General features: G+C 69.4%; 56 protein-coding genes and 4 tRNA genes (1 of these 60 only partly in view). 34 read left to right on the top strand and 26 right to left on the bottom strand.

What is annotated here, in order from left to right:
• Positions 1-267 precede the first annotated feature (267 nt).
• The 9 genes from J2847_RS23390 to J2847_RS23350 form a co-directional block, all read right to left on the bottom strand.
• Positions 268-891, bottom strand: a complete 624-nt coding sequence (locus J2847_RS23390; RefSeq protein ID WP_209781207.1) for an invasion associated locus B family protein — start codon at positions 889-891, stop codon at positions 268-270.
• Positions 892-1,053: 162 nt separating this feature from the next.
• Complete coding sequence (gene aroC, locus J2847_RS23385; protein ID WP_209781206.1) at positions 1,054-2,130, bottom strand: chorismate synthase; 1,077 nt, start codon at positions 2,128-2,130, stop codon at positions 1,054-1,056.
• 101 nt (positions 2,131-2,231) lie between these two features.
• Positions 2,232-2,306: transfer RNA gene (locus J2847_RS23380), tRNA-Thr, on the bottom strand.
• Positions 2,307-2,343: 37 nt separating this feature from the next.
• Positions 2,344-2,418: transfer RNA gene (locus J2847_RS23375), tRNA-Thr, on the bottom strand.
• Positions 2,419-2,572: 154 nt separating this feature from the next.
• Entirely contained in the window at positions 2,573-4,507 is a 1,935-nt protein-coding gene (locus J2847_RS23370; protein WP_209781205.1) for a polysaccharide biosynthesis protein, read from the bottom strand.
• A gap of 47 nt (positions 4,508-4,554) precedes the next feature.
• Positions 4,555-5,508 carry a UDP-glucose 4-epimerase family protein gene (locus J2847_RS23365; RefSeq protein ID WP_209781204.1) on the bottom strand — a complete coding sequence of 318 codons (954 nt, stop codon included), beginning with the start codon at positions 5,506-5,508 and terminating at the stop codon, positions 4,555-4,557.
• Positions 5,508-6,521: an MraY family glycosyltransferase gene (locus J2847_RS23360; protein WP_233474732.1), complete on the bottom strand. Its 1,014-nt coding sequence runs from the start codon at positions 6,519-6,521 to the stop codon at positions 5,508-5,510. Before J2847_RS23360 ends, J2847_RS23365 begins: the two co-directional genes overlap by 1 nt.
• Positions 6,518-7,732, bottom strand: coding sequence for a glycosyltransferase family 4 protein (locus tag J2847_RS23355; RefSeq protein ID WP_211114825.1), 1,215 nt, complete (start codon positions 7,730-7,732; stop codon positions 6,518-6,520). Before J2847_RS23355 ends, J2847_RS23360 begins: the two co-directional genes overlap by 4 nt.
• 195 nt (positions 7,733-7,927) lie before the next feature.
• A complete protein-coding gene (locus J2847_RS23350) occupies positions 7,928-8,335 on the bottom strand; it encodes a VOC family protein (RefSeq protein ID WP_209781203.1) in 408 nt (135 codons plus the stop codon).
• Between the two features lie 157 nt (positions 8,336-8,492).
• Here J2847_RS23350 and J2847_RS23345 point away from each other — a divergent pair, with 157 nt between their 5' ends.
• The gene (locus J2847_RS23345; protein WP_209781202.1) at positions 8,493-8,903 is read left to right on the top strand and encodes a lysozyme inhibitor LprI family protein; all 411 of its coding nucleotides are present in this window, start codon (positions 8,493-8,495) and stop codon (positions 8,901-8,903) included.
• 197 nt (positions 8,904-9,100) lie between these two features.
• Here J2847_RS23345 and J2847_RS23340 read toward each other — a convergent pair whose 3' ends face one another.
• Positions 9,101-10,672, bottom strand: a complete 1,572-nt coding sequence (locus J2847_RS23340) for a caspase family protein (RefSeq protein WP_209781201.1) — start codon at positions 10,670-10,672, stop codon at positions 9,101-9,103.
• A 135-nt stretch (positions 10,673-10,807) separates the two neighbouring features.
• Positions 10,808-11,803 (bottom strand): SDR family NAD(P)-dependent oxidoreductase, encoded by a 996-nt coding sequence (locus J2847_RS23335; RefSeq protein WP_209781200.1) that lies wholly within the window; start codon positions 11,801-11,803, stop codon positions 10,808-10,810.
• Between the two features lie 182 nt (positions 11,804-11,985).
• Here J2847_RS23335 and J2847_RS23330 point away from each other — a divergent pair, with 182 nt between their 5' ends.
• The 3 genes from J2847_RS23330 to J2847_RS23320 are packed head-to-tail and all read left to right on the top strand — an operon-like array spanning position 11,986 to position 14,485.
• A complete protein-coding gene (locus J2847_RS23330) occupies positions 11,986-12,324 on the top strand; it encodes a hypothetical protein (protein ID WP_085556021.1) in 339 nt (112 codons plus the stop codon).
• Between the two features lie 19 nt (positions 12,325-12,343).
• Positions 12,344-14,326 (top strand): asparagine synthase (glutamine-hydrolyzing), encoded by a 1,983-nt coding sequence (asnB, locus tag J2847_RS23325; protein ID WP_209781199.1) that lies wholly within the window; start codon positions 12,344-12,346, stop codon positions 14,324-14,326.
• Positions 14,327-14,344: 18 nt separating this feature from the next.
• Entirely contained in the window at positions 14,345-14,485 is a 141-nt protein-coding gene (locus J2847_RS23320) for a hypothetical protein (protein WP_179166210.1), read from the top strand.
• A gap of 171 nt (positions 14,486-14,656) precedes the next feature.
• Here J2847_RS23320 and J2847_RS23315 read toward each other — a convergent pair whose 3' ends face one another.
• Entirely contained in the window at positions 14,657-15,091 is a 435-nt protein-coding gene (locus J2847_RS23315; protein ID WP_209781198.1) for a GNAT family N-acetyltransferase, read from the bottom strand.
• Positions 15,092-15,259: 168 nt separating this feature from the next.
• Between J2847_RS23315 and dcd the strand changes: the two genes are divergently transcribed.
• Genes dcd through J2847_RS23300 form a run of 3 tightly spaced genes read left to right on the top strand, consistent with a single transcriptional unit; the run spans position 15,260 to position 17,646 of the window.
• Entirely contained in the window at positions 15,260-15,814 is a 555-nt protein-coding gene (dcd, locus tag J2847_RS23310) for a dCTP deaminase (RefSeq protein WP_209781197.1), read from the top strand.
• A 45-nt stretch (positions 15,815-15,859) separates the two neighbouring features.
• Complete coding sequence (gene murA / locus J2847_RS23305; RefSeq protein WP_209781196.1) at positions 15,860-17,152, top strand: UDP-N-acetylglucosamine 1-carboxyvinyltransferase; 1,293 nt, start codon at positions 15,860-15,862, stop codon at positions 17,150-17,152.
• 26 nt (positions 17,153-17,178) lie between these two features.
• The gene (locus J2847_RS23300) at positions 17,179-17,646 is read left to right on the top strand and encodes a DUF2948 family protein (RefSeq protein WP_209781195.1); all 468 of its coding nucleotides are present in this window, start codon (positions 17,179-17,181) and stop codon (positions 17,644-17,646) included.
• Between the two features lie 62 nt (positions 17,647-17,708).
• On the opposite strand, the gene J2847_RS23295 is transcribed toward J2847_RS23300, so the two are convergent.
• Positions 17,709-18,065, bottom strand: a complete 357-nt coding sequence (locus J2847_RS23295; protein WP_209781194.1) for a hypothetical protein — start codon at positions 18,063-18,065, stop codon at positions 17,709-17,711.
• 132 nt (positions 18,066-18,197) lie between these two features.
• Here J2847_RS23295 and J2847_RS23290 point away from each other — a divergent pair, with 132 nt between their 5' ends.
• Entirely contained in the window at positions 18,198-18,770 is a 573-nt protein-coding gene (locus J2847_RS23290) for a type 1 glutamine amidotransferase domain-containing protein (RefSeq protein ID WP_209781193.1), read from the top strand.
• Positions 18,771-18,833: 63 nt separating this feature from the next.
• On the opposite strand, the gene J2847_RS23285 is transcribed toward J2847_RS23290, so the two are convergent.
• Positions 18,834-19,499: a LuxR C-terminal-related transcriptional regulator gene (locus tag J2847_RS23285; protein WP_085556029.1), complete on the bottom strand. Its 666-nt coding sequence runs from the start codon at positions 19,497-19,499 to the stop codon at positions 18,834-18,836.
• Between the two features lie 353 nt (positions 19,500-19,852).
• Here J2847_RS23285 and J2847_RS23280 point away from each other — a divergent pair, with 353 nt between their 5' ends.
• The 3 genes from J2847_RS23280 to J2847_RS23270 all read left to right on the top strand — a co-directional run bounded on the left by J2847_RS23280 (position 19,853) and on the right by J2847_RS23270 (position 22,167).
• Positions 19,853-20,593 carry a LuxR C-terminal-related transcriptional regulator gene (locus tag J2847_RS23280; protein WP_209781192.1) on the top strand — a complete coding sequence of 247 codons (741 nt, stop codon included), beginning with the start codon at positions 19,853-19,855 and terminating at the stop codon, positions 20,591-20,593.
• Positions 20,594-20,741: 148 nt separating this feature from the next.
• Positions 20,742-21,176, top strand: a complete 435-nt coding sequence (locus J2847_RS23275; protein WP_209781191.1) for a CBS domain-containing protein — start codon at positions 20,742-20,744, stop codon at positions 21,174-21,176.
• An 82-nt stretch (positions 21,177-21,258) separates the two neighbouring features.
• Positions 21,259-22,167, top strand: coding sequence for an urease accessory protein UreD (locus J2847_RS23270; protein ID WP_325169468.1), 909 nt, complete (start codon positions 21,259-21,261; stop codon positions 22,165-22,167).
• A gap of 16 nt (positions 22,168-22,183) precedes the next feature.
• Here J2847_RS23270 and J2847_RS23265 read toward each other — a convergent pair whose 3' ends face one another.
• A complete protein-coding gene (locus tag J2847_RS23265) occupies positions 22,184-23,824 on the bottom strand; it encodes a Na/Pi symporter (protein ID WP_209781190.1) in 1,641 nt (546 codons plus the stop codon).
• A 21-nt stretch (positions 23,825-23,845) separates the two neighbouring features.
• Positions 23,846-24,553 carry a hypothetical protein gene (locus J2847_RS23260; RefSeq protein ID WP_209781189.1) on the bottom strand — a complete coding sequence of 236 codons (708 nt, stop codon included), beginning with the start codon at positions 24,551-24,553 and terminating at the stop codon, positions 23,846-23,848.
• 214 nt (positions 24,554-24,767) lie between these two features.
• Between J2847_RS23260 and J2847_RS23255 the strand changes: the two genes are divergently transcribed.
• The 11 genes from J2847_RS23255 (at position 24,768) to J2847_RS23205 (ending at position 33,108) form a co-directional block, all read left to right on the top strand.
• Positions 24,768-25,070, top strand: coding sequence for an urease subunit gamma (locus J2847_RS23255; protein ID WP_085556034.1), 303 nt, complete (start codon positions 24,768-24,770; stop codon positions 25,068-25,070).
• Between the two features lie 15 nt (positions 25,071-25,085).
• On the top strand, positions 25,086-25,391 hold the full coding sequence (locus J2847_RS23250; protein ID WP_209781188.1) for an urease subunit beta: 306 nt from the start codon (positions 25,086-25,088) through the stop codon (positions 25,389-25,391).
• 30 nt (positions 25,392-25,421) lie between these two features.
• Positions 25,422-27,131: an urease subunit alpha gene (gene ureC / locus J2847_RS23245; RefSeq protein ID WP_209781187.1), complete on the top strand. Its 1,710-nt coding sequence runs from the start codon at positions 25,422-25,424 to the stop codon at positions 27,129-27,131.
• 57 nt (positions 27,132-27,188) lie between these two features.
• Positions 27,189-28,034, top strand: coding sequence for a glutamate racemase (gene murI / locus J2847_RS23240; protein WP_209781186.1), 846 nt, complete (start codon positions 27,189-27,191; stop codon positions 28,032-28,034).
• The gene (locus tag J2847_RS23235; protein ID WP_209781185.1) at positions 28,031-28,561 is read left to right on the top strand and encodes an urease accessory protein UreE; all 531 of its coding nucleotides are present in this window, start codon (positions 28,031-28,033) and stop codon (positions 28,559-28,561) included. Before murI ends, J2847_RS23235 begins: the two co-directional genes overlap by 4 nt.
• 4 nt (positions 28,562-28,565) lie before the next feature.
• Positions 28,566-29,282, top strand: coding sequence for an urease accessory protein UreF (locus J2847_RS23230; RefSeq protein ID WP_233474731.1), 717 nt, complete (start codon positions 28,566-28,568; stop codon positions 29,280-29,282).
• Positions 29,279-29,923: an urease accessory protein UreG gene (ureG, locus tag J2847_RS23225; protein WP_209781184.1), complete on the top strand. Its 645-nt coding sequence runs from the start codon at positions 29,279-29,281 to the stop codon at positions 29,921-29,923. The genes J2847_RS23230 and ureG overlap by 4 nt, the downstream gene beginning before the upstream one ends.
• 128 nt (positions 29,924-30,051) lie before the next feature.
• Positions 30,052-30,921 (top strand): PRC-barrel domain-containing protein, encoded by an 870-nt coding sequence (locus J2847_RS23220; protein WP_209781183.1) that lies wholly within the window; start codon positions 30,052-30,054, stop codon positions 30,919-30,921.
• Positions 30,922-30,955: 34 nt separating this feature from the next.
• Complete coding sequence (locus tag J2847_RS23215) at positions 30,956-31,363, top strand: YgaP-like transmembrane domain (RefSeq protein ID WP_085556042.1); 408 nt, start codon at positions 30,956-30,958, stop codon at positions 31,361-31,363.
• A 310-nt stretch (positions 31,364-31,673) separates the two neighbouring features.
• Complete coding sequence (gene fabI, locus J2847_RS23210) at positions 31,674-32,459, top strand: enoyl-ACP reductase FabI (protein ID WP_209781182.1); 786 nt, start codon at positions 31,674-31,676, stop codon at positions 32,457-32,459.
• 238 nt (positions 32,460-32,697) lie between these two features.
• Entirely contained in the window at positions 32,698-33,108 is a 411-nt protein-coding gene (locus J2847_RS23205; RefSeq protein WP_209781181.1) for a bacteriohemerythrin, read from the top strand.
• A 37-nt stretch (positions 33,109-33,145) separates the two neighbouring features.
• Here J2847_RS23205 and serB read toward each other — a convergent pair whose 3' ends face one another.
• On the bottom strand, positions 33,146-34,039 hold the full coding sequence (gene serB / locus J2847_RS23200) for a phosphoserine phosphatase SerB (RefSeq protein ID WP_209781180.1): 894 nt from the start codon (positions 34,037-34,039) through the stop codon (positions 33,146-33,148).
• A gap of 327 nt (positions 34,040-34,366) precedes the next feature.
• Between serB and miaA the strand changes: the two genes are divergently transcribed.
• The 5 genes from miaA to ilvC all read left to right on the top strand — a co-directional run bounded on the left by miaA (position 34,367) and on the right by ilvC (position 40,438).
• A complete protein-coding gene (gene miaA / locus J2847_RS23195) occupies positions 34,367-35,347 on the top strand; it encodes a tRNA (adenosine(37)-N6)-dimethylallyltransferase MiaA (RefSeq protein ID WP_233474730.1) in 981 nt (326 codons plus the stop codon).
• A gap of 68 nt (positions 35,348-35,415) precedes the next feature.
• Positions 35,416-36,579 (top strand): aminotransferase-like domain-containing protein, encoded by a 1,164-nt coding sequence (locus J2847_RS23190; protein ID WP_211114823.1) that lies wholly within the window; start codon positions 35,416-35,418, stop codon positions 36,577-36,579.
• Positions 36,580-36,905: 326 nt separating this feature from the next.
• Positions 36,906-38,669, top strand: coding sequence for an acetolactate synthase 3 large subunit (locus J2847_RS23185; protein ID WP_209781177.1), 1,764 nt, complete (start codon positions 36,906-36,908; stop codon positions 38,667-38,669).
• Positions 38,670-38,711: 42 nt separating this feature from the next.
• On the top strand, positions 38,712-39,221 hold the full coding sequence (ilvN, locus tag J2847_RS23180) for an acetolactate synthase small subunit (RefSeq protein ID WP_085557300.1): 510 nt from the start codon (positions 38,712-38,714) through the stop codon (positions 39,219-39,221).
• Positions 39,222-39,418: 197 nt separating this feature from the next.
• Positions 39,419-40,438, top strand: coding sequence for a ketol-acid reductoisomerase (gene ilvC / locus J2847_RS23175; protein WP_085556050.1), 1,020 nt, complete (start codon positions 39,419-39,421; stop codon positions 40,436-40,438).
• Positions 40,439-40,528: 90 nt separating this feature from the next.
• Here ilvC and mrdA read toward each other — a convergent pair whose 3' ends face one another.
• From mrdA to J2847_RS23150, 5 genes are all read right to left on the bottom strand, one after another.
• Entirely contained in the window at positions 40,529-42,418 is a 1,890-nt protein-coding gene (mrdA, locus tag J2847_RS23170; protein ID WP_209781176.1) for a penicillin-binding protein 2, read from the bottom strand.
• Positions 42,419-42,426: 8 nt separating this feature from the next.
• On the bottom strand, positions 42,427-42,939 hold the full coding sequence (gene mreD, locus J2847_RS23165) for a rod shape-determining protein MreD (RefSeq protein WP_085556052.1): 513 nt from the start codon (positions 42,937-42,939) through the stop codon (positions 42,427-42,429).
• Between the two features lie 10 nt (positions 42,940-42,949).
• Positions 42,950-43,819, bottom strand: coding sequence for a rod shape-determining protein MreC (gene mreC, locus J2847_RS23160; protein WP_085556053.1), 870 nt, complete (start codon positions 43,817-43,819; stop codon positions 42,950-42,952).
• A gap of 93 nt (positions 43,820-43,912) precedes the next feature.
• A complete protein-coding gene (locus J2847_RS23155) occupies positions 43,913-44,953 on the bottom strand; it encodes a rod shape-determining protein (protein ID WP_014240000.1) in 1,041 nt (346 codons plus the stop codon).
• 350 nt (positions 44,954-45,303) lie between these two features.
• Positions 45,304-45,849 (bottom strand): TIGR00645 family protein, encoded by a 546-nt coding sequence (locus J2847_RS23150; RefSeq protein ID WP_209781175.1) that lies wholly within the window; start codon positions 45,847-45,849, stop codon positions 45,304-45,306.
• Positions 45,850-46,078: 229 nt separating this feature from the next.
• Between J2847_RS23150 and phoU the strand changes: the two genes are divergently transcribed.
• Positions 46,079-46,786 (top strand): phosphate signaling complex protein PhoU, encoded by a 708-nt coding sequence (gene phoU / locus J2847_RS23145; RefSeq protein ID WP_209781174.1) that lies wholly within the window; start codon positions 46,079-46,081, stop codon positions 46,784-46,786.
• A 150-nt stretch (positions 46,787-46,936) separates the two neighbouring features.
• Positions 46,937-47,320 (top strand): phosphoribosyl-ATP diphosphatase, encoded by a 384-nt coding sequence (hisE, locus tag J2847_RS23140; RefSeq protein WP_209781173.1) that lies wholly within the window; start codon positions 46,937-46,939, stop codon positions 47,318-47,320.
• A gap of 63 nt (positions 47,321-47,383) precedes the next feature.
• Here the strand turns inward: hisE and J2847_RS23135 are convergent, their stop codons facing one another.
• Entirely contained in the window at positions 47,384-48,913 is a 1,530-nt protein-coding gene (locus J2847_RS23135) for a class I SAM-dependent methyltransferase (protein WP_209781172.1), read from the bottom strand.
• A gap of 212 nt (positions 48,914-49,125) precedes the next feature.
• On the opposite strand from J2847_RS23135, the gene J2847_RS23130 reads away from it, so the two are divergent.
• Both J2847_RS23130 and J2847_RS23125 read left to right on the top strand, forming a co-directional pair.
• Positions 49,126-49,201, top strand: a tRNA-Lys gene (locus tag J2847_RS23130).
• 27 nt (positions 49,202-49,228) lie between these two features.
• Positions 49,229-49,304: transfer RNA gene (locus J2847_RS23125), tRNA-Lys, on the top strand.
• A gap of 142 nt (positions 49,305-49,446) precedes the next feature.
• Here J2847_RS23125 and J2847_RS23120 read toward each other — a convergent pair.
• From J2847_RS23120 to J2847_RS23110, 3 genes are all read right to left on the bottom strand, one after another.
• Positions 49,447-49,827: a bacteriohemerythrin gene (locus tag J2847_RS23120; RefSeq protein ID WP_209781171.1), complete on the bottom strand. Its 381-nt coding sequence runs from the start codon at positions 49,825-49,827 to the stop codon at positions 49,447-49,449.
• Positions 49,828-49,936: 109 nt separating this feature from the next.
• On the bottom strand, positions 49,937-51,739 hold the full coding sequence (locus tag J2847_RS23115) for a M3 family oligoendopeptidase (protein WP_209781170.1): 1,803 nt from the start codon (positions 51,737-51,739) through the stop codon (positions 49,937-49,939).
• Between the two features lie 98 nt (positions 51,740-51,837).
• Positions 51,838-52,194, bottom strand: coding sequence for a hypothetical protein (locus tag J2847_RS23110; protein WP_209781169.1), 357 nt, complete (start codon positions 52,192-52,194; stop codon positions 51,838-51,840).
• 152 nt (positions 52,195-52,346) lie between these two features.
• Here J2847_RS23110 and J2847_RS23105 point away from each other — a divergent pair, with 152 nt between their 5' ends.
• The 3 genes from J2847_RS23105 to J2847_RS23095 form a co-directional block, all read left to right on the top strand.
• Positions 52,347-52,784 (top strand): DUF3574 domain-containing protein, encoded by a 438-nt coding sequence (locus J2847_RS23105; RefSeq protein WP_209781168.1) that lies wholly within the window; start codon positions 52,347-52,349, stop codon positions 52,782-52,784.
• A gap of 173 nt (positions 52,785-52,957) precedes the next feature.
• Positions 52,958-54,883: a propionyl-CoA synthetase gene (locus tag J2847_RS23100; protein ID WP_209781167.1), complete on the top strand. Its 1,926-nt coding sequence runs from the start codon at positions 52,958-52,960 to the stop codon at positions 54,881-54,883.
• A 193-nt stretch (positions 54,884-55,076) separates the two neighbouring features.
• On the top strand, positions 55,077-55,119 hold the 5' portion of the coding sequence (locus tag J2847_RS23095) for a metal-dependent hydrolase (protein ID WP_209781166.1). Its footprint extends 641 nt past the window's final position; 43 of the gene's 684 nt are visible here — the first part of the coding sequence; the start codon lies at positions 55,077-55,079; its stop codon lies off the right edge, out of view.

Here is a 55,119-nt window from a genome sequence, read left to right as displayed (position 1 = left end):
CTGAACTGGGATATAAGCATGAAATTGGCGCGAGTTTCGTCGCCTCGCCATAAAGTGGCGCGGCATCGCTGTTTTTTCTGATTGGATATACTGAATCGCAAATCCTGATGTTGAAACGCAACGTCAGGTTCCTGGAAATATTTTCTCTTTCAAGAGAAGCAATCGTTCCGGCAAGGGCTTCGCGAAACGGAAGCCGGCATCGTCACCACCGGACGCCTTGCGGGCGCGGGATGCGGCGGGGATGGCGGGAGGATTCTCTTGGCGGGATCATCCGCCGTTGGGCGGGGCCGCCGTCATCCAGGGCGTGCCGGCCGCCGCGCGGATTTCCTCGCTGCGCTCCAACGCCGCCTTGAAGCCGGCCAGCGGAAAACGGACCTCGGCCTTGGCGCCGGACGGCGACTGGCCGACCACCGACACCTCCTGGGCGGCGGACAGGCGGTCCACCAGCTTGCGGTTGGTGTCCGGATCGGCGACGGCGCAGGTGTTGGTCTCGAAGGGGAAGGGCTTGCAGGGAAATTCGGGGCGGAACAGCCCCCGGTCCACCCAGACGCGCACCGGCCTGCCAAGCTCAAGCGCCTCGGCCTCGACGCGGAAGCGCAGGCCGTCCAACCAGCGCTCGGTCGAGCGCAGCCAGACCAGCCGGGCGGTCCGGTCGTTGATCCCGCGCGCCGACAGTTCGCATTCGACGCGGCGGGTGGCGGTCCAGGTCCGGCAATAGAGCTTCCAGCCCTTGACGCTTTCCTCATGCTCCAGGAAGGCGCGGCCGTCCGGCGGGGAGGGCAGGAGGGCGGGCGGGGGCTCGGCGGCCCGACCCGACGGGGCGAGGCCCGCCGCCGCCAGCGCCACCAGCCCCAGAAGCGTTCCGCGCCACCACCGTGCCGTTCCCGTCATCGCCCCCGGCTCCGTTTCCGTTCCGCAAACCCCGGCAGGTTATGGAATTTTCCCGAACGGGGCAATCCGATGGGGCGGCCGGAGTCCCCTCCGGGCCGCGCCTCTCCGCGCGCTTCAATCGCGCTTTTCGGCGGCCCTTCAATCGCGCCTTTCGGCGGCTTTTCAATCGCGCCTTTCGGCGCGGCGGCGCAACAGGTGGTCGGCCAGCACGCAGGCCATCATCGCCTCGCCGACCGGGACGGCGCGGATGCCGACGCAGGGGTCGTGGCGGCCCTTGGTCAGGATGTCCGTTTCCTGCCCGTGGACGTCCACCGTCTGGCGCGGCGTCAGGATCGAACTGGTCGGCTTCACCGCGAAGCGCACCACCACGTCCTGCCCCGTGGAAATCCCGCCCAGGATGCCGCCGGCATTGTTGGACCGGAAGACCGGCTTGCCGTCGGGACCCATGCGCATCTCGTCGGCGTTCGTCTCGCCGGTCAGCTCGGCCGCCTCGAAGCCGTTGCCGATCTCGACGCCCTTCACCGCGTTGATCGTCATCATCGCGCGGGCGAGGTCGCTGTCGAGCTTGTCGTAGAGCGGGTCGCCCAGGCCGACCGGCACGCCGGACGCCACCAGCTCCACCACCGCGCCGACCGACGAGCCGCTCTTGCGGATGCCGTCGAGATACTCGGCCCATTGCGCCGCCGCCACCGGGTCGGGGCAGAAGAAGGGGTTGTTGTCGGTCTCCGCCCAGTCCCAGCGGCTGCGGTCGACCTTGTGCGGGCCGATCTGCACCAGCGCGCCGCGCACGGTGATGCCGGTTCCCAGCACCTTGCGCGCCACGGCACCCGCCGCGACCCGGCAGGCGGTCTCGCGCGCCGAGGAACGGCCGCCGCCGCGATAGTCGCGGATGCCGTATTTTTCCCAATAGGTGAAGTCGGCGTGGCCTGGGCGGAACTTGCCGGCGATCTCGCTGTAGTCCTTGGAACGCTGGTCGGTGTTCTCGATCATCAGCGAGATCGGCGTGCCGGTGGTCCTGCCCTCGAAGACGCCGGACAGGATCCTGACCTGATCGGGTTCCTGGCGCTGGGTGGTGTAGCGCGACTGGCCGGGGCGGCGCTTGTCCATCCAGGGCTGGATGTCGGCCTCGCTCAAATCGAGGAGCGACGGGCAGCCGTCCACCACCACGCCGATGGCCGGGCCGTGGCTCTCGCCCCAGGTGGTGAAGCGGAAAAGCGTGCCGAAGCTGTTGCCGGCCATGTTTGGATCCTCCCCGAAACGAACGCCGCGTTTTGCGGCCTTTCGCGCGCGCCGTCAAGGAAGCGATGCGCCGTCGGGGAAGGGAGAAGGAAGGAGGGGGATGGTGCTGCCAGAGAGGATTGAACTCTCGACCTCTCCCTTACCAAGGGAGTGCTCTACCACTGAGCTACGGCAGCGCCGGGCGATGCGCATCGCCTTCGAAGGCCGGGGGAATGGTGCTGCCAGAGAGGATTGAACTCTCGACCTCTCCCTTACCAAGGGAGTGCTCTACCACTGAGCTACGGCAGCCCCGAGAACCGGATCATCCGAAGATGCACTCGCGAGGGGCGTCCAGGCTGTCCGCCCCCTGAGGTGGCGCGGGTTATGCCACAGCCCTCGGGGGGATGCAAGCGCGGAAACCCGCTCGCGTCCCGCTTTTTTTCAGGCCCGCGTCAAGCCCCCGTCAAGCCTGGGTCCCGGTGGGGGGAAGCACCGCCTCGGCGCGGAAATCCGGCACGATGTTGCCGAGGATGGTCAGCACCCGCTCGCCGTCGCCGGCCTTCGCCGCCGCCTCCAGCTCGCCCAGCGCGCGGTTGACCAGCGCGTAGTCGATCAGCCGGGGCGAGGCCAGGAACACCCCATCGGCCTCGGTGCGCGACGGCGCCTCGGCGGCGGTCAGGATCTCCTCGAACAGCTTCTCGCCGGGGCGCAGGCCGGTGTAGGCGATCTCGATGTCGATTCCGGGCCGGTAGCCGGCCAGCCGGATCATCTGGCGGGCGAGGTCGGCGATCTTCACCGGCTCGCCCATGTCGAGCACCAGCACCTTGCCACGGTCCTCGCCGCGCGCCACCCCGTGGGCCGAGGCCTGGAGCACCAGTTCCACCGCCTCGCGCACGGTCATGAAATAGCGGCGCATGTCGGGGTGCGTGACGGTCAGCGGCCCGCCCTTGGCGAGCTGCCGGGTGAACAGCGGCACCACCGAGCCGGACGAGCCCAGCACGTTGCCGAAGCGCACGGTCATGTAGCGGGTGGCGTGGTCCGCCCCGTCGCGCGGCGGCAGCACGTCGAGCGCCTGGCAGTAGGTTTCGGCGAAGCGCTTGGCGGCGCCCATGATGCTGGTCGGGCGGATCGCCTTGTCCGTGGAGATCAGCACCATGGCGAGGCAGCCGGCCGCCCGCGCCGCGTCGGCGACGTTGCGGGTGCCGACGACGTTGGTCAGCGCGCCCTCGCACGGGTTGGCCTCGACCAGCGGCACATGCTTCAGCGCGGCGGCGTGGAAGACCATCGCCGGGCGTTCCTCCTGGAACAGCCGCATGACGCGGTCGCGGTCGCGCACGTCGGCGATGACGGCGCGGGTGTCGAGGGCGGGGAAGCGCTCCCGCACCTCCATCTCGATGCTGTAGAGGTTGAACTCGCCGGCATCGACCAGGATCAGCCGCTCCGGCGCCAGCGCGGCGATCTGGCGCACCAGCTCGCTGCCGATGGTGCCGCCGGCCCCGGTCACCACGACGCGCCGGCCGCCGACCAGCCCGGCGATGGCGCCGCGGTCGAGCACCGCCTGCGGGCGGCCCAGCAGATCCTCCAGCGCGATCGGGCGGACCTCGATGCTCTTGCCCTCGCCGAGCGCCGACTTGAACTCGGTCAGGCTGGGCAGGCGCGACAGGATCAGGCCGAGCGCCTCGGCCTGGTCGAGCAGGCCGCGCAGCAGGGCACCGGGAATTTCGTTGGATCCCTTGGCGATGATCAGCCGCTGCGGGCGGTCGCCCTTGCGGTCGAGGCTCTCGACGACGCGGGCGAGGTCGTCGGGGCCGCCCAGCACCTTGACGCCGCGCACGGCGTGGCCGACGCGGCGGCCCTTCTCGTCGAGGATGCCGACGACGCGGTAGGCGGCCTGCCCCGACTGGTCGAGCGAGCGGATGAACAGCTCCGCCGCGTCGCCGACGCCGAGCAGCAGCACGGGGATGCGCGGCACCCCAGGGGCCTCCTCGCCGAAGCTGAGGCGGCGGTCCTTGAACAGGCGGTAGGCGAAGCGCGGGCCGCCGAGCAGCACGATCTGCACCAGCCAGAGGATCGGCGGCAGCGAGCGGGGCAGGGATTCCAGCCGGGTCAGCAGGAACATCGCCAGCACGAAGCACAGCACCGCCACCGTGACGGCGCGGATCACCTGCACCAGATCGGGCACGGAGGCGTAGCGCCAGATGCCGCGGTACAGCCCGAACAGAACGAAGACCACGGCCGAGATGCCGACCAGCATCGGCAGCGCGGTGGCCAGCGCGTCGGCGTAGTACGGGAAGGCGAAGCCGCCGACCCGCAGATAGAGTGCGACCGCCAGCGCCACGCCGGTCATGGTCAGGTCGTGAAGAAAGACGAGAAACGCCCGCGTGGACGGGATGCGCATGCCGCTTGCCCTGCTGTCGTTCGGCCGTGGCCGGGGCTTCTGCCCGGTCAGCCGCGTGAAGCTTTGAACCATTCCGCCGTGGCGCGCAACCCGGACGCGGGGTCGTGGGGCGGACGCCAGCCGAGCCCGTCGCGGATGGCGCGGTCGTCGATTGTCAGCGATCCGGCGATGCGGTCGTACACCGCCTGGCGGCCGGCCAGCCGGGCGCCAAGCGCCAGCAATCCGGTGGGAAGCGGCACCAGCCGGGCCGGCCGGCCGAGCGCCGTGCCGATCGCCCGCACCAGCTCCGCCGTGGAGAGCGGCTGTCCGTCATGCACCAGAAAATGGCCGCCGGAGGCCCGCGGGTGGGTCAGGCAGAGCGCCGTCGCGTCGGCGAGGTTGCCGACGAAGACCAGGCTGCGCCGGTTGTCGAGCCCGCCCAACGGCAGTGGCAGGCCGGACGCCACGAGTTTCAGGAGGCTGCGGAAATTGCCGGCGACGCCGGGGCCGTAGACCAGCGGCGGGCGGATCACCGCGACCTCCAGGCCGCTGTCGGCGGCGATTCCGGCCAGCGCTCGCTCGGCCTCCAGCTTGGAGACGCCGTAAGGGGAGTGCGGGTCGGCGGGTGTGGCCTCGTCGAGCGGCCGGGGCTGGCTCTCGTCGACCAGCGCCTTGACGCTGCTGAGATAGACGAAGCGCCGGACGCCGGACGCCGCCGCCTGCTCGGCCAGCCGCCGGGTTCCGTCCGTGTTCACCGCGCGGAAGGCGGCGAGCGGGTCGGCGGCGGTGTCCTTCATGACATGGACGCGGGCGGCCAGATGCGCCACCGCGTCGATGCCGTCGAGCGCGCGGCTCCAGTCGGTGTTCGGGCCGATGTCGCCGACGGCCACCGTCTCGGCGGCGTCGGGGACCACGGTGCCGGCCTTGCGGACGGCGGCGCGCACATGATGGCCGCGTTCGGCCAGAAGCGGCACCAGCGCGCGGCCGACGAAGCCGTTGGCCCCTGTGACGAGGACGCGCATCACGCGGCGACCCGTGCCGGGCGGGCCAGCGTGGCCAGCAGCAGAATCACCGCCACGGCGCCCGGAAGCACCACCATCCAGCCCAGCGTCAGCGAGGCCGCGGCAAGCGCGACCAGCACGCCGTTCAGGACCAGCACCAGCCGGACGACCTGCGCGTGGTTGCGTCCCCGCTGGGTGGCCTTCTGGTAGAAATGCTCGCGGTGGGCCTGCCAGACCTTCTTGCCCTCGGCCAGCCGGCGCAGCAGGGTGACGGTGGCGTCGGTCAGGAAATAGGCGGGGATCAGCAGGGCCGCCGGCCAGAATCCGGCCGCCGCCGCGCCCAGCAGCAGCCAGCCCAGCGCGAAGCCCAGCGGCACGCTGCCGACGTCGCCCATGAACAGCTTGGCCGGGTGCCAGTTCCACATCAGGAACCCCAGCGCCGCCCCCGCCGCCGCCAGCCCGTAAAGGCCCAGCGCCGGGGTGAGCGCCGCCGGGCCGGCCAGCGCCGCGACCAGCGCCAGCCCGCCGCCGATGGTCGCGGCCTCGCCGCCGGCCAGCCCGTCGATGCCGTCCATGAAGTTGAACAGATTGACGAACCACAGCCAGCCGACGGCGGCGACCAGCCGGTCGGCCCAGGCGGGCAGCAATCCCTGGAAGACCAGCCCGTCTCCCGGCAGCGCGGCGAGTCCGCCGGCGACGGCGGCGATCTGGATCAGGAAGCGCGGCGCCGGGCCGAGGCCGCGCCGGTCGTCCATCCAGGACACCGCCATCAGCGCCGCGATCCCGGCCAGGACCGGCAGGGCGCGCGGAAGGTCGCCGGTGGCGGCCCCGACCGCCACCCAGGCCGGAAGCAGGGTCAGCATGACTCCCCAACCGCCGCCGCGTGGCGTCGGGATGGAGTGGCTCGACCGGTCGTTCGGGTGGTCGAGGATCGCCTTGCGCCGCAGATAGGCGAGAACCCGGCCGGTCAGTGCCCAGGACAGCAGCCAGGACAGCCCCAGCACGGCGAATGCGGCGATCGGACTCATGGTCATGACGCTCCCGACGCTTCCGCCGGCACGGTGGAGGGGGCGGCGCGGTCCAGCAGGCCGCGATACAGCTCGACGGTCTTCGCGCCGACATGCTCGGCGGACATGTCGGACTCGACCAGACGGCGGCTCGCCTCGCCGAAGCGGGCGCGCAGGCCGGGATCCCGCGCCAGGCGCTCGATGGCCTCCGCCAGCGCCGCCGGGTCGCTCTCCGGCACCAGCAGGGCGTTGACGTCCGCCTGGGCGACCTCCCGGCAGCCCGGCACGTCGGTCGCGACGATGGCCCGGCCGCAGGCGGCGGCCTCCAGCAGGCTTTTCGGCAACCCCTCGCCGCCGCGCGAGGCCAGCACGGCGACGTGGCAGCGGGCCCACAGCTTGCGGACATCCTCCACCTGTCCCAGCAGGGTCACGCCCGGCAGGGCGGCCCAGCGGTCCAGCAGGGATTGCGGGATGGAGGTCGGGCTGGCCGGGTCGGGCTGGCCGGCCAGCAGAAGCTCGACGTCCAGCCCCCTGGCGCGCAGCCGCCCGTGAGCCTCCACCAGTTCGGCAATGCCCTTGTTGGCGAGCAGGCGGGCGGCGCAGCCGATCACCAGCGGTGGGGCCGGCGGGGCGGGAAGCGCCTGATAATGGCCGGTGTCGATCCCCGACCCCCGGATGATGCGGACCTGCGCGCCGTCGATCAGGCCGTGCCGCTCCAGCGTCCTGCGGTCGTCCGGATTTTGCAGGAGAAGGACGCTGTTCCGCCGGTTCAGCAGCCGGCGCAGCAGCGGGTGCACGGCCAGCGCCACCAGGCGCGGCTTCAGCTTTCCGGCATGGGTGAAGACCGTTCCCAGTCCGGCCAGCGCGTTGACCACCGCCGGCACGCCCGCCGCCAACGCCGCCAGCCCGCCGAGCAGCACCGGCTTCATGGCGACGTGGTGAACGACGTCGGGCCTTTCCCGCCGGTACAGCGCGGCGATCTCGCGGACGGCGGCCAGGGCGCCCAGCGGGTTGACGCTGCGCCGCCGCCAGGACAGCGGCAGCACCCGGAACCCTTCCGCCGCGATGCGCTCCCCATGCCGGTCCACCCGCGTGGCGACCGTCACGTCGAAGCCGGCGTCGCGCGCGGCGCGCGCCATGGGCAGGCGGTGGGACCAGAAATACCAGTCCTCCGTCACGAGATAGAGCAGCTTCGGGCGGGGCCGCCCGGCCGTAGGCGCAGTGGTGGGCACGGTCATGATCGGGTCGGGCAATCTCGGGATGGTCCTTGCACCACGCTCGTCGACGCGAAGACCAGGAGACACCGTGTGGTTCCTTGAAATCGTCATGCGCGCATGCCGGAACGCGGCGAAGGTTTATATCATGCCGCCCGCTCTGACAACGGATCGCGGGCCGATCGCGGGCGGCCGGCCCTCGGGCCGTCGCCGGTCCGGTCAGCCCGGCGCATCGAAGGTCAGGGTGACGGCGTCGGCGGAGCGCTCGGCGGGGCCGTGATACACCGCCTCGATGTTGTTGCCGTCGGGGTCGAGCAGGAAGGCGGCGAAGTAGCCGGGATGATAGGCCCGCTCGCCCGGACCGCCGTTGTCCCGGCCCCCGGCGGCGAGTCCCGCCTCGTGGAAGCGGCGGACCGCCTCGTGGTCCCGCGCCTGGAACGCCAGATGGACGTGGCTCGCCTGTTCGCCGGCGTCGATCCACAGCTCGTCCGCCCACAGGTACGAGTCGGCCTCGACAACCGGGATCTCCAACGTTGCCAGCACCGCCTTGTAGAACCGCTTGGTCGCCGGGAGATCCGTGGCGCGCAGATGGATATGGTCGATCAGGCGTCCGCGCTTCAGCTCCATGGTCTTTCCTCCGCAGGATGCATCCTGTGCGACAACAGCATGGACCGTGCCGGATTGCGATCCTCCATTCGTCGGTTGTCGACTTGCGCCGATTGCATGGTCATGATCCGGTCCCGCGGGTCCAAGGGGAGGCCGGTGCGGGGATGGAGGAACGGGAATGTCGAAGGCCGGGATGATCGCTGCTGTCATCGTCGCTGTCCTGGGGGGCTGCGCGGCAACGGCGTCCTCCGCCCATGCGGAGTCGAAGAACCTGTCGATCACCTACACGAACTGCATGGACAACGCCGGCGGCGTCACGGCCGAGATGCACGGCTGCATCGGGGCGGAGCACGAGAAGCAGGACAAGCGGCTGAACGCCGCCTACAAGGCCGCCATGAAGACCGTCGAGGGCAAGCGGGCGCAGGACCTCAAGGAGGTCCAGCGCGCCTGGCTGAAGTTCCGGGATCTCAACTGCGGTTTCGCGGGCGGCGGCGAGGGGACCATCGCCGGCATTCTCGGCGCCTCCTGCATCCTGAACATGACGGCGGAGCGGGCGGACGAGCTTCAGGCGATCGCCGAAGGGCAGTAGGCGAGGGTGCGGAGCCGCCTGCTCATCCTCGACGACAAGGGCGGCTTTCCGGCCTCGCTGCTGGCCAAGAGTTGCCGCTGGCACACTCCTGATCGGCGTAATTGAGGCAAATTCCGTTGTTGCAGCTCCCATGTTGGGAGTGTGGCGGATTAGGGGGTGGCATCATCTGGGCCGTGATTTTCTTGAGAGCGCCGTAGTTAAAAATATATATCTATATAGTCGGTGACTTGGCTGCATGGGTTTCCCATATCTGGCTCTCTCATTCTCCAATATTTTCTGTTTTCTGTTATGGCAAATCTGACTTTATGGTTTCTTGTGCATGTGTTGCCTCCATTAAGAAAATAAATTCTCATATTTATTTCCCCATTAAAGAAAAATTCCTTATTATTTATTTCTGTAATAACGCCATCCAAGGAAACGAAATCGTCTTCGTGCCCTTTGTATCCTCCCTGGCGCCCTTTTAACGTGATGATGCCGTTCTTTTCCGTTACGGACACTCGGCCGATGGGGCTTTTGTCAAGCCATTGCAGCGTCAGGCCATGATTGCCCATGATCTTCGCCTTCGAAGCCTTGTCCGTCACAATCGTTGATGCGATCGGCTTTTCAGGCTCCCCAGGCCGATCCTGGCGGTTCGGCGCCGGTGGTGAAGCCAGCACCAGCGTCACCCGCGCGTTCGAGACGCCGCCGCCGTCCTCCTGGGCGCTGTATTCGAACGACACCTCACCGCCCCCGCCGTCCAGGGGGGCCGTATAGGTGAGGCTTTGGCCGCCTTCGCCGATCTCCGCCCGGCCGCGCTGCACCCCGCCCACGGAAACCACCCGCAGCCGGCCGCCGTTCGTCCCGCTGTCATTGTCCAGCACGGGCAGGCGGTAGGATTTTCCAGGCTCCAGCGACACCCAGCGATCGTTGGCCAGGCGAGGGTTGGAGATTTTTTGCGTCGCCGTCGCCGTCGCCGTCGCCGGGGGCGGCAAGAGGAAAACGTCGCGCGACGGCAGCCGGTCGACCACTTCGGGCCGCTGCTTTCCGTCCGTGGTCCTTTCCACTTCCTCCCGCACCGCCGCGAACAGCTTGCGCAGATCGAGTTGCGGGTTTTCGGCCGGCGGGTGGTCGAGCACGTCGATCAACGCCGCGGCGTAGGGGCTGTTTCTGCCGGTGCCGTCGAACGCGACCTCCCCCGGCATCGCCGCCAGCGCAACCACCGATCCTCCCGAAAGAGCACGGCTGTCGATCCGCGCCATGCCGCGCGAGGCGCCCAGGGAGCGGCCCAGTTGCCCGGCGGAACGCGCCAGCCTGTCGCCGAACGGATTGTTGCGGCAGGCGTCGAGGATCACCGCGTTGACGGTGCCGCGCATCTGCGACAGCGCCGCCTCGAGTCGCACGGTTTCGAGATCGGCGTCGCTCAAATCCTCCAGCCGCGCATCCACCGGGACCAGCAGGTTGATGCCGTCGATCTGGACCCCATGGCCCGAATAGTAGATCACCGCCAGCCGCGCCCCCTGGGAACGGATGCGGAAATTCCTCAAGGCCCGTTCCAGCGCGCCCTTGTCGGTGTCCAGCACCAGGCCCTCGTCGCCCGGACCAAGGTCGAAACCGCGCCGCTGCAAGGCCGCCGCGACGGCGCGGGCGTCGTTGATCGGGTTGGCCAACGCCCCGCCATGGCGATAGGCGTTGTTGCCGATCACCAGCGCCACCTTGTCGGTGGCCCGCGCCGGCGACGCGCCGGTGAAAAGCGCGATGGCGAGGATACAGGCGACAAGCCGACCGCACATGCCCGGGCATCTCCGCATTGGTTCGCTTTAACCGATGGGAGGACTTTCTATCATCGAGAGCGGTCGGCGTCACGCGAACTCAAAAAGCGATCGTGCTGGGCGCCGGCTCGTCTTGCGGCCCGTGGCTTGCGTGCGTCACCCCACGGGCTTGACGCCGTGATATTCCTTGTACCATTCGACGAAGCGGGGCAGCCCGACCTCGATCGGGGTCCTGGGCTCGAAGCCGAGGTCGCGGCGGCTGGCCTCGATGTCGGCGGCGGTCTCCGGCACGTCGCCGGCCTGGAGCGGCTCCATGATCTTCACCGCCTCGCGCCCCAGCGACTCCTCCAGGATGCCGATGAAGCGCATCAGATTCTCGCAGCGGTTGTTGCCGAGGTTGTAGACCCGGTGCGGCGCGCCGGTCTCCGCATCCGGCGGTGCCGGGCGGTCGAGGGCGGCCAGCACGCCGGCGGCGATGTCCTCGACGAAGGTGAAGTCGCGCTTCATCCTGCCGCCGTTGAAGACACGGATCGGCCGCCCGGCGACGATCGCGTCGGCGAACAGGTAGGCCGCCATGTCCGGGCGCCCCCAGGGGCCGTAGACGGTGAAGAAGCGCAGCCCCGTCGCCGGGATCCGGTAGAGGTGGCTGTAGGAGAAGGCCATCATCTCCGCCGCCTTCTTGGTCGCGGCGTAGATCGACATCGGGCTGTCGACCCGGTCCTCGACCGAGAAGGGCATCTTCTTGTTGGCGCCGTACACCGAGGAGGTCGAGGCGTAGACGAGATGCTCGAGCTTCGGCATCCGCCGCGCCGCCTCCAGCAGGGCGACCTGCCCGGTGACGTTGGCGTCGACATAGGCGTAGGGGTTCTCCAGCGAGTAGCGCACCCCGGCCTGGGCCGCCAGATGCACCACCCCGGTCACGTCCTGGAACTGCGGCCACAGCCCCTCGACCGTCGCGCGGTCGGCGACGTCGGCCTTGACGAAGCGGAAGCCGGGCCGGGCCTGGAGCCGGGCCAGCCGCGCCTCCTTCAGCGCCACCGAATAATAGTCGTTGAGGTTGTCGAGGCCGAGCACGCTCTGCCCTCGGTCCAGCAGGGCCGCCGCGACGTGCGAACCGATGAAGCCGGCGGCGCCGGTGACGAGGATGGTCATGGTCTGCTGGCCTCTTGCGGCAACCGAAGCTGTGGGTGCGCCTTCGCGTCCCGCACGCGTCTTATGCCCGACCGCCTTCCGCCGCGCCAGCCTTCAAAGGCTGGTCGCACGGCTTGACAGCGCCTTTGCCATCCCGGTCTACTGCGCCGACACCCGATACCAAGGACCGATGGGACGCGACCATGCCCCCCAAGAAGAACCCGCTGAACCTGAACCCGCTGCAACTCCGCACCCTGACCCTGTTGCAGGAGATCGCCCGGCTGGAGGACAAGCCCGCCGAGGGTGAGGAGGGCGCCTTCCTCATCACCGGCCTGCCGCACGCGCATGGCAACCACTTCCACCTCGGCCACGCCGTCGTCGCCGCCAAGGATGCCACCGGCCTCCAGAACGACGCCGTCTGGACCATCCTGGAGCGCAAGGGCATCGTGAAGCGCGAGCCGGGCCGCGCCGTGCTGACCGCCGTCGGCGTCGGCTACGACACCGGCCTGCGCGACGAGATCCTGCACCACTCCGACCACTGACAAGGCGGGGGTAGCGTCCGTGTGCGGCTTCTGCGGCTTCCTGCTCGACGCGGACGGGCGCGCCGCCTCCGCCGTGACCGCCGCCGGCGGCTTCGCGGCGGTGGTCGGCCGCATGAACGACCGCATCGCCCATCGCGGCCCCGACGGCGACGGCCTGTGGGCCGACGAGGCCGCCGGAGTGGCGCTGGGGCACCGGCGCCTCGCCATCGTCGAGCTGTCGCCGCTCGGGCGGCAGCCGATGGACTCGGCCGACGGGCGCTACGTCATCGCCTACAACGGCGAAATCTACAATTTTCTGGAGCTGCGCGCCGAGCTGGAGTCCGCCGGCCACCGCTTCCGAGGCCAGTCCGACACCGAGGTGCTGGTCGAGGCCTGCGCCGCCTGGGGCATCGGGCGGGCGGTGCGCCGGCTGGTCGGCATCTTCGCCTTCGCCCTGTGGGACCGCCATGAGCGCGCGCTGACGCTGGTCCGCGACCCGCTCGGGGTGAAGCCGCTCTATTGGACGCGGCAGAACGGCGCGTTGCTGTTCGGCTCGCAGCCCAAGGCGCTGCGCGCGCATCCGGCCTTCACCGCCGGCCTCGACCGCGACGCGCTGGCCGCCTATCTGCGCTTCAGCTACGTCCCGGCGCCGCACAGCATCTTCGAGGGTGTGCGCAAGCTGGAGCCCGGCCGCATCCTCACCGTCCGTCCCGGCCGCGAGCCGGAGGAGACGGTCTATTGGGACGTCGCCACGGCGGCGTGCGACGGTCTGGCGAACCCGCTGGCCCTGTCCGACGCCGAGGCGATCGACGCGCTGGAGGAGCTGCTGTCCGACGCGGTCGGGCGGCAGATGATGGCCGACGTGCCGCTCGGCGCCTTTCTGTCGGGCGGGGTGGACAGCTCCGCCGTGGTGGCGCTGATGGCCCGGCGCAGCGACCGGCCGGTGCGCAGCTTCACCATCGGCTTCCGCGAGGGCGGCTACGACGAGGCCGAGGCCGCCCGCGCCGTCGCCCGCCATCTCGGCACCGACCACACCGAGCTGGTGGTCGAGCCGCGCCACGCGCTCGACACCATCCCGAACCTGCCGGAGTGGTACGACGAGCCCTTCGCCGACAGCTCGCAGATCCCGACCGTTCTGGTGTCGCAACTGACCCGGAAATCCGTCACCGTCGCCTTGTCCGGCGATGGGGGGGACGAGCTGTTCGCCGGCTACAACCGTTACCTCTGGGGCGATTCGGTGTGGCGCCGCATGGCGCCGCTGCCGCCGGGGCTGCGTCGGACCGCGGCCGGAATGATCCAGGCGGTACGGCCCGGTGGCTGGGATGCCCTGTTCGGGCTGCTGCCGGAGGGCCGCCGCCCGCGCCAGCCCGGCGACAAGCTGCACAAGCTGGCGGGTGTCTTGGCCTCTCCGGAACCGGACGCGCTCTACCGCCGATTGGTGTCGCAGTGGGACGATCCCGACGCGCTGGTCCGTGGCGGGCGCGAGCCCAAGGGACTGGTCTGGGATGCGGAGCTTGCCCGGCGGATTCCAGGCTTCGTTCCGCGCATGCAACTGCTCGACAGCGCCACCTATCTGCCGGACGACATCCTCGCCAAGGTGGACCGCGCCAGCATGGGCGTCGGGCTGGAGGCGCGGGTGCCGCTGCTCGACCACCGGGTGGTGGAGTTCGCGTGGCGGGTGCCGCTGTCCCAGAAGATCCGGGGCGGGCAGGGCAAATGGCTGCTGCGCCAGCTGCTGTACCGCCATGTTCCGAAGGAACTGATCGAACGGCCGAAATCCGGCTTCGCCGTGCCGATCGACGCGTGGCTGCGCGGCCCCCTGCGGGACTGGGCGGAGGATCTGCTGAGCGAGTCCGCTCTGCGCTCGGAGGGCTGGTTCGATCCCGCAACGATCCGCGCCTGCTGGACCGAGCATCTGTCCGGAACCCGGAACAACCAGCACAGGCTCTGGAACGTGCTGATGTTCCAGGCCTGGACCCGCCATTGGGCGCGCTCCGCCGCCGCCGCCCCGCTCGCCGCCTGATGCCCTGACGATCCTCCGATGACCGACGAGACCGAAACCCCCGCCCCGCCGAAGGGCAAGCCCGCCGCCAACAGCCGCGACGACCGTCTGGCCGCGCGGCTGCGCGAGAATCTGCGCAAGCGCAAGGAGCAGGCACGGCAAAGGGACAAGGCGGAGTAGGCGTCCGCCTTTCGGTGACGGCAAGACGTCATTCGTTCGTCCGCGTCCTGGCCGGGCTTGTCCCGGTCATCCACGGGCAACCGTCACAGGAGGATTTGCGGCCGTGGATGCCCGGCACAAGGCCGGGCGTGACGAAGAGGAAGGCGTCGCGGCCGTTCCTGGGGTGTTTCCTTACCCCAGCGTCTTGCGGAACCAGATCTGCTTGTGCCCCTCGGGGTAGCCGTCCAGCTCGGCCCAGACCTCGTAGCCGTGCCTGGGGTAGAAGTCCGGCGCCTGGAAATCGTAGGTGTAGAGTCGCGACCAGCGGCAGCCGCGCGCCAGCCCCTCCGCCTCGGCCGCCGCCAGCAGGCGGGAGCCGACGCCGCCGCGCCGTCCCCCCTCGGCGATCCACAGCTGATCGACGTAGAGCCAGTCCCACTGGGTGTAGCCGGCCAGACCGCCGAGCAGCGTCCCGTCGGCGTCGTGGGCGACGATGGTCACGTCGCGCCGGTCGGGCGCGCGTCCGGAGGCGGCTTCGTTGTAGCGCTTCAGCCCATTGAGGATGCTTGCGGCATCGGCGGAATCGGAGGCGTTCGTGAGGGACAGCGTGATGGAATCGTCGGTCATGGCCGCGATCCTAGCGGCTCGCCGGCCAAGGGCAAAGACCCTTGCCCCCGGCCCCCGCGATATTCCCGCCATGCGCGCCTGCCCCATTTCCTGTCCTTGAGCGGCCGGGCCGGCTCCGCTACAAACGGCCCTCGACCCCACACTTTCGATACGTCAAGGAGTTCCCCGATGGGCATCATGCCGGACAGCTGGATCCGCGAGATGGCCGAGACCAAGGGCATGATCGAGCCCTTCGTCGAGACGCAGAAGCGCGAGGGCGTCATCTCCTACGGCGTGTCGTCCTACGGCTACGACGCGCGGGTGGCCGACGAGTTCAAGATCTTCACCAACGTCGACAACGCGCTGGTCGATCCCAAGCGCTTCGATGACAGCAGCTTCGTCGACCGCAAGACCGACGTCTGCATCATCCCGCCCAACAGCTTCGCGCTGGCCCGCACGGTGGAGTATTTCCGCATCCCGCGCGACGTGCTGGTGATCTGCCTGGGCAAGAGCACCTACGCCCGCTGCGGCCTGATCGTCAACGTGACCCCGCTGGAGCCGGAGTGGGAAGGCCACGTCACGCTGGAGATCTCCAACACCACGCCGCTGCCCGCGAAGGTCTACGCCAACGAGGGCCTCTGCCAGTTCCTGTTCCTCAAGGGGGACAGCGTCTGCGAGGTGTCCTACGCCGACAAGTCCGGCAAATACATGGGCCAGAAGGGCGTGACGCTGCCGCGTCTCTGATCCTCCGCGTCCGGTTTCCCCATCTCCCGCAAGGCACAGGTCCCCATGGACAAGATCCGCATTCGCGGCGGTCGCCCGCTCAACGGCTCCATCACCGTCGGCGGCGCCAAGAACGCGGCGCTGCCGCTGATGACCGCCTCGCTGCTGAGCGACGAGACGCTGACGCTCACCAACCTGCCGATCCTCGCGGACATCAACACGCTGTGCAACCTGCTGCTCCAGCACGGCGTCGCGATCCACATGGCGGGGGCGGGGGGCGACTGCGCCGGGCGGGCGGTGGACTTCACCGCGCGCGACGTCACCAACACCACGGCGCCCTATGATCTGGTGCGCAAGATGCGCGCCAGCGTGCTGGTGCTGGGGCCGCTGCTCGCCCGCTGCGGCGAGGCCAAGGTGTCGCTGCCCGGCGGCTGCGCCATCGGCGCGCGTCCGGTGGACCTGCACATCAAGGGCCTGGAGGCGATGGGCGCCGAGATCCGGATCGAGGGCGGCTACATCGTCGCCAAGGCTCCGGCCGGCGGCCTGCGCGGCGCGGAATACGTCTTCCCCAAGGTGTCGGTGGGCGCCACCGAGAATCTGCTGATGGCGGCGACCCTGGCGAAGGGGACCACCATCCTGGTCAACGCGGCGCGCGAGCCGGAAGTCACCGACCTCGCCGAATGCCTGGTCAAGATGGGCGCGCGGATCAGCGGCATCGGCACCGACCGTCTGGTGATCGAGGGCGTCGACCGGCTGCACGGCGCCCGCCACATGGTGGTGGCCGACCGCATCGAGACCGGCACCTACGCGATGGCGGCGGCGATGACCGGCGGGCGTCTTGACATCATGAACACGCGTCTCGATCTGATCAAGGCGGCGGTCAAGGCTCTGGCCCCCGCCGGTGTCGCCTTCGAGGAGATCGAGAACGGAATCCGCGTGTCCCGCGCCAATGGCGAGCTGCACGGCGTCGACGTGATGACCGAGCCCTATCCCGGCTTCCCCACCGACCTCCAGGCCCAGATGATGGCCCTGATGTGCGTGGCGTCGGGGGCGGCGATGATCACGGAGACCATCTTCGAGAACCGCTTCATGCACGCGCCGGAACTGACCCGCATGGGCGCGCGGATCACCGTGCACGGCTCGTCGGCGCTGGTGCGCGGGGTGGAGCGGCTGACCGGCGCGCCCGTCATGGCGACGGACCTGCGGGCCTCGGTCTCGCTGGTGCTCGCCGGCCTGGCGGCGGAGGGGGAGACGGTGGTCAACCGCGTCTACCACCTCGACCGCGGCTACGAGCGGGTGGAGGAGAAGCTCGCCGCCTGCGGGGCCGACATCGAACGCATTCACGGCGGCGAGGACTGAGCCCTCCCGCCCAACCGAGAGGTGCCATGACCGCTGCCCCCGCTGCCCCGATCCGCCTGCGCGCGGAGGACGACGAGGATCTGAAGGTCGTCTCCGCCTGCCTCCAGGACGCCATCCTGCCCATCGGCGACATGGGATTCCTGCCGGACGAGAAGCGTTTCGTCATGGTGGTGAACCGTTTCCGCTGGGAGAGCGCCGCCCGGCCGCGTCCCGGCCCCACGGCCGACGACGACGATCTGGCGCCCTTCGAGCGGGTCCATTGCGGGGTTCGGGTCGAGGGGATCACCGGCGTCAAGCTGCGCGGCATCGACGTGAAGGATCGCGGGCAGATCCTGGAGCTGCTGTCGCTGGAGACGGTGGAGGGCGGGGTCGCCCTGCATTTCGCCGGCGGCGGCTGCGTCCGGCTCGACGGCGCCGGCTGGCGCCTGCTGGTCGAGGATCTGGGCGAACCCTGGCCGACCGGCTGCAAGCCCAGCCATGTGTTGGAGGGGTAGGGGGCGAGATTCGATTGCCCACCCCCGCTGGGCGGGGGTGGGGGGTGGTTCAAGAACTCTCCCTACCGCTCCGCCACCTGGGTGTCGTCGCGCATCCGGCGCACCACCTCCGTGGCGGTCACCTTGACCGTCACCGTGTCCTCGTCCTCGCCCGGGCTGAGCTGCGAGCGGCGCAGCGTGAAATAGCGGTGGCCGACGTCCAGCATGCCGCTGGCCTCGACCAGCACGACGGCGTCCTTGTGGTCCGTGGTTTCCGAGACCGAGGCGATCTGTCCCAGCTCCTCGCCGAGCAGGCCGGTGACCTCCAGGCCGGTCAGGTCGCGCGCGTGCAGCGATTCCCCGGCAAGGGCCGACTCGGGCCAGGCGAATGGCAGGGTTGCGGCCACGACAAGGGTCGCGAAAGCGTTGCGGAGTCGCATGGTTGGGCGCTCCCGTCTGTGAGTGTGATCCTTATGCAACGATCAACATGGGAATTGCCGGCGGGTTCCAAGGGAACGATCCAGGGGTAAGCCGGTTGCTGGAGGCTTGAGACCAACAGCGAGGAGGCCCCCATGGCTCAGAACCTGACCGGCAAGACCGTGGCCGTGCTCGCCACCGACGGCTTCGAACAGGTGGAACTGACCGAACCGGTGAAGGCCCTGCGCGACGCGGGCGCCACGGTTCACGTCGTCGCCCCGAAACCCGGCCAAATCCAGGGCTGGAACCATCACGACAAGGGCGACATGGTTGCGGTCGACACGGTGCTCGACCAAGCCGACGCCGGCCGCTACGACGCGCTGATGCTGCCGGGCGGCGTCATCAACCCCGACGCCCTGCGGCTGGAGCCGAAGGCCATCGACTTCATCAAGAGCTTCGCCCAGGCGGGCAAGCCCATCGCCGCGATTTGTCACGGCCCCTGGACGCTGATCGATGCCGGCGCCGTGAAGGGCCGGCGGCTGACGTCCTGGCCGTCGCTGAAGACCGACCTGACCAACGCCGGGGCGACCTGGGTTGACGAGACGGTGGTCACCGACCGCGGCCTCGTCACCTCGCGCAAGCCGGACGATCTGGCCGCCTTCTGCCCCAAGATGATCGAGGAGTTCGCCGAGGGCCGGCACGACCGCCAACGCCACGCGGCGGAGTGATCGTGGAGCGGAAAGGGCGCCGGCAATCCCGGCGCCCTTTCTCCTTGCATCGGAGCGCCGCGCTCAGGCGGTGATGAGCGGCGACAGCCCGTTCTGGATCGCCCACACCGCCGCCTGGGTGCGGTTCTGGGCGTTGATCTTCCGCATCACGTTCTTGAAATGCATCTTCACCGTCGATTCGGTGATGTGCAGGTTGCGGGCGATGGCCTTGTTCGACTGGCCGGCCAGCAGGCAGCGCAGGATCTGCACCTCGCGCTTCGACAGGTCGCCGTTGGAGACGGCCGCCGCGACCGGCTGCGGGGTGGGGCGCTCGTTGCTGGCGGCCATCAGCAGGCTCGCCACATGGGTCGGGTAGACCACCTCGCCCAGCATGACCAGTTGCAGGGACCGCAGCAGCGACTCGCTGGACATGCTCTTGTTCAGATAGGCGTCCGCCCCGGCCTTCAGCGACAGCGACAGGGAGCGGTCGGCGATGGTGTCGGCCAGCACGACGATGCGGGCCTGGGTGGCGGCGCGCAGGCGCTTGATGCCGGCGATCTCCTCCGCCAGCCCGTCCTGGAGGGCCAGCACGATCACGTCCGGGGCGGCGCCGGCCGCGATGTCCTCCAACGCGTCGTCGGCGCTCAACGCATGGGTGCCCACATGGAATGGGCCGCCGGCGATCAGCGTCGCGAGCGCCGCCGAGAACAGCCGGTCGTGATCCACCAGCATGACGTTCCACGTCTTCATAGACTCTCCTCCGCCGCGCCGTCCCCAGTCCCGTACCCGGTCCGGCGCTTCGTGAATGCCCGCCCCGCGTTCGAATTTCCGGAAAGGAAAAATACAATCAATATTGTCCGGAAAAAGCGGGCTTTACGCTTGATGACCCGATGATTTATACGGATGTCCGTTGACAGACGCAAGGCGCGACGGTGAAATCGACGATAATGATTTCGATTTTGTCGGAAATCCGTGCCAGTTGAACTGTCCAATCTTTCGGAGTAGTCGGGGGTCTTGGCGCTTCGAAAGAAGGTCTTCCGGTTTTTGGCCAATCGTTGTCTTTGGCCGATCTGGAGAACGACCGGATGCCATGTGGGGATACAATGGAGATAACGCTGCAAACCCGCGGCTTTGAGCGTGTCGCGACCGAAGCGGCACCGACCTTCCTGGTGGTCGACGATCATCCTCTCGTGCGGCATGGCTTCGCGCTCTCCGTTGGCGAAATCCATCCCCACGCCCGTGTCCTGGAGGCGGGGTCCCTCGACGAGGCGATCGCGCTGGCCCGGCGCACGCCGGACCTGACCCTGGTGCTGTTCGACCTCGGTCTGGGCGGGGCGGGCGATGAAGCGGATGATCGTTCGGAGGCGGCCGGGGACGGGGGCCATCCCGGTGTCCGCCGGATGATCGACGCGCTGGGCAGCGTGCCTCTGCTGGTGATCTCCGGGTCCGACGAGGTGTCGGACATCGTCGACAGCGTCCGCCTGGGCGCGCGTGGCTACATCCTGAAGACCAGCTCGGCCGAGGTGCTGGAGCACGCCATCTCGCTGGCGCTGAGCGGGGACATCTTCCTTCCCCTGCCGCGCGCGGTGCTGAGCAGCGCCGTGGTGAGCGATCCGGTGCGGCCGGCCTCCGGCATCCTCGACCGCCTGACCGACCGCCAGCGCGACGTCTTCCAACTCCTGCTGGCCGGCCACTCCAACAAGGAGATCGCCCGCGGGCTCGGCGTGCTGGAGGGCACGGTGAAGGTGCATGTCCGCGCCATCATGCAGAAGCTCGGCGTGCGCAACCGCACCCAGGTCGCGGTGGTGGCCGCACGCAGCGGCTGCTTCTCCGGCGAGGCGTAGGACGACGACAGGACGTTCCGCATATTGTCCGTCGCGCCACCAAAAGGTAACTTTCGGAACGGGAAAGAGGAAGGTTCGCAACAAGAATCCATTCGGCTGCCGACCCTCGGCGCCATCATCGCCACGCAACCCAGAGGAGGTTCCGCGCATGCCCACCCGGCCCGTCCGCGCCGTCACGCGCAACCAGCGCATCCACACGGTTCCGGCCTCCGCGACGGTGCGCACCGCCGCGCATGTGATGAAGGAACACCGCATTGGCGCCCTGATGGTGGTGGAGGGGGAGCGGCTGATCGGCATCTTCACCGAGCGCGACGCCCTGTTCCGCGTGCTGGCCGGCGGGCTCGATCCCGACCGGACGCGGGTCGGCGAGGTGATGACCGCCGATCCGACCACGGTGTCGCCCGACCAGTCCGTGATGCACGCGCTGCATCTGATGCATGAGGGCGGTTTCCGCCACCTGCCGGTCGCCGAGCGGGGGATGCCCGCCGGGATGGTGTCGATCCGCGACGCGCTGGGCGTCGAGCTGTCGCGCTTCGAGCGGGAGGTCCACGACCGCGAGGTCATCGCCGAGATCCTCGGCTGATCCCGCGCCGACACCGCGGGTTGCGCCGCCCCGTTCCCTTCCGGCAGACTGCGGTCGCCACAGGGGAGGGGAGCGGGACAGCGTGCTTCAGACGATCGAGGGGATGGCCGGCGGGGTGACGACCACGGGCCGGGCGGTTCCGGCCGGCGAGCAAAAGAAGGTCGCGGTGCATGGCGCCGCGACCGTTCGTTTCGAGCACCGCCACGGCGAGACCCGGTTGGCGACCCTCTACCACCACGACCCGCTGCGGGTGCTGCTGCCGACACCGCGCCGGGGCGACGTTCCCATCGCCGTGCTGGCGACGACCTCCGGCGGGATGGTCGGCGGCGACCGCATGGACATCGACCTGTCGGCCGGGCCGGGCGCGCGGGCGCTGGTGACGACGCAGGCGGCGGAGAAGGTCTACCGCTCCACCGGCGCCGACTGCCGCATCGACACGCGCGTGGCGGTTGAGGCCGGGGCGTGGCTGGAGTGGATGCCGCAGGAGGCCATCGTCTTCGAGGGCTCGCGCCTGCGCCGGCTGACCCGGCTGGAACTGGCGGGCGATTCCCGGCTGATCGCCGGCGAGATGCTGGTCTTCGGCCGCGCCGCCTTCGGGGAGACGGTCACGCGCGGCCTGATCCGCGACGCCTGGGAGGTGGTCCGCGACGGCCGGGCGGTCTGGGCCGACGCCCTGCATCTGGATGGCGACATCGCCGAGACCCTGAACCATCCCGCCGGCTTCGGTGGGGCGGGAGCCTGCGCGACCCTGCTGCACGCCGCGCCCGACGCGGCGGACCGGCTGGACGCGGTGCGCGCGCTGGCGGACGGAGCCGCCCAGCAGGACGGGTACGCGCGGGTCGGGGCGACGGCCTTCGACGGGTTGCTGGTGGTGCGCATCCTGGGCGGCGACGCCCGCGCGGTGCGCCGGGCCTACATGGTCCTCTGGTCGGGCCTGCGCGCCGAGGCGGCCGGCCTGCCGACGCGGCTGCCGCGTCTCTGGGAGGTGTAAGGGGTAACAGCCGGCCTCAATCCGCCGCCATGGCGGCCGGCGCCGGCGTTTCCACCCGGTCCGCCCCCTCGCGCAGCAGCAGGGCATAGCGGCGGGTCAGCCAGACGATGCGCTCGAACAGGGCGGTCTGGGCGACCAGCGCCTGCTGGACCGCCGGGGCCGGCGGGTCGTCGCCGCGCAGCAGGGACCGGCGGATGCGCCCCATCAGCTCGCCGCGGTCGCCGGTCAGCCCGACCAGCAGCGACACGCCGTCGTGGTCCGGGTCGGCGGCGGTGTCGGCGAGGCTGGAGAGCAGCGCGTGCAGGCTCTCCGCCATTTGGGAGGGAAGCGGGTGATGGTGCAGCGCCTCCGGCGCGTCGTGGATCTGGCGGACCAGCTCGTGCACGCTGTCGTGGAGCGACACCAGGATTTCCAGCCGGTTCTGCTGGGCGATGGCGCGCACCAGCGTGCCGCGCGGCAGGTCGCCGCCGATCAGCTCGGTCTGGAAGGCCTCGACGGCGCGGGCGACGGCGGTCATGCTCTCGTGCAGCGCGCCGAAGGGGATCGGGTCGGGGGTGTCCGGCTCGGCCCGCACGCAGTCCAGATAGTCCGGCAGGTGGCGCAGCAGGCGGAGCTGCTCCTTCCCGGCCAGCGGCAGGGCGCTCTCGGGATCGATCAGCGCCTCGTCGGACAGGTAGCGCGGGCGCGACAGCTCCTCCGTCTCGGTCGGCGGCGACCAGCGGGCGAGCAGCCGCTCCGCCACGCCGAAGACCGGCAGCAGGACCAGCGCCGGCACCACCTGGCACAGCACGAAGACCCAGGCGACGCGCTCCGGCAGGCCGTCGGCCACCGAATCGATGGCGTGGCGCAGCATCGGCAGGCCGGTGCCGTCCTCCAGCAGGAACAACGGCAGCAGGATCGCGACCCCCAGCGCCTTGAACAGCGCCTGGAAGATGGCGAGCTGCCCGGCCCGCCCGTCGAGGTTGCCGCCGAGCAGCAGCGTCGTCAGGCCGGAGCCGAGGCTCGCCCCCAGCACCAGCAGGATGGTCTCGCGCTCGCCGAACAGGCCGGCGCCGGCCATGGTGACGGCCAGCACCGCCACCGTCGCCGAGGATTGCGCCACCAGCGTGATCGCCGCCCCGATCAGCAGCAGCAGGAAGTCCGACGAGGCGGCGAACAGCAGGGCGGCGCGCATCGCCGGGACGTCGCGCAGCGGCCCGGCCCCGGCCTTCATCAGCTGCAACCCCAGGAACAGGATCCCCAGCCCCAGCAGCGCGCCGACCAGATGGCGGTAGCGCGCCGAGCGGTCGAGGTCGAGGTAGAAGCACAGCCCGGTGACGCCCAGCACATGGAGCACCGCCAGCCGCAGGTCGACCGCCGTCAGCGCCACCAGCACGGCGGTGCCGAGGTTGGCCCAGCCGACCAGCGGCATCGCCTGCCGCATGGTGACGGCGCCCGCCGTGATCAGGTTGATGACGATGAAGGTGGCGGCGTTGGTGCTCTGGGTCAGGACGCCGAGCAGAGTGCCGGCGACGGCGGCGCTCAGCGGGTTGGCGGTGGCCTTCGCCAGCACGGCGCGGAAGCGGCGTCCGGCCATGTGTTGGAGGTTGCGGCCGATCAGCTTCACCCCGGTGAAGAACAGCCCGAGCCCGCCGAACAGCGTGGCGACGATGTCCATGATCGCTCCGCTCCCCGTCCGTCAGCCGCGCCGCCCGACCGCGCGGCCCAGCGCCACCGCGATCAGCAGCAGGCCGAGCAGCGCGCTGGCGATGGCGACCACCCGCGTGCCGGTGTAGCGCTCGGCCGCCGCCGCCGCGAGGTCGCCTTGCCGGGCCTTGGCGTGGGCGCGGGTCGATTCGGCGATGGCGTCGATGGCGCTGTCCAGCGGCCGGTCGATGCCGCGCACCGCGCGGTCGGCCGCCGCCGCGTCGCCGCCGGGTGCGGTCGGGTCGAAGCGGGTCAGCGCCTGCCGGTAGCGCTCGCCCAGCGCCGCGTGGTCGCGGATCACCGCCTCCACGGCTCCATGGTCGAGTCCCAGGGCGGGGGCGATGGCCTGGAGGCGGGCCAGCGCCTCGCCGACCCGGCGCTCCTGCCCGGCGAAACGGTCGAGGTAGCGGCGGTTCTCCTCCGGGTCGCTGCCGCGCAGCAGCAGGTTCTTCCACTCCTGCACCTGGATCTTGAAGGCGACCTGCGCCTCGCGCGCGGTGTCGAGCGCCTCGATCAGGCTGGACTGGGTGGCGTGCCCGGCCTCGTCGGCCTTGCGGGCGTAGTCGATGGCGAAGAGGCCGACGAGGCTGTTGACGATGAACACGGCGACCAGCGCGCCGGCGAGCGCCACCACGGGCCGCCGCCCGCCGCCGGCCCTGTAGCGCGGCCGTTCGCCGGAAGACCCTGCCGCCTGCGTCATCTCATGAACCCCACTTGCGCGACTGCGTTCGGCCGTTCCTGTACGCGCGGCGGCGCGGAGCGGCAAGTTACGGTCCTGTGACAGCCCCGCCTCCGCTCCCGCTCGCGGCCCATCCCCGGCCAAGTCCCTGATACGTCATACGACGCACTTGGCGCGACGCGGCAACGTGGCATAATCCCCGGCAACGAACAGGGCGGCAAAAGGCAATTCCCCGATGAACCTGACAGGGCGCGAGAAGGACAAGCTGCTCGTCGCGATGGCCGCGATGGTGGCCCGGCGGCGGCTGGAGCGCGGCGTGAAGCTGAACCATCCCGAGGCGGTCGCCCTCATCACCGACTTCGTGGTCGAGGGCGCGCGCGACGGCCGGACCGTCGCCGAGCTGATGCGCGACGGCGCCACCGTGCTGACGCGCGAGCAGGTGATGGAGGGCATCCCCGAGATGATCCACGACATCCAGGTCGAGGCGACCTTCCCCGACGGGACCAAGCTCGTCACCGTCCACCAGCCGATCCGTTGAGGGGAGTTCCAACCCATGAAACCCGGTGAGATCCTCCCGGCGTCCGGCGAGATCGTGCTGAACGCCGGCCGCGCGACGGTCGAGCTCGACGTCGCCAACGCCGGCGACCGGCCGATCCAGGTCGGTTCGCACTACCATTTCCACGAGACCAACGCGGCGCTGACCTTCGACCGCGAGCGGGCGCGCGGCTTCCGGCTGGACATCCCCGCCGGCACGGCGGTGCGCTTCGAGCCGGGGCAGACCCGCCGCGTCACGCTGGTCGCCTACGACGGCGACCGGGTGGTGATCGGCTTCAACCGCAAGGTCAACGGCGCCCTCTGACGGGCCTGTCCAGCAAGGGGCGAACCAGACATGGCGTACCGCATCGACCGGGCCGAATACGCGGCCCTCTACGGTCCCACCACCGGCGACCGCGTCCGGCTGGCCGACACCGACCTGATCGTCGAGGTCGAGCGCGACCACACCGTCTACGGCGAGGAGGTCAAGTTCGGCGGCGGCAAGGTGATCCGCGACGGCATGGGCCAGTCGCAGCGCTCGCGCCAGCAGGGCGCCGTCGACACGGTGATCACCAACGCGCTGATCATCGACCATTGGGGCATCGTCAAGGCAGACATCGGCATCACCGGCGGGCGCATCGCCGCCATCGGCAAGGCCGGCAACCCCGACGTCCAGCCCGGCGTGACCATCGTCGTCGGCCCCGGCACCGAGGTGATCGCCGGCGAGGGCAAGATCGTCACCGCAGGCGGCATCGACGCCCACATCCACTTCATCTGCCCGCAGCAGGTCGACGAGGCGCTGAACAGCGGCGTCACCACCATGCTGGGCGGCGGCACCGGGCCGGCGGCCGGCACCTCGGCCACCACCTGCACGCCGGGGCCCTGGCACATGGAGCGCATGCTCCAGGCGGCGGAAGGGCTGCCGATCAACCTCGGCTTCTTCGGCAAGGGCAACGCCAGCCGGCCCGACGCGCTGATCGAGCAGGTCGCCGCCGGCGCCTGCGGCCTGAAGCTGCACGAGGATTGGGGCACCACGCCGGACGCCATCGACACCTGCCTGTCGGTGGCCGACCAGCTCGACGTCCAGGTGGCGATCCACACCGACACGCTGAACGAGTCGGGCTTCGTCGAGGACACCATCGCCGCCTTCGCCGGCCGCACCATCCACGCCTTCCACACGGAAGGGGCGGGCGGCGGCCACGCGCCGGACATCATCAAGGTGGCCGGGCTGCCCAACGTGCTGCCCAGCTCGACCAACCCGACGCGGCCCTTCACCGTCAACACGGTGGACGAGCATCTCGACATGCTGATGGTCTGCCACCATCTCAGCCCGCGCATCCCCGAGGACGTCGCCTTCGCCGAGAGCCGCATCCGCCGCGAGACCATCGCGGCGGAGGACATCCTGCACGATCTCGGCGTCTTCTCGATGATCAGCTCGGACAGCCAGGCGATGGGCCGGCTGGGCGAGGTGGTGCTGCGGACCTGGCAGACCGCGCACAAGATGAAGGTCCAGCGCGGCCGGCTGCCGCAGGAGACCGGCGACAACGACAATTTCCGGGTCAAGCGCTACATCGCCAAATACACCATCAACCCGGCGCTGTCGCACGGCATCGGCCATGCGGTGGGCTCGGTCGAGGTCGGCAAGCTCGCCGATCTGGTGGTGTGGTCGCCGGCCTTCTTCGGGGTCAAGCCGGACATGGTGCTGAAGTGCGGCACCATCGCGGCGGCGCTGATGGGCGACCCCAACGCCTCGATCCCGACGCCGCAGCCGGTGCATTACCGCCGCATGTTCGGCTCCTTCGGGCGGTCGTTGCAGGCGAGCAGCGTGACCTTCGTCAGCGGCAAGGCGCTGGAGCTGGAGGTCGGCCGCCAGCTCGGCCTGCACCGCGAGCTGATCGCCGTGCAGGGCACGCGCACCGTCGGCAAGAAGGACATGATCCACAACGCCGAGATGCCGCGCATCGAGGTGGATCCGGAAACCTACGAGGTGCGGGCCGACGGGCAACTGCTGACCTGCGAGCCGGCGGCGGTCCTGCCGATGGCGCAGCGCTATTTCCTGTTCTGAGGTTGGTCTCCCTCTCCCGGGGCGGGAGAGGGCATGGACGGCAAGAGGTTTCCATTCGTGATCGGTGTCTTTGATTCGGGCCATGGCGGGTTGACGGTGCTGCGCGCGCTGGTGGATGCGGCTCCCGGACGGCCCTTCGTCTATCTCGGCGACCACGCCGCCGCTCCCTATGGGCCGCGCGACGACGGGGACATCCACCGCCTCACCATCCGGGGGATGGAGCATCTCTTCGCCCAGGGCTGCCGGCTGGTGGTCATCGCCTGCAACACCGCCGCCGCCGTGGCGCTGCGGCGGTTGCAGCAGGAGTGGCTGCCGACGGCCCATCCCGGCCGCAACGTGCTGGGCGTGCTGGTGCCGATGGTCGAGGCGATCACCCGCGTGCCCTGGATGATCGACACCGTGCCGCCCGACCATCTGGGCGAGCCGCGCACCGTCGGCGTCTTCGCGACGCAGGCGACGGTCAACTCCGGCTCCTTCCCGCGCGAGATCGGCAAGCGGGCGCCCTCGGTCCGCGTCGTGCAGCAGGCCTGCCCCGATCTGGTCCCGCTGATCGAGCGCGGGGCGCCCGACGAGGTCCTCGCGCCGGTCGTGGCCGGCTACGTCGCGGCGCTGCTGGAGCGGCTGGGCGGCCAGCCGCTCGACACCGTGGTGCTCGGCTGCACCCATTACCCGCTGGTGGAGCGCCTGTTCCTGCGGGCGCTGCCGCCGGGGGTCGAGGTGCTGTGCCAGCCGACGCTGACCGCCCGCTCGCTGGAGCAGTATCTGGAGCGCCACCCCGAATACCGCCCGGCCGCCGGCGAGCATGGCGTGCGTTTCTTCACCACCGGATCGGCGCCGCTGGTCAGCGAACTGGCCGGGCGCTTCTTCGGCCACCCGACTCCTTTCGAACGGCTCTCACCATGAACGATCTTTCCCGCCGCGCCACCCGCGTCCACGCCCGCGGCCACTGGCCGCTGGAGCGCGCGTCCGGCACCGTGACGCTGGCCTTCGACGACCGCCACCGGCGGCGCATGGCGATGACCGACGATGCCGGCGGCGGCTTCCTGCTCGACCTGCCGCGCGCGGTGGCGCTGGACGACGGCGACGGGCTGGAGCTTGGCGACGGCGGCATCCTGCGCGTCGTCGCGGCGCCCGAGGAGTTGATGGAGGTCCGCGTCGCCGGTCCGGCCGAGTCCTTCGCGCGGATCGCCTGGCATCTCGGCAACCGGCATCTGCCGGTGCAGATCGTCGGCGACACCATCCGCCTGCGCCGTGACCATGTGATCGCGGACATGCTGCGCGGGCTCGGCGCCGAGGTGCGCGACGTGCATCTGCCCTTCATGCCGGAGGGCGGGGCTTATGGCGGGCACGCGCATGGTGGCGGGCATGGGCACGATCATGGGCACGGACATGATCACGGGCATGCCCATGGGCATTCGCATGAGCATTGACGTTATGCCCTCTCCCGTCCCGGGAGAGGGAATCAACGCCCACGCGCTGACCCGCCTGCTCGCCTGGTTGTCGCCGTCCTTTCCGGTCGGCGGCTTCTCCTACAGCCACGGCATCGAGGCGGCGGTCGAGCAGGGGCTGGTGCGGGACCGCGCCTCGCTGACCGTCTGGCTCGACGGCATTCTGCGCCACGGCGCCGGGCGCACCGACGGCATGCTGTTCGCCGCCGTCCACCGCGCGGTGCGCGCCGGCGACGAAGCCGCCTTCGTCTGGGCTGTGGAGCGCGCCGACATCCTGCGCGCCTCGTCGGAGACCGCGCTGGAATCGCGCGCCCAGGGGCAGGCCTTCCTGATCGCCATCCGCGCCGCCTGGCCGCTCGACGGGCTCGCCCGCTGGGACGGCGTCCTGACCGCCATCGGACGGCCGCCGGCCTACGCCGTCGCCGTCGCCCTGGTCTCCGCGCTCATCGGCGTCGCCGAGGGGCCGGCGCTCGCCGCCTATCTGCACGCCTTCGCCGCCAACCTCGTCTCCGCCGGGGTGCGGCTGGTGCCGCTCGGCCAGACCGACGGGCAGCGGGCGCTGGCGGGGCTCGACCCGATCACCCACGCGGCGGCCGGGGCCGTCCTCGCGACACCGCTCGACGATCTCGGCGGCCGGGCGATGGCCGTCGACTGGACCTCGATGATCCACGAAACCCAATACACGAGGCTTTTCCGCTCATGAGCACGCTTCCCGCTATCGAGAAGAGCCACGCCGGACCCTTGCGCGTCGGCATCGGCGGCCCGGTCGGCTCCGGCAAGACGGCGCTGACCGACGCGCTGTGCAAGCGCATGCGCGACGATTGGGAAGTCGCCGCCATCACCAACGACATCTACACCAAGGAGGACGCCGAGTTCCTCACCCGCTCCGGCGCGCTGAAGCCCGAGCGCATCATGGGGGTGGAGACCGGCGGCTGCCCGCACACGGCGATCCGCGAGGACGCCTCGATCAACCTCGCCGCCGTCGACACGATGAACGCGACGTTCCCCGAGCTCGACCTGATCTTCATCGAATCGGGCGGCGACAACCTCGCGGCGACCTTCTCGCCGGAGCTGGCCGACATCACCATCTACGTCATCGACGTGTCGGCCGGCGACAAGATCCCGCGCAAGGGCGGGCCGGGCATCACCCGCTCCGACCTGCTGGTCATCAACAAGATCGACCTCGCCCCGCTGGTCGGCGCCAGCCTGGAGGTGATGGACCGCGACGCCCGCAAGATGCGCGGCGACCGCCCCTTCGTCTTCACCAACATCAAGACCGGGCAGGGGCTGGACGCGGTGCAGTCCTTCATCGTCCAGCGCGGCGGCCTGCCGCTTCCCGGCTGACCGGAGCCCGGCCGCCCGACAAAACCCCCGGCCGACAAAACCGGGCGGCCTCCGGGTAAACACGGAACCTCCGGCTTGACCGTGCTGTTCATTCAGCACGCGATGTTCCGAGCCGGAGGAGTCCCTTGATGAAACGCCCGCTGCTTGGCGCTGCCCTGACGATGGCCGCGCTGGGGGTATTGTCCGCCGCGACGCCGGCGCTGGCCGCCGATGGCTGCACCGAGGGACTCGACCGGCTCGGCCAGCGGGTCGCCGCGCTGGAGGCCGCCGGGCCGGGAACCCCCGCCCCCGTCACCCCGCAGGAAACCGCCCAGCTCCGGGCGCTCCAGCAGACCGCGCAGCGCGTGGCGCAGACCGGCAACGCGCCGGCCTGCCTCGCCATTCTCGGCGAGGCCGACGCCCTGCAAGGCTCCATCGAGCACCCGCGCGCCGTCGCCGCAGACGATCTGGCGAAGGCCAGGCTGCGCGGCGCCGACGGTGCCGAACTGGGCAAGATCTCCGAACTGGTGATCGATCCCAACAGCGGCCGCGTCGCCTACGCCGTCGTCGAGATGGGTGGTTTCCTCGGCATCGGCGACGCCCATGTGCCGGTGCCGTGGGCGCTGTTCCAGCCGGCCGCCAACAACGATGGCCCCAACAAGGACGGCTATGTCCTGAACGTGCCGAAGGACCGGCTGGCCGGGGCGCCGCGCTTCAGCGGCTCCAGCCGGCCGGACATGGGCGATCGGCAATGGGCGATGGCGGTCCACACCTATTACGGCGTGCCGCCCTATTGGATGCGCGATTCCGCCGCGCTGGCGGCGGCCGGCGGGCCGATGGCGCAGCCGGCCCCGCTCCAGCAGGAGGTGCAGCGGCTGTCGCAGGAGGTCGCGCGCCTGAACGCCGAACTGACCCAGGCGCGCGCCGCCTCCGGGGGCAGCGCCGCGTCCGACACGGCGGGCGGGCAGAGCGGCGCAGCACAGCCGTCATCCCCGCAGCCGCCGACCGCCAACCAGTGACCCGACGAGCTTGAGCAAAGCAGGAGGACCAGCCATGGCACTCTCGACCATCACGGACAATTTCGACCACGGCGTCAACAGCGGCCACAGCATCAACGTCGGCCACACCGAACGGCTGGTGTCCCTGGTCGGCGGGGGGCTTCTGGCGGTGCTGGGGCTGCGCCGCGCCGACACGGCGGGGGCGGCGCTGGCGCTGGCCGGCGGCGCCCTGGTGGCGCGCGGCCTCACCGGCTACTGCCCGGTCAAGGGCATGATGGCCGGCTGGGGGCACGACCACCGCGCCTTTCCCGCCCAGGACGTCGAGGAGGGGCGCAACCAGTTCTCACGCCATCCCGGCGACATCTACGACACCGATCCCGAATGCGAGACGGTGGACGAAGCGTCGCAGCAATCCTTCCCGGCCAGCGATCCACCCTCCTTCAATCCGGGCGTCGCCCGCTGATCCTGGGAAATTCCAAGAAACGGCCTCCCGGCATCCGATCGGGAGGCCGTTTCCTTGATATGGATCAATGAAGGCGGACGCCGCATCTGGCCTGTTTTATTGTTCGAATGCGAAGGGTTTTCTCCCGTTATTTCGAATGTCGTTTTTGTTTCAACACGAATGACTTGATCGCCTTTGGGTCCTGGTTTATGGTGCGCTGCACAAGGGACGGGACGCGAAAGTCCGGCACCGGTCACGACCCGCGGGGTGCGACGGGGGCGAGGCCTCGCGGTTCCCTTGTTCCTCCCACCCTGACTCCAGGACTGCTCGCATGACCACGATCATTCCCGCCGCCGCCACGCTCGAAGGCAAGAAGGGACTCGTCCTCGGCATCGCCAACGACCAGTCGATCGCGTGGGGCTGCGCCCGCGCCTTCCGCGCGCTGGGCGCCGATCTGGCGATCAGCTACCTGAACGAGAAGGCCAGGAAGCACGTCGAGCCGCTGGCCCAGCAGGTCGAGGCCGAGATCTTCGAGCCGGTGGACGTCACCAGCGAAGGCCAGCTCAAGGCCATCTTCGACAAGGTCGCCGACAAGTGGGGCCGTCTCGACTTCGCGCTGCACAGCATCGCCTTCGCCCCGAAGGACGACCTGCACGGCCGCGTCACCGACTGCTCGCGCGAGGGCTTCCAGCAGGCGATGGACGTCTCCTGCCACTCCTTCATCCGCATGGCGAAATACGCCGAGCCGCTGATGACCAACGGCGGTTCGCTGTTCACCATGTCCTATTTCGGCGCCAACCGCGTCATCGACAATTACGGCGTGATGGGGCCGGTCAAGGCGGCGCTGGAGGCCAGCGTGCGCTACGTCGCCGCCGAGCTGGGCCCCAAGGGCATCCGCGTCCACGCCATCTCGCCGGGCCCGATCAAGACCCGCGCCGCGTCCGGCATCGCCCATTTCGACGAGCTGATGGACAAGGCGGCGGAGCGCACGCCGGAACACCGTCTGGTGACCATCGAGGAGGTCGGCTACACCACCGCCTTCCTCGCCACCGACGGCGCCAAGGGCATCACCGGCAGCACGACCTACGTCGACTGCGGCTACTCGATCATCGGCTGACGCGTTTTTTCCGTCGGCGGTTTCCGGGCTGACGGGCGGGCGGGGGCGGCGACGCTCCCGCCCGTTTCGCGTTCCGGTCTCCCAGCCCTCATCCGGCTATCACGGGTGCGTCAAATTGACGTGTGACTCCGCCAACCGTTTGGTTCCTCCGGCCGGACCACCATAATCGCCGGACGAGCGGGCCGGAAGCCGCCGCGGAGAACCCGGCGGGACCCGGCAGGGAGGAGGCTGAGAAAGCATGAGCGTCATTCTGTGGCGTCGGCAATTGAGCGTCGGCCAGCCGACCATCGACGACGACCACAAGCACTTGATCGCGTATCTGAACGAACTCGACGCGGCCCTGAACGCCGAACGCTTCCAGCCGGCCCGCGTCGCCAAGATCCTGGTCAAGCTGCTGGAATACACCAAGGAGCATTTCGCCCGCGAGGAGCGGATGATGCAGGCCGTGCGCTACCCGCACTACAGGGAGCACGCCGAGCAGCACCGCGAGGCGGTCCGCGCCGTGAGCGAGCTGTCGCACAGCTTCTCCATGGAGCCGACGCACGAGAACGCCGCGAAGCTGTACAAGTTCACCGCCGACTGGCTGGTCCGCCACATCATCCTTCAGGACACCCAGCTGACGCCCTACGTGAAGGGCGTCTGGACCTGAGGCGCCGGCCGTCCGGCCGGCGGGATCATCGCCGCCCTCACCCGACGAACTGGTCGATCCGGTAGCCCTGGGCGAACAGCAGCGCCGTCAGGTCGCCGTGATCGACGCGCGCCCGCGCCTCGGCGGCCACCGCCGGCTTGGCGTGGTAGGCGACGCCGAGCCCGGCGGCCAGCAGCATCGGCAGGTCGTTGGCGCCGTCGCCGACCGCCATCGTCTCGGCCACCGGCACCCGGTGCTCGCCGGCGTAGGCCAGCAGGGCCTCCAGCTTGCTGTCCTTGTCGAGGATCGGCTCGATCACCCGCCCGGTGAGGACGCCGCCGGCGATCTCCAGCCCGTTGCCCTGGTCGTCGTCGAAGCCGATCCAGGCGCGCACCCGGCTGGTGAAGCAGCGGAAGCCGCCCGACACCAGCGCGCAGACCGCGCCGTTCGCCCGCATGGTGGCGACGAGCTTGGCGGCGCCCGGCATCAGGGTGGCGCGCTTCCACACCGTGTCGATGACGCTCTCGTCGAGGCCCTTCAGCAGGGCGACGCGCTCGCGCACCGCGTCCTTGAAGTCGATCTCGCCGTTCATGGCGCGGGCGGTGATCGCCGCGATGTGGTCCTTCAGCCCGACGCAGTCGCCCAGCTCGTCAAGCAGCTCCTGCTCGATGATGGTGGATTCCATGTCGGCGACCAGCAGCCGCTTGCGCCGGGTGACGGCGGGCTGAGCGACGATGTCGAGCGCGGCACCGGACAGGGCGTGGCGGATCGCCGCCTCGGCCTGCTCGGGGGCCAAGTTGCCGAAGGGCAGGTCGCAGGCGGTGCCGGGGGCCAGCCAGTCCGGTTGACCGGCGTCGGCGCCCAGCGCCACCAGCGCCGCGCGGGCGGACAGGACGGCGCTCTCGTCGAGGACGGCGGAGCGGGGGGCGATCAGCGTGGCGACGGCGTTCATGGCGTGTGTTCCGGCAGAGCGAAGGGCCTTCGGGCCGCTGCCTACCACAGCCGGGGGGAGCTGGTCCAACGAAGCTTCGGCGAAACGGGGGCGCGTGGCATGGGGGCTGCGGCCAGGCCGAAGGTTTTTTGACACGGATGAACACGGATGCGGGCCGCGCCCGCCCACGGATGAGGTTCGGCAAAGCCCATGCGCCCCCTATCCGTGTTCATCCGATCCCATCCGTGTTTATCCGTGTGAAATTCCGGCCGTCCATCAGCTCCGATTTTTCTTGGCCTTCCGGCGTCTCGGTGGTGAATCTCCGCCATGGAAACGAGGGCCGGGGACATGAGCGAGCTTACGGACGTCGTCGTCATCGGCGGGCCGACCGCGTCGGGGAAATCGGGGCTGGCGCTGGCCGTCGCCGAGCGGTTCGGCGGCACCGTCATCAACGCCGACAGCATGCAGCTCTACGCCGAACTGGATGTCGTCACCGCCCGTCCGCCGGCGGACGATCTCGCCCGCGCTCCCCATCGGCTCTACGGCGTGCTGCCCGCCTCTGAACGCGGGTCGGCGGCGCGCTGGCGCATCCTGGCGCTGGAGGAGATCGCCGCCGCCAGGGCCGCCGGGCGCCTGCCCGTCGTCGTCGGCGGCACCGGCCTTTATCTGCGCGCCCTGATGCAGGGCTTGAGCGAGGTTCCGCCCATCCCCGACGCGGTGCGCGCCGCCGCCCATGCCCGTCTGGCCGCGCTGGGCGGCGAGGCCTTCCGCGCGGAACTCGTCGCCCGCGACCCGGACTCGGCCAGGCTCAACCCCGGCGACACCACCCGCCTGACCCGCGCCTGGGAGGTGCTGGAGGCCACCGGCCACAGCCTGACCCATTGGCAGACGCGGACCGGGCAGGGCGCGCCCGAGGGGCTGCGCTTCGCGGTCGTCGTGCTCGACCCTCCGCGCGAGGAGCTGTACGCGCTGTGCGACCGCCGCTTCCTCCTGATGATGGAGCAGGGCGCCCTGGAGGAGGTCCGCGCCCTCGACCGCCTCGCGCGGGAGCAGGGCCTCGCCCCCGACCTGCCGGTGCTCAAGGCGCTCGGCGTGCCCGAGCTGCGCCGCCACCTGCGCGGCGAGGTCACGCTGGAGGACGCCATCGCGCTTGCCCAGCAATCGACCCGGCGCTATGCCAAGCGGCAGGTGACGTGGTTCCGCCACCAGCTCGTGGAGCGCCCGCCGCATACGGCACCGCATGGCTGCCATCATGCGACGGATTCGCTCTGTTCATTGGCCCAGCGGAATGCAATTCTCGCTCACCTAAGCACCATCTTGGGCCGTTAAATCTTTGCCTTGGGAGAATAGACGTGTCGGTTGATTGGGGTCATGTGTTCGCGGGCCGCGTGGGCGGCATGACGGCGTCCGAAATCCGGGAGCTGCTGAAGCTGATCGACCGTCCGGAGATCATCTCCTTCGCCGGCGGCATCCCCGACCCGGACTTCTTCCCCACCGCCGCCATCGCGCGGGCCTACGAGAAGATCTTCCAGTCCAACGGCGGCGCCGGCGGCGCCCTGCAATACACCATCACCGAGGGCTACACGCCGCTGCGCGAGTGGATTTCCGCCTACATGGGCCGCAACGGCGTGAATGTCGGGCTGGACGGCGTGCTGGTCACCAACGGCTCGCAGCAGGTGCTGGAGTTCGTCGGAAAGCTGCTGATCGGCGCCGGCGACAAGATCGTGGTGACACGGCCGACCTATCTCGGCGCGCTCCAGGCCTTCTCGCCCTACGAGCCCGTCTACATCTCCATCCCGATGGACGATGAGGGGCCGGAGCTGGCGGCGCTTGAGGCGGCGCTGGCCGAGAAGCCGAAGTTCTTCTACCTCGTCCCCGACTTCCAGAACCCGAACGGCACCACCGTGTCGCTCGCCCGTCGCGAGGCCATCCTCGACCTCTGCGCCGCCGCCGGCGTGCCGGTGATCGAGGACACCGCCTATTGCGAGCTGCGCTACGACGGCGAGCCGCTGCCGCTGATGGCGGCGCTCGACTGCGCCCGCAATGGCGGCAAGCTGACCAACGTCATCTATTGCGGCACCTTCTCCAAGACGATGGTGCCGGCGCTGCGCGTCGGCTGGGTCAACGCGGCGCCCGAGGTCATCAACCGTCTGGTGCTGATGAAGCAGGCGGCCGACCTGCACACCAGCACGATCAACCAGATCGTCATGCACGACGTGGTGTCGCAGCTCTTCGACAGCCACATCAAGCACCTGCGCGTCCAGTACAAGGAGCGCCGCGACGCCATGCTGTCGGCGCTGGAGGAATTCGCTCCGCCCGGCGTCACCTGGACCAAGCCCGAGGGCGGCCTGTTCGTCTGGATCGAGGCCCAGGAGGATGTCGACGGCACCGCGCTGCTGGCCCGCGCCATCAAGGAGGCCAACGTCGCCTTCGTCCCCGGCTCGGCCTTCCACGCCGACCGCTCGGGCAGGAACACGCTGCGTCTGGCCTTCTCGGTCACCAAGCCGGAGCGCATCCGCGAGGGCATCCGCCGCCTGTGCAACCTGCTGAAGGACGCGTAACCCGCGCCGTTCCGCAACCGACACGCCCGATCGACGGCGGCCGCTTCCAGAGCGGCCGCCGTTTTCGTTTGGCCGCTCTCCCTCGGTCCTGCTTTCCACCCGCGACACGCAATGCGCAACAATTGGAAAAATCGCGGCAAAAAAACTTCTCGATCATTCGCAAAATGGGTTGACCTGCGATGCCCCCTTTGGCTAGTTTGCGGCTCCCGCCCCAAATCCACGGGGCTAAGCCGTTGTTTTGACGGCAAGGCTTCATCGGGGGGCGTGGCAGTTCCGAGGAAACGGGCGCCCGAAGGAGAGGCGCCCCTACGAGAAGGTCGCGAGCGATGTCCGAACAGAAGCTGACCGGCGCCCAGATCATCATCAAGGCTCTGAAGGATCAGGGCGTTGACACCATCTTCGGCTATCCCGGCGGCGCCGTACTTCCCATCTACGACGCGCTGTTCCAGCAGAACGATCTTCGCCACATCCTCGTACGCCACGAGCAGGCCGCGGTCCACGCGGCGGAGGGCTACGCGCGCTCGACCGGCAAGGTCGGCTGCGTGCTGGTGACCTCCGGCCCCGGCGCCACCAACGCGGTGACCGGCCTGCTGGACGCCTTGTGCGACAGCATCCCCATCGTCTGCCTGTCGGGGCAGGTGCCGACCCACCTGATCGGCAACGACGCCTTCCAGGAGGCCGACACCACCGGCATCACCCGGCCCTGCACCAAGCACAATTACCTGGTGAAGGACGTCAACAGCCTGGCCCGCACCCTGCACGAGGCCTTCTACGTCGCGCGCAGCGGCCGTCCGGGTCCCGTGCTGATCGACGTGCCGAAGGACGTGCAGTTCGCCGACGGCGTCTATGTCCCGCCGGCCGAGGTCAAGCACAAGACCTACCGCCCGCAGGTCAAGCCGGAGATCGCCCGCATCGAGGAGGCGGTCGAGCTGATCGCCAACGCCAAGCGGCCGATCTTCTACACCGGCGGCGGCGTCATCAACGCCGGCCCCTTCGCCGCCAAGCTGCTGACCCAGTTCGTCAAGGCCACCGGCTTCCCGATCACCTCGACCCTGATGGGCCTGGGCGCCTTCCCGGCGTCGGACAGCCAGTGGCTCGGCATGCTCGGCATGCACGGCACGTACGAGGCGAATCTCGCCATGTACAACTGCGACGTCATGATCAACATCGGCGCACGCTTCGACGACCGCGTGACCGGCAAGCTGTCGGAATTCGCGCCGGGCTCCAAGAAGATCCACGTCGACATCGATCCCAGCTCGATCAACAAGACGGTCGAGGTCGACATCCCGATCGTCGGCGACTGCGGCGCGGTGCTGGAGGACATGCTGCGCATCTGGAAGGCGCGGGCCAAGCGCCCCGACCAGGCGGCGCTGAAGAGCTGGTGGGGGCAGATCGAGGGCTGGCGCGCCCGCAACTGCCTGAACTACAACCGCACGGAATCGGTCATCAAGCCGCAATACGCGCTGGAGCGGCTGCGCGAGGCGCTGCGCGGCAAGGACCATTACGTCACCACCGAGGTCGGCCAGCACCAGATGTGGGCCGCCCAGTTCCTGCCCTTCGACCAGCCGAACCGCTGGATGACCTCGGGTGGGCTGGGGACCATGGGCTACGGCCTGCCGGCCGCCATCGGCGCGCAGATCGCCCACCCCGACGCCATCGTCGTCGACGTGTCGGGCGAGGCCAGCTTCCTGATGAACATGCAGGAGATCGGCACCGCCGTGCAGTACCGCGCCCCGGTGAAGATCTTCATCCTGAACAACCAGTACATGGGCATGGTCCGCCAGTGGCAGGAACTGCTGCACGGCTCGCGCTTCTCGCAGAGCTACTCGGAGGCGCTGCCCGACTTCGTGAAGCTGGCGGAGGCCTGGGGCTGCGTCGGCCTGCGCGCCACCACGGTGGCCGAGGTGGACGACGTCATCGCCAAGATGCTGGCCGTCACCGACCGCCCCTGCATCGTCGACATCGCGGTCGATCCCAAGGAGAACTGCTTCCCGATGATCCCCGGCGGCAAGGCCCACAACGAGATCCTGCTCGGCCCGGAGGACAAGCCGTCGGACGCCACGCCGGAAGACGGCATGGTTCTGGTCTGATCGGCTGCTGACCACGCAAGGCTCCTCGGGGGAATGGGAATCATGGACGAGCACAAGATCGAGAAGCACACCATCGCAGTGCTGGTGGACAACGAGCCGGGCGTGCTGGCGCGCGTCATCGGGCTGTTCTCCGGCCGCGGCTACAACATCGAAAGCCTGACGGTGGCGGAGGTCAACAACGCCGACCACCTGTCGCGCATCACGCTGGTGACGTCGGGCACCCGGATGATCATCGAGCAGATCAAGGCCCAGCTCAGCCGGCTGGTCCCGGTCCACCGGGTCCACGACCTGACCGACGAAGGGCCGTCGGTCGAGCGCGAGCTGGCTCTGGTCAAGGTGGCGGGCACCGGCGACAAGCGCATCGAGGCGCTGCGGCTGGCCGATATCTTCAAGGCCACCGTCCTCGACGCGACGCTGACCTCCTTCGTCTTCGAGCTGACCGGCACCACCGCGCAGGTCGACGATTTCGTCGGGCTGATGGGCCAGCTCGGTCTGGTCGAGGCCAGCCGCACCGGCGTCGTCGCCATGTCGAAGGGCGCCACCGGCTTCTAAGGCCGGTTCCGGCCCCGATTTCCGGGGCTGGGTTCTTATCCGATGGTCAGGGTGGCGAAAAACGCAAGGAAGCTCCGCGTTTCGCCGCCCGATCATGCGATTGTTTCGCTTGACGCGCAGCTTTGCTCAATGGAGTAATCCGCCGGCAAGGGAACGCACTTCATCTCTCTGGTTTGCGAATTCAAGGAACCATCACCATGCGCGTCTATTACGATCGTGATGCCGACGTCAACCTGATCAAGGGCAAGAAGGTCGTCATCGTCGGCTACGGCAGCCAGGGCCACGCTCACGCCCACAACCTGCGTGACAGCGGCGTCAAGGACGTGCGGATCGCTCTTCGTCCCGGCTCGGCCACCACGAAGAAGGCCGAGGCCGCCGGCTTCCAGGTGATGGCGCCCGGCGAGGCCGCCGCCTGGGCCGACGTCGTGATGGTTCTGACCCCCGACGAACTCCAGGCCGACCTGTACAAGGACGATCTGGCCAAGAACATGAAGCAGGGCGCCGCGCTGGCCTTCGCCCACGGCCTGAACGTCCACTTCAACCTGATCGAGCCGCGCGCCGATCTCGACGTGTTCATGATCGCGCCGAAGGGCCCCGGCCACACCGTGCGCAGCGAGTACCAGCGTGGCGGCGGCGTGCCGTCGCTGGTCGCCGTGCACCAGAACGCCTCGGGCAACGCGCTGGACATCGCGCTGTCCTACGCCTCGGCCAACGGCGGCGGCCGCGCCGGCATCATCGAGACCACCTTCAAGGAAGAGTGCGAGACCGACCTGTTCGGCGAGCAGGTCGTGCTGTGCGGCGGTCTGACCGAGCTGATCAAGTGCGGCTACGAGACCCTGGTCGAGGCCGGCTACGCCCCGGAGATGGCCTATTTCGAGTGCCTGCACGAGGTCAAGCTGATCGTCGACCTGATGTACGAGGGCGGCATGGCCAACATGCGCTACTCGATCTCCAACACCGCCGAGTACGGCGACTACCGCACCGGTCCGCGCATCATCACCGCCGAGACCAAGGCCGAGATGAAGCGCGTGCTGACCGACATCCAGGAAGGCCGCTTCGTGCGCGACTGGATGCAGGAGTGCAAGGTCGGCCAGCCCTCCTTCAAGGCGATCCGCCGCCGCAACGCCGAGCACGAGATCGAGAAGGTCGGAGAGAAGCTGCGCGCCATGATGCCGTGGATCGCCGAGCGCCGTCTGGTCGACAAGTCGAAGAACTGATCTGGCCTCTGCTGCCGGTTCGGTTCGGAAAGCGCGTCCCTCGGGGCGCGCTTTTCTTTTGTGCACCCTCTCCCGCGGTGGGAGGGGGAGTCACCCCCGCGGGCCGTCCTTCATCGACGAGGGCGGATTCTCCGCCACCGCCGCCCGGCCCGGATCGCGCTTCTGGCATTCCAGCAGGATGTCGCGGGCGATCGGCGCCGCCGCCGTCGAGCCGCCGCCGCCATGCTCGACGAAGACCGAGCAGGCGTAGCGCGGCGCGTGGACCGGCGCGAAGGCGACGAACAGCGCGTGGTCGCGCTCGCGCCACGGGATGTCCTCGTTCTTCTTCACGCCGGTGCTGCGCTCGGCCATGGTGATGCGGCGGACCTGGGCCGAGCCGGTCTTGCCGGCCAGTTCGAAGCCGGGCTGGGTGATGCGCGACTTGTAGGCGGTGCCGTTGGGCGCGTTGGAGACCTCGTACATGCCGCGCAGCACGACGTCGAGATTCTCCTTCTTCACCCCCAGGCTGGGCCAGGTCACCTGCTCGCCGCTGACCGACTTGATCTGCTTGGTCAGGTGCGGCTTGACCGCGTAGCCGCCGTTGGCGAGCCGGCAGGTCATCACCGCCAGCTGGAGCGGCGTCGCCAGCACATAGCCCTGGCCGATCGACGCCACCAGCGTCTCGCCCATGTCCCAGCCCTTGCCGAGAGTCGCCTTCTTCCAGGCGATCGAGGGGATCAGCCCGCCGCGCTCGTGCGGCAGGTCGAGCCCGGTGCGTTCGCCCAGCCCGAAGCGTCGCGACATCTCGGCGATGCGGTCGACGCCGACCCGCCGCGACACGTCGTAGAAGAACACGTCGCAGGAATGGCGCAGCGCCCCCACCATGTCCACGGTGCCGTGGCCGCCCCGCTTCCAGCAGTGGAAGCGGTGGTCGCCCAGCTCCATGTGGCCGGGGCAGAACACCGTGTGGCGGCTGTTGATGATGCCGGATTCCAGCCCGGCCAGCGCCACCACCATCTTGTAGGTCGAGCCCGGCGGGTACTGGCCGGCCACCGCCTTGTTGCTCAGCGGGGTCGCCGGGTTGGCCAGCAGCTCCTCCCACAGCTCGGCGCTGATGCCCATGGTGAACTGGTTGGGGTCGTAGCTGGGGTGGGAGGACAGCGCGTAGATGCCGCCGGTGTGGATGTCCATCACCACCGCCGACGCGCTCTGCTCCTGCGACAGCCGTTCCTGGACGTAGCGCTGGAGCCCCATGTCGATGGTGAGCTGGACCTCGCGGCCCGACTGGCCCTCGTCGCGCGACAGCTCGCGGATGACGCGGCCGACCGCGTTGACCTCCAGCTGGCTGGTGCCGGCGGTGCCGCGCAGCACCTTCTCGTGGTGCTTCTCGATGCCGGCCTTGCCGATGCGGAAGCCGGGCAGCGAGAGCACCGGGTCGCTGTTGCCGCTCAGCTCGGCCTCGGAGACGGCCCCGACATAGCCCATGATGTGGGCGGTCGCCTCGGCCTGCGGGTAGTTGCGGATCTCGCCCACCTCGATCGACACGCCGGGCAGGTCGGGCGTGTTCATCTCGATGGTGGCGACCTGCTCCCAGCTCAGGTTCTCGCGCACGGTGACGGGGACGAAGCGGCGCTTGCGGTGCAGCTCGCGCATCACCCGCCGCCGGTCGTTGTCGGTCAGCGGCACGATGCGGGAAATCTTGTCGAGCGTCTCCTGGATGTTGCGGGTGCGCTCCGACACGACGACGACGCGGTAGTTCTGCTGGTTGATCGCCAGCGGCGTGCCGAAGCGGTCGACGATGGTGCCGCGCGACGGCGCGATCAGCCGCAGGCTGATGCGGTTCTCCTCGGCCAGCATGGTGTAGCGCGCCGACTCCAAGACTTGGAGATAGTAGAGGCGCCCGACCAGCGTCGACAACCCGGCCAGCTTGATCCCGCCCAGCACCAGCGCGCGGCGGGTCAGCAGGCGGGAGCGGTCGGTGTCGCGGTCGATGGAACTCATGAAAACCGTTACCCGTTCAGGAAGGCGCGGTGCATCCGGATCAGCAGCCAGCCGACCGCCGGGAACATCGCCACCGTCAGCAGGCCCTGGAACAGAGCCGGCTTGACCGGCAGGATGCCGGCGTTCAGCACCGAGAAGGCCAGCCATTGCAGGAAGGCCGCGCCGGTCATCACCATGGCGAAGCCGATCCACAGCAGCGCGAAGGTGCTGGCCAGGAACACCCGGCGCTGGTTCAGAACCGCCCATTGGGCGACGACCAGCATCAGCGCGTTGACGCCCAGCGGCCCGCCGGTCAGCAGATCCTGCAACAGCCCGATCAGAAAGGCCACCCCCGGCCGCATCAGGTCAGGCCTGTGGATCGTCCAGTAATAGACCGAGATCAGCGTCAGGTGCGGCGCGACCCAGCTGTAGGACGGGATCGGGATGGGGATCATGCCGACCAGGACCAGCATCACCGTGACGGCGAAGGGCGCCAGATTCCGCCCGGCCTTGTCCAGCCGTTGCCAGAAGGTCGCGGTCATCGTGCCACGCCTACTTCAACTCGGCCGTCAGATCCAGCTCGGTGCCGGCCAAACCGAAATCGACCAGCCGCAGATGCTCGACCCGCGACAGGTCGGCGTTGGGCAGCACGCGCACGCCGCGCTCGCTGGCCGAGGTCACGACGCCGACCGGCAGGCCCGGCGGGAACAGCCCGCCATGGCCCGACGTGACGACCCGCTCGCCGACCTGCACCGGCGATTCCGGCGGCAGATAGAGCAGCCGGGCCTGGTCGGAGTTGTCGCCGGCCAGCACCGCGCGCTGGCGCGAGCCTTCCAGCACCACGGGCACGCGGGCGTTGATGTCGGTCAGCAGCAGCACGCGCGACGACCATTCGCCGACTTCGATCACCCGGCCGACCAGGCCGGCGCCGGCCAGCGCCGCCTGTCCCTTGCGCACCCCGTCGCGCCGGCCGGCGGTGACCACCAGCGTGCGGACGAAGGAGCTGCCGGGCGTGGCGATGACGCGGGCGGTGATGAAGGACACCGACGGCTCGGCGGTGGCGTGCAGCAGGGTGCGCAGGCTGGCGTTCTCGGTCTCCAGCCGCAGGGCCGCCTGCTTCCATTGCAGCAGGCGCGCGTTCTCGGCCTTCAGCCGCCGGTTCTCGTCGAAGGCGTTCTCAAGCTCGACCGCGGATTCGATGACGCGGGCGGCGGTCGCGGCGGGGCGCGAGATGGCGTCGAGGATCGGCGCGAAGGCGTCGGTGACGCGCGCCCGCGCGGCATCGACCGACACGGACTCGACCTTGCCGACCATCATCAGGGCGATGGAGGCCAGCACCAGCAAAAGAAAGGAGAAGCGATGCGCAAGAGCCCGCAAAGGGGCGGCAAGGCGTATGACGGAGCCGGATGAGCGTGGCTTCACAGGAAATTCCCGTCCAGATACGCGGTCCGTCTTCGGTTTTCATGCTACGGAGAGCGTGAAAACCGAAGGCCTTCCACCCGAGAGATACACCAGTCAGTAGGCGCTGACCAAGACGTTTCGCAGCGTCTTCATCTCTTCCAGGGCGCGCCCTGTGCCCAGCGCGACACAGGAGAGCGGGTCGTCGGCGATCGACACCGGCAGGCCGGTGGCGTGGCGCAGGACGAAGTCCAGGTTCCCCAGCAGCGCGCCGCCGCCGGTGAGCACGATGCCCTTGTCGACGATGTCGGCGGCCAGTTCCGGCGCGGTGTGCTCCAGCGCCACCTTGACCGCCTCGACGATGGCCGAGACCGGCTCGGCCAGGGACTCGGCGATCTGCCGCTCGGAGATGATCAGCTCCTTGGGCACGCCGTTCATCAGGTCGCGGCCCTTGATCTCCAGGATGCGGCCCTCGCCGTCTTCCGGCGGGCAGGCCGACCCGATCTCCTTCTTGATCCGCTCGGCGGAGCCTTCGCCGACCAGCAGATTGTGGGTGCGGCGGATGTAGCCGATGATCGCCTCGTCCATCTTGTCGCCGCCGACGCGGACCGAGCGCGAATAGACGATGCCGCCCAGCGACAGGACCGCCACCTCGGTGGTGCCGCCGCCGATGTCGACGACCATGGAGCCGGTCGGCTCCGTCACCGGGAGCCCGGCGCCGATCGCGGCGGCCATCGGCTCCTCGATCAGGAAGACCCGGCGGGCGCCGGCGGCCTCGGCCGATTCCTGGATGGCGCGGCGTTCCACGGCGGTCGAGCCCGACGGCACGCAGATGATGACCTGCGGGCTGGCGAAGCTGCGGCGGTTGTGAACCTTGCGGATGAAATGCTTGATCATTTCCTCCGCGACCTCGAAGTCGGCGATCACGCCGTCGCGCAGCGGCCGGATGGCCTGGATGTTGCCGGGCGTGCGGCCCAGCATCATCTTGGCCTCGTCGCCCACGGCGAGAACCTGCTTCTTGCCGCGCACGTTGGCGATGGCGACGACGGACGGTTCGTTCAGGACGATCCCGCGGCCCTTGACATAGACCAGGGTATTGGCCGTCCCAAGATCGATCGCCATGTCGGCGGACAGAACGCCAAGCAGTTTGGAAAGCATGGAGCTGACGGACTCTTCGAAAGCGGTTGCGACGGCCGATCCGGCGGAATGGCATAGCACGTCCGCCAGCGGTTCCATAGACGAATGCTGATGCACCCTCAAGCGGAGAGTGCGCCCCGGCGGAAACGAACGCCGGATCGTCGAAATCCCAACCGTTCGGAAGGGCTCCGGTGCCGGCCACACTGGCGGATCAGGGTTAATTTTCCGTCAACGGAACCGGCCGGTCTTCCGGATCGCCGGGCCGCTCGGCCGCCCGCGACTCCGGCGGCCGGCGGCCCCGTTTCCGTTGCCCTGTCTAGGCCGATTCATGCTGCGCCGCAACGGCCTTGTGACGAAAGGAAACGGGGCGGTCAGTGGTCCGCGGGAACGGATTTGGCGGTTTTGCCGGCGGCCGGCTTGGCGGCGTGGTGGCCCTCCAGCCGGTCCATGCAGGCCAGCAGCACGCCGGACACCACGAAGGTCATGTGGATGATGACCAGCCACATCAGCTCGTCGCGCGAGATGTTCTGGAGATTCATGAAGGCCTTGAGCAGATGGATGCCGGATATGGCGACGATCGAGGCGATCAGCTTCAGCTTCAGCCCGCCGAAATCGACCTTGCCCATCCAGTCGGGCCGGTCCTCGTGGTTGGCGACGTCGATCTTCGAGACGAAATTCTCGTAGCCGGAGAAGATCACCATCACCAGCAGGTTGCCGGCCAGCGACAGGTCGATCAGCGTCAGGATCGCCAGCAGCACGTCCTTCTCCGGCATGTCCAGCACATGCGGGATGATGTGGAAGACCTCCTGGCCGAACTTCACCATCAGGGCGGCGAGCGCGATCACCAGGCCGAGATAGAAGGGAGCGAGCAGCCAGCGGCTGGCGAAGATGACCTGTTCAAAGCGGCGTTCGATCATGGCGGGCATCGTGGCTGTTGTCGTCGGGGGGAGGGCGGAGAGCCGGCGGGGAGGTCCCGCGCGCCCCGCATGTGACAGTGTTGCACTGCAAAATCAACCGTCCGGCGTTGCGGCGCAGCGTAAAAATCGACGGGCGATGCGACGTCTGGCCGCGACCGTCATGCATCGGTAACGTGGGCGCGCTATTGTGCCGCCGTACCAATGATGCCGTGTCGAAAGGGCCCCCGCGATGACCAACTCCGCCCCGCACATCGTGTCTGCGTTCGAGGACGCGCTGAAGCGGCTGAAGTCCGCCATCGTCCAGATGGCCGGCGCCGCGGAGACGCAGCTCGACCAGGCGATGACCTGTCTCGCCCAGCGCAACCCGGAGCTGGCGCTCGAGATCGTGCAGTCCGACGCCCGGCTCGACAGCTTCGAGCAGGACATCGAGGCGCATTGCCTCAGCCTGCTGGTGTTGCGCCAGCCGGTCGCCGACGACCTGCGCGAGGTGATCGCCGCCCTGAAGATCGCCGGCAACCTGGAGCGCATCGGCGACTACGCCGCCAATTCGGCCAAGCGCACCGCCGCCATCGCCAGCTTCCCGGAGACGGCGCCCTTCGCCGGCCTGCCCAAGCTCGGCCGTCTGGTGCGCGAGCGGCTGACCGCCGTCATCGACGCCTATGTCGACACCGACGGCGAGGCGGCCCTCCGCATCTGGCGCACCGACGACGAGGTCGACGCGCTCTACACCAGCCTGTGCGGCGAGATCGAGCGCTCGGCGGCGGAACATCCCAACGGCTTCATGGCCCACATGCACCTGATGATGATCGCCAAGAACCTGGAGCGGATCGGCGACCACGCCACCAACATCGCCGAGGTGGTGCATTTCGTCAGCACCGGCCGTCCGCTGCTGGAGGAGCGCCCCAAGGCCGACCGCTCCTGCGACCCGGCCCAGTGACCGCCCGGTGCGGGGGGCGGGCCTGACGGGCCTATCCGCTTCGGGGCGGGGCTGAACATCGGGCGATAACCGAGAGTTGGATGGAAAGTTCGGCGCGAAGGGTTCACGCTGTTGGTGCGATCAACGCCGAATCCCGCAATGACCGAGACCATGACCAGCTCCGACCAGCCTCCACCAGCCCCTGCCGCCGCCCCTGCCGCCGATGACCTGCTCCGTCTGTACGAGGCCATCCTCGCCCGGCGGGGCATGAACCCGGCCGAGTCGAAGACCGCCCGCCTGTTCGCCGCCGGTCCGAAGAAGATCGCCAAGAAGGTCGGGGAGGAGGCGGTCGAGGTGGCGCTCGACGCCATGAACGAGGACCGCCAGGGCGTCATCAACGAAAGCGCCGACCTGCTCTACAACCTGTCGGTCCTGTGGGCGACGCTGAGCATCCATCCCGACGACGTGTTCGCCGAGATCCGGCGCCGCGAGGCGCTGTACGGCATCGCCGAGAAGCTGCCGAAGCCGCCGGGGGGCGGCTCGCCGGGGCGGTAGAGCGGCGGGCGCTTGCCCCCACGTCTCCCCCGCCGGGCGGACGGGGGAGCTCGGTCTTTCCCTTCAGCGCACCCCCAGCCGCGCCAGCAGCGGCCGCCGCCGCGCGGCGAAGACCGCGTGACGGCTCGCCAGCTCGGCGATGTTTTCCTCCGCGCTCTCGAATCGGCGGCCGTCCCGCCCCAGCGCGATGCCGTCCGCCGACAGGTGGCGCCACGCCAGTTCCGCCGGATTCTCGGCCAGCCGGGCGGCCAGCAGGAACAGCCCCTCGATCCGCGACAGCGCGACCCCCGATCCGAGAAGCGGCGAGGCGACATGCCCGGGCGTGTCGCCGCTGCGGTGGCGCTCCAGCACGGCGCCGTTGAAACGGTCGGCCTGGGCCTGCCGTTCCGCCAATCCTTCCTCGTCCGGCAGTGGGGCGGCGAAGCCGAGGCTGGTCAGCAGGACCAGGGCGCGCACCACCGCGTCCTCCCCCCGCGCGGCGAGCGCGGGGAGGGCGAGCAGTTCGCCCAGCCGGCGCGGACCGGCGCCCAGCGCCTCGCCCAGCGGCCCATGCACGGCGCGGGGGAAGGGCAGGCGGCCGAGCGGGGTGGAGGCGACCTCCGGCAGGTCGTCGGGCGACACCAGCAGGGCGAAGCGGGTGGCGCGCAGCAGGGCGGAGCGTTCGGCCGGCGTCAGCCGCTCGCCGCCCTTGACGAACAGGTCGCGGCGGAAGCTGCGGTTGGTCAGCACGTCGCGCAGGGTCTCGGCCACCGCCGGGTCGGCGGCCTCGGCCGCCATCGCCTGGGCGGCGGGGGAGAGCGTCAGGTCGTCGAGCTGCTCCATCGGCACGGCGGCGCCGGCGAACTCCAGCTTGGCGGCGGCCAGTTCGCGCGCGACGTCGGCGTGGTAGAAGGCGGTCCAGTCGCTGTTCAGATACTCGTGCGCGATGTAGTTGGGCGATTTGTGGCGCAAGGACTCGATGCGCTCCGTCACCCCGTCCGCCCCGGCGAACCAGCCGCCGCCCAACGCCGCGAGGCGGGCGGCGAACTCCACCGCCCGCTCGATGCGGTCGGGCAGGGGGCCGGTTCCGGCGGCGCACTGCTCGACCAGGAGGCGGCGCAGCGGCATGTGGGCGAGCGTGCCGGGCAGCGCGTTGTAGCTGACGAAGACCACCCCGCCGGGGGCCAGCCGGCGACGCAGCAGTTCCACCAGGATGGCCCGGTTTTCGGCGCTGACCCAGGACCAGACGCCGTGCAGCGCCACCGCGTCGAGCGGCGGCCCGTCGCGCCGGGCGTGCTCGGCGAAGCTCTCCTCCAGGAAGGCGGCGTTGGCGAGGCCGCCCTCCGCCGCCAGCCGGCGGGCGCCGGCGATGTGGGAGGGGTTGAAGTCCATCGCCTCGAAGCGCGCGCGCGGGTTGGCGCCGGCCAGCACGGCGCTGGTCAGGCCGTGGCCGCAACCCAGCTCCGCCAGGGTGAAGGCGCCGCTGCGCAGGGGTTCGGGCGGGCGCCAGCCGCGCAGCGTCAGCGCGAAGGACAGCAGCGCCGGCGACCAGTCGCGGTAGAAGGCGCGGATGTAGTCGATTCCGCCGACATACCCTTCCGTCCAGCCGTTCATGCCGTGTCCTCCCCTGCGATCATCCGTTGCGCGGTGGTGTAGCGGGCGGGTGGCCGGCACCGCTTCAAAAAAATGCACGCATTCGGGTATTTTGCTATCGACAGCTCCGAGGGGCTTCGCTATAAACCGCGCCACACCGGCCGGGCCCACGGCAAGGCCGGAACGATGGACAGTCGGTTGCGCAAGCGCCGATAGGACATCGGTCAAGGGATGGGCGCATAGCTCAGTTGGTAGAGCAGCTGACTCTTAATCAGCGGGTCCAAGGTTCGAGTCCTTGTGCGCCCACCATCTCTTGAAGCGAACGACGTTGCGGATGGGCGCATAGCTCAGTTGGTAGAGCAGCTGACTCTTAATCAGCGGGTCCAAGGTTCGAGTCCTTGTGCGCCCACCATCCCAACAGACGACCACACGACCACACGACGACCCACGAAAAGCCGGCCTCCCCATGGAGCCGGCTTTCGTCGTTTCCGGGCCGGTTCCAGGCGGCGTGGTCCGGCGATCCGGATGCCTGAAACCGCCCGGTCCGGTCATGGTCAGGGCGCGTTCGCCAGGAAGGCGGCCGTCACCCGGTCCATCGTCGCCAGATGATTGTGGAACCAGTCCGGGAACTGGTGACGCAGATAGCGCCGGGCGCGCTCCTCCCCGCCGCCGGCCAGCTCGGCCTCGACCGACGCGATGCCCTCCAGCACGCGGGCGTGCTCGCCGCTGTGGCAATGCAGGGCGAAGAAGCCCTTTTCGGTCATCAGCGCCTCCTCCCGCGCGAAATGCTCGCGCAGATGATTGGCGAAGGCGGCGAAGGGGGCGGCCAGCGCGCCGGCCGGCGCCGCCTTGGCGGCCTCCCACAGTTCCAGGGAATCGGCGTGGTCGCGGTCCATGACCGCGTAACCCAGGGCGATGTCGTCGAACGCGATCATGGTGGGTGCTGTCCTTGGAAAGGAAGGATGGGGAAAAGGAAATGGCCTCCGGAACCGAAGCTCCGGAGGCCATCATACCCACACACGAATCAGGGATGATTGACCGCGGTCAAGCCGCCTCCAACTCGTCGACGAATCCGCGGATGACGTTCAGCCCCTTCTGCCAGAAGGCCGGGTCGGAGGCGTCGAGCCCGAAGGGGGCCAGCAGCTCCTGGTGGCGCAGCGTGCCGCCGGCCGTCAGCATCGCCAGATACTTCTCGGCGAAGCCCTGCTCGGCGTCCTGGTAGACCGCGTAGAGCGAGTTCACCAGGCAGTCGCCGAAGGCGTAGGCGTAGACGTAGAAGGGCGAATGGATGAAGTGCGGGATGTAGGACCAGTAGTTCCGGTACCCCTCGTCGAAGCGCAGCGCCGGGCCGAGGCTCTCGGTCTGCACGGCCATCCAGATCTCGCCGATGCGCTCGGCGGTCAGTTCGCCCTCGCGGCGCTCGGTGTGGACCCGGCGCTCGAAGTCGAAGAAGGCGATCTGGCGGACCACCGTGTTCAGCATGTCCTCGACCTTGCTCGCCAGCATGATGCGGCGGCGCTTCGGGTCGGTCTCGGCGGCGAGCAGGGCGCGGAAGGTCAGCATCTCGCCGAAGACCGAGGCGGTCTCGGCCAGCGTCAGCGGCGTGTCGGACAGGAAATGACCCTGCTTGCCGGCCAGGATCTGGTGGACGCCGTGCCCAAGCTCATGGGCGAGCGTCATCACGTCGCGCGTCTTGCCCTGGTAGTTGACCAGCAGGTAGGGGTGGACGCTGGGCACCGTCGGGTGGGCGAAGGCGCCCGGCGCCTTGCCGGGGCGGACCGGGGCGTCGATCCACGGGTTGTCGAAGAAGCGCTTGCCGATGCTCGCCAGCTCCGGCGAGAAGCGGCCGTAGGCGCCGAGCACGATGTCGCGCGCCTCGTCCCAGCGGATGCTGCGGTCGCTGTCGTCGGGCAGCGGGGCGTTGCGGTCCCAGTAGTCGAGATGCTCCTGGCCGAACCACTTGGCCTTGAGTTTGTAATAACGGTGCGACAGGTCGGGGTAGGCGCCCTTGACGGCGGAGGCCAGCGCGTCGACCACCTCGTCCTCGACCCGGTTGGACAGGTTGCGGGCGGCGGTCGGCGTCGGGTAGTTGCGCCAGTTGTCCTCGATCTCCTTGTCCTTGGCCAGCGTGTTGGTGATCAGCGCGAACAGGCGGGAGTTGTCGCCCATGACGCGGCCCACCACCTCGCCGGCCTCGCGGCGGGCGGCCGGGTCGCGGTCGGACAGGCGGTTCAGCGCCTCGGCGCAGGTCAGCTCCTTGCCGCCGATGGGGAAGCGCAGGCTGGCGATGGTCTCGTCGAACAGCCGGTTCCAGGCGGCGCGGCCGACGACGTACTTGTCGTGCAGCAGCCGTTCGGCCTCGTCGGAAAGCTGGTGGTCGCGGTAGAGCCGGGTGTCGCGCAGCCAGGGGGCGTAGCGCGCCAGCGCCTTCGACTGCTTCAGCCTGGCGGCGAGCGCCTGTTCCTCCAGCCGGTTGATCTCCAGCGTGAAGAAGATCAGGTGGGCGGAGATGGTGTTCACCCGCTCCTGCGCCGACTGGTAGAATTTGGCGATGTCGGGATCGACCATGTTGCCGTTGTAGACGAGCCCGGCGTAGGACATGGCGCGCGACAGCGTCTCGTCGATGTCCTCGTAGGCGCGGATGGCCGCCGCCAGCCCGTCGCCGTCGAGATCGGCGAGCTTGCCGGCGTAGCGGTCGCGGAAGCCCTTGGACTCCGTCTCCATCCGGTCGAGGTCGGCCTTCAGCTCGGGCGAGTCCATGCCGGGATACAGGTCGTCGAGGTTCCAGGCGGGAAGAGCGCCCAGATCCGGGCTGTCGGTTGCGGCCGTGGCGGCGCTGCTGGTCATCGAACCCTCCTGACGATTGGTCCGATGGATATAAGCGCCCCCGTGTTCGGCTCAAAGCCTTGCGTGAGCGATGAAAGCCTGCGCGCGCGGTGAAAGGGTCAGGCCGGATCGGCGTCCTGCGCGCGGCGGATCGCCGCCTCGACGCATTGCAGGTGCAGCTTCTTGCGGGCCAGCAGGCGGGCGCGGCGCTCCTCCGGGTCGGTGGTCGCCATCGCCTCGATCCGGCAGCCGCGCCAGCCGTTGGCGTCGAGCGCGCGGGCGACCTCGGCGTAACCGAAATAGCCCTTGTCCGGCTGCGCCCACGGCGCGCGGAAGTCCGGCTGGCGCAGCACGAAGCGGTTCGACTGGCTGCCGCCGCCGAGGTTGGTCAGCCGGGCCACGATCAGCCGCTCGCCGTTGCCATGCACGACGGTCAGGATGGGGCGGATCCCGGTGATGGGCGGATCGGACGACATGCTTCATCCATAGCCGCCCGGCGACCGTCTGACCAGAGACTAGGGCGGGCGGCATGGCCGGCGATCCGGTGCAACCGCTTCGCCGGCAACGGAAAATCGCCTATCATCGCCCCATCCGTTCCACGGAGGCCCGTTCCACGGAGGCGACCCTCATGATCCGCGCGGCCCTGCTGTCCCTCTCCCTGCTGTGTCCGGCCGGCGCCTTCGCCCAATTCGCGCCGGCACCGGCGCCGCTGCCGGTCATGGACTGCGCCGCGCTGGCCGGCAGCCCGATGGTCGAGGCGACGCTCTACTTCGGCCGCAACGTCGGCGACGCGGTGGGCGTCAGCGAGAAGGATTGGACGCAGTTCCTCGACCGCGAGATCACGCCCCGCTTTCCCGACGGGCTGACGATCCATGACGCCTCGGGCCATTGGCGCGACAGCGGGACCGGCCGGCTGATCCGCGAGCCGAGCAAGATCCTCACCCTGCTGACGCCGCAGGACGCCGCCTCCCTCACGCTGATCCGCGAGATCGTCGACCTCTACAAGGAGCAGTTCCACCAGCAGTCGGTCGGCACCGTGCTGCGCCCCGCCTGCGTCGGGTTCTGAGACGGATTGGGGGATAACCCGAAAGTAGGGAGTGTGACGGTCCGTCGCACCCCCGACTTTCTGACATTTGCACAAGCTTATGGACTCGGCGCAGATTGGGGCGGGGGAGCGTGGCGATTCGTTGCGCGCCCATGAGGAAATGCTAGCCAAATATAACAAAAGGGGACGCCCCGATGAGCCCGAGCACAGCCGAACGCTTCAACGAGATGCACGCCCGCTCCCTGTCCGATCCCGCCGGATTCTGGGGCGACGCCGCCAAGGACATCGACTGGTACAAGCCGGCCGACACGATCCTGGACGACAGCAGCGCGCCCTTCTACCGCTGGTTCGTCGGTGGCGAGCTGAACACCTGCCACAACGCCGTGGACCGTCACGTCGCGGCCGGGCGCGGCGCGCAGGCGGCGATCATCTACGACAGCCCGGTGACGCAGACCGTCCAGACCATCACCTACGCCGAGCTTCAGGACCAGGTCGCCCGATTCGCCGGCGCGCTGCGCGCCCAGGGCGTCGGGAAGGGCGACCGCGTTCTGCTCTACATGCCGATGATCCCGCAGTCGGTCGTCGCCATGCTGGCCTGCGCGCGGCTGGGGGCGGTGCATTCGGTGGTGTTCGGCGGCTTCGCCCCCAACGAACTGGCGACGCGGATCGACGACTGCACGCCCAAGGCCATCGTCTCGGCCTCCTGCGGCATCGAGCCGAACCGGGTCGTCAAGTACAAGCCGATGCTCGACGCCGCCATCGAGCAGTCGTCGCACAAGCCGTCGCGCGTCATCGTCTTCCAGCGCCCGCAGGAGACCGCCACCCTGGTCGAGGGCCGCGACGTCGACTGGGCCGAGGCGGTGGCGGCGGCCGAGCCGGCGGACTGCGTGCCCGTCGCGGCGACCGACCCGCTCTACATCCTCTACACCTCGGGCACGACCGGCCAGCCCAAGGGCGTGGTGCGCGACAACGGCGGCCACGCGGTGGCGCTGCGCTGGACGATGACCAACATCTACAACGTCCAGCCCGGCGAGGTGTATTGGGCGGCGTCGGACGTCGGCTGGGTGGTCGGCCATTCCTACATCGTCTACGCGCCGCTGCTGACCGGGGCGACGACCCTGGTGTTCGAGGGCAAGCCGGTCGGCACCCCCGATCCGGGCACCTTCTGGCGGGTGATCGAGCAGCACAAGGTCGGCACGCTGTTCACCGCCCCCACCGCCTTCCGCGCCATCAAGCGCGAGGATCCCGACGCCAATTACCTCAAGAAGTACGACCTGTCGCATTTCCGCGCCCTGTTCCTGGCCGGCGAGCGCTCCGACCCCGACACGCTGCATTGGGCCGAGGACAATCTGAAGGTCCCGGTGATCGACCATTGGTGGCAGACCGAGACCGGCTGGGCGATCTCCGGCAACCCGCTGGGCGTCCATCTGTTCCCGATCAAGTACGGCTCGGCGACTCGGCCGATGCCGGGCTGGGACGTGCGGGTGCTGAACGCCGAGCTGCAGGAGGTGCCGCGCGGCGACATCGGCGCCATCTGCGTGAAGCTGCCGCTGCCGCCGGGCACGCTGCCGACCCTGTGGAAGGCCGACGAGCGCTTCAAGAAATCCTACCTCGCCGACTATCCCGGCTATTACCAGACCGGCGACGCCGGCTTCATCGACGACGACGGCTACGTCTATGTGATGGCGCGCACCGACGACATCATCAACGTCGCCGGCCACCGCCTGTCGACCGGCGCGATGGAGGAGGTGCTGGCCAGCCACCGCGACGTGGCGGAGTGCGCGGTGATCGGCGTCGCCGACGACCTCAAGGGGCAGGTGCCGCTCGGCTTCGTCTGCCTCAAGGCGGGGGTGAGCCGCCCGCACGCCGACATCGTCAAGGAGATCGTTGCCCTGGTGCGCGAGCGGATCGGCCCGGTCGCCGACTTCAAGCGCGCCTTGGTGGTGGAGCGGCTGCCGAAGACCCGCTCGGGCAAGATCCTGCGCGGCACCATGCAGAAGATCGCCGACAGCCAGGACTACAAGATGCCGGCGACCATCGACGACCCCGGCATCCTGCCGGAGATCGCCGAGGCGTTGCAGTCGCTCGGCTACGCCAAGTCCGGCGGCGGGGCGGCGTAACGCGGGCGGCGTAGGAATCGCGATGGTGGCGGAGGGGGCGTCTCCCCTCCCGTTTCCTCTCCGCCACACGCACCGCATGGTTGTTCCGACTGCGTTCCGATGCTAGGATTTCCCTCCGTTTTCCGTGCCACGGCAGACGCGGAGACCGTGGAGGGGAACCGAGGGTGCGGGCATCGGGGGAGGACGGCGCGAAATGATGGCGTCCTCGCACATCATCGTCGGTGCCGCGACCTGGA

The organism is Azospirillum agricola (genome assembly GCF_017876095.1).
Lineage (GTDB): Bacteria > Pseudomonadota > Alphaproteobacteria > Azospirillales > Azospirillaceae > Azospirillum > Azospirillum agricola.
Note: the sequence above shows the minus strand (reverse complement) of the source record. Positions and strands in the feature narration are given on the sequence as shown.

Excerpts from the sequence above, each read along its gene's own strand:
- J2847_RS23370 (WP_209781205.1), bottom strand. The coding sequence starts at position 4,507 with ATGCGCATCCCGTCCACGCGGGCGTTTCTCGTCTTTCTTCACGACCTG.
- J2847_RS23360 (WP_233474732.1), bottom strand. The coding sequence starts at position 6,521 with ATGACCATGAGTCCGATCGCCGCATTCGCCGTGCTGGGGCTGTCCTGG.
- J2847_RS23275 (WP_209781191.1), top strand. The coding sequence starts at position 20,742 with ATGCCCACCCGGCCCGTCCGCGCCGTCACGCGCAACCAGCGCATCCAC.
- J2847_RS23115 (WP_209781170.1), bottom strand. The coding sequence starts at position 51,739 with ATGACCAGCAGCGCCGCCACGGCCGCAACCGACAGCCCGGATCTGGGC.
- J2847_RS23205 (WP_209781181.1), top strand. The coding sequence starts at position 32,698 with ATGAGCGTCATTCTGTGGCGTCGGCAATTGAGCGTCGGCCAGCCGACC.
- mreD (WP_085556052.1), bottom strand. The coding sequence starts at position 42,939 with ATGACCGCGACCTTCTGGCAACGGCTGGACAAGGCCGGGCGGAATCTG.
- J2847_RS23290 (WP_209781193.1), top strand. The coding sequence starts at position 18,198 with ATGGCTCAGAACCTGACCGGCAAGACCGTGGCCGTGCTCGCCACCGAC.
- ilvN (WP_085557300.1), top strand. The coding sequence starts at position 38,712 with ATGGACGAGCACAAGATCGAGAAGCACACCATCGCAGTGCTGGTGGAC.
- J2847_RS23105 (WP_209781168.1), top strand. The coding sequence starts at position 52,347 with ATGATCCGCGCGGCCCTGCTGTCCCTCTCCCTGCTGTGTCCGGCCGGC.
- J2847_RS23135 (WP_209781172.1), bottom strand. The coding sequence starts at position 48,913 with ATGAACGGCTGGACGGAAGGGTATGTCGGCGGAATCGACTACATCCGC.
- J2847_RS23190 (WP_211114823.1), top strand. The coding sequence starts at position 35,416 with ATGACGGCGTCCGAAATCCGGGAGCTGCTGAAGCTGATCGACCGTCCG.
- J2847_RS23280 (WP_209781192.1), top strand. The coding sequence starts at position 19,853 with ATGGAGATAACGCTGCAAACCCGCGGCTTTGAGCGTGTCGCGACCGAA.
- J2847_RS23390 (WP_209781207.1), bottom strand. The coding sequence starts at position 891 with ATGACGGGAACGGCACGGTGGTGGCGCGGAACGCTTCTGGGGCTGGTG.
- J2847_RS23265 (WP_209781190.1), bottom strand. The coding sequence starts at position 23,824 with ATGGACATCGTCGCCACGCTGTTCGGCGGGCTCGGGCTGTTCTTCACC.
- J2847_RS23285 (WP_085556029.1), bottom strand. The coding sequence starts at position 19,499 with ATGAAGACGTGGAACGTCATGCTGGTGGATCACGACCGGCTGTTCTCG.
- dcd (WP_209781197.1), top strand. The coding sequence starts at position 15,260 with ATGGGCATCATGCCGGACAGCTGGATCCGCGAGATGGCCGAGACCAAG.
- J2847_RS23300 (WP_209781195.1), top strand. The coding sequence starts at position 17,179 with ATGACCGCTGCCCCCGCTGCCCCGATCCGCCTGCGCGCGGAGGACGAC.
- J2847_RS23335 (WP_209781200.1), bottom strand. The coding sequence starts at position 11,803 with ATGACCATCCTCGTCACCGGCGCCGCCGGCTTCATCGGTTCGCACGTC.
- J2847_RS23315 (WP_209781198.1), bottom strand. The coding sequence starts at position 15,091 with ATGACCGACGATTCCATCACGCTGTCCCTCACGAACGCCTCCGATTCC.
- J2847_RS23295 (WP_209781194.1), bottom strand. The coding sequence starts at position 18,065 with ATGCGACTCCGCAACGCTTTCGCGACCCTTGTCGTGGCCGCAACCCTG.
- J2847_RS23255 (WP_085556034.1), top strand. The coding sequence starts at position 24,768 with ATGAACCTGACAGGGCGCGAGAAGGACAAGCTGCTCGTCGCGATGGCC.
- miaA (WP_233474730.1), top strand. The coding sequence starts at position 34,367 with ATGAGCGAGCTTACGGACGTCGTCGTCATCGGCGGGCCGACCGCGTCG.
- ilvC (WP_085556050.1), top strand. The coding sequence starts at position 39,419 with ATGCGCGTCTATTACGATCGTGATGCCGACGTCAACCTGATCAAGGGC.
- J2847_RS23150 (WP_209781175.1), bottom strand. The coding sequence starts at position 45,849 with ATGATCGAACGCCGCTTTGAACAGGTCATCTTCGCCAGCCGCTGGCTG.
- J2847_RS23355 (WP_211114825.1), bottom strand. The coding sequence starts at position 7,732 with ATGACCGTGCCCACCACTGCGCCTACGGCCGGGCGGCCCCGCCCGAAG.
- J2847_RS23215 (WP_085556042.1), top strand. The coding sequence starts at position 30,956 with ATGGCACTCTCGACCATCACGGACAATTTCGACCACGGCGTCAACAGC.
- J2847_RS23320 (WP_179166210.1), top strand. The coding sequence starts at position 14,345 with ATGACCGACGAGACCGAAACCCCCGCCCCGCCGAAGGGCAAGCCCGCC.
- J2847_RS23185 (WP_209781177.1), top strand. The coding sequence starts at position 36,906 with ATGTCCGAACAGAAGCTGACCGGCGCCCAGATCATCATCAAGGCTCTG.
- J2847_RS23365 (WP_209781204.1), bottom strand. The coding sequence starts at position 5,508 with ATGCGCGTCCTCGTCACAGGGGCCAACGGCTTCGTCGGCCGCGCGCTG.
- J2847_RS23330 (WP_085556021.1), top strand. The coding sequence starts at position 11,986 with ATGCCCCCCAAGAAGAACCCGCTGAACCTGAACCCGCTGCAACTCCGC.
- J2847_RS23110 (WP_209781169.1), bottom strand. The coding sequence starts at position 52,194 with ATGTCGTCCGATCCGCCCATCACCGGGATCCGCCCCATCCTGACCGTC.
- J2847_RS23250 (WP_209781188.1), top strand. The coding sequence starts at position 25,086 with ATGAAACCCGGTGAGATCCTCCCGGCGTCCGGCGAGATCGTGCTGAAC.
- J2847_RS23120 (WP_209781171.1), bottom strand. The coding sequence starts at position 49,827 with ATGATCGCGTTCGACGACATCGCCCTGGGTTACGCGGTCATGGACCGC.
- phoU (WP_209781174.1), top strand. The coding sequence starts at position 46,079 with ATGACCAACTCCGCCCCGCACATCGTGTCTGCGTTCGAGGACGCGCTG.
- J2847_RS23235 (WP_209781185.1), top strand. The coding sequence starts at position 28,031 with ATGAACGATCTTTCCCGCCGCGCCACCCGCGTCCACGCCCGCGGCCAC.
- murA (WP_209781196.1), top strand. The coding sequence starts at position 15,860 with ATGGACAAGATCCGCATTCGCGGCGGTCGCCCGCTCAACGGCTCCATC.
- mrdA (WP_209781176.1), bottom strand. The coding sequence starts at position 42,418 with ATGAGTTCCATCGACCGCGACACCGACCGCTCCCGCCTGCTGACCCGC.
- fabI (WP_209781182.1), top strand. The coding sequence starts at position 31,674 with ATGACCACGATCATTCCCGCCGCCGCCACGCTCGAAGGCAAGAAGGGA.
- ureG (WP_209781184.1), top strand. The coding sequence starts at position 29,279 with ATGAGCACGCTTCCCGCTATCGAGAAGAGCCACGCCGGACCCTTGCGC.
- J2847_RS23345 (WP_209781202.1), top strand. The coding sequence starts at position 8,493 with ATGTCGAAGGCCGGGATGATCGCTGCTGTCATCGTCGCTGTCCTGGGG.
- J2847_RS23340 (WP_209781201.1), bottom strand. The coding sequence starts at position 10,672 with ATGTGCGGTCGGCTTGTCGCCTGTATCCTCGCCATCGCGCTTTTCACC.
- hisE (WP_209781173.1), top strand. The coding sequence starts at position 46,937 with ATGACCAGCTCCGACCAGCCTCCACCAGCCCCTGCCGCCGCCCCTGCC.
- serB (WP_209781180.1), bottom strand. The coding sequence starts at position 34,039 with ATGAACGCCGTCGCCACGCTGATCGCCCCCCGCTCCGCCGTCCTCGAC.
- J2847_RS23230 (WP_233474731.1), top strand. The coding sequence starts at position 28,566 with ATGCCCTCTCCCGTCCCGGGAGAGGGAATCAACGCCCACGCGCTGACC.
- J2847_RS23100 (WP_209781167.1), top strand. The coding sequence starts at position 52,958 with ATGAGCCCGAGCACAGCCGAACGCTTCAACGAGATGCACGCCCGCTCC.
- aroC (WP_209781206.1), bottom strand. The coding sequence starts at position 2,130 with ATGGCCGGCAACAGCTTCGGCACGCTTTTCCGCTTCACCACCTGGGGC.
- J2847_RS23260 (WP_209781189.1), bottom strand. The coding sequence starts at position 24,553 with ATGACGCAGGCGGCAGGGTCTTCCGGCGAACGGCCGCGCTACAGGGCC.
- ureC (WP_209781187.1), top strand. The coding sequence starts at position 25,422 with ATGGCGTACCGCATCGACCGGGCCGAATACGCGGCCCTCTACGGTCCC.
- J2847_RS23350 (WP_209781203.1), bottom strand. The coding sequence starts at position 8,335 with ATGGAGCTGAAGCGCGGACGCCTGATCGACCATATCCATCTGCGCGCC.
- J2847_RS23220 (WP_209781183.1), top strand. The coding sequence starts at position 30,052 with ATGAAACGCCCGCTGCTTGGCGCTGCCCTGACGATGGCCGCGCTGGGG.
- J2847_RS23155 (WP_014240000.1), bottom strand. The coding sequence starts at position 44,953 with ATGCTTTCCAAACTGCTTGGCGTTCTGTCCGCCGACATGGCGATCGAT.